Here is a 57,671-nt window from a genome sequence, read left to right as displayed (position 1 = left end):
GGACGCCTTCCCATGCCGCTTTTCCATAGTCACGCGCCGGGATTTTACGACCGATAAGAAGAAGGAGTGCGACAATCAAGCTGATGACGACACCTGCGACGAGTGAACGCGTTACATCTGTTGATTCGAACGCCCCAATCAATGAGAAGTTCTGACCGTCTGCTGCAAGTGCTTGTCCACCTGTGTAGAGCATTGCCGAAACAGTCGCAATGATGAGTGTGATGATTGGAACGATTAAGTCGCGAACTTTCCCACCTTCGTGTTCATGCAAATCTTCGCTCATTCCCATTGGCTTCCCTTTTGCTGAATCATACAATTCACCTTGTAGGGCACGGAGTTCATGCGTACGCATCGGTCCGATTGCAAGCCCAGTGAAGGCCACATACGCTGTCAACAAGAGTGCGAAGACGGCATAGAAGTTCATCGGAATGATTTGAATGAACGCAGAGAATGATGAGTAGCTATCAATCGAATATTTTGTCAAAATTCCAGCGATGATGGCGATGATGTACGCCCCCCAACTTGAAAGCGGGCTGATGACACAGACAGGTGCTGCTGTTGAGTCAATCGTGTACGCAAGTTTCGCACGTGAGATATTTTTACGGTCTGTGAGTGGGCGACTGATGTTCCCGACCGCCAAACTGTTAAAGTAGTCATCGATAAAGATCAAAATACCAAGTCCAAACGATACGAGACGCGCACCGCGTGCCGTCTTGACGTTTGCAGCAGCCCATTCACCGAATGCGCGTGCCCCACCCGACGTTTGAATGATTGATGATAAAATACCGAGAAGGAGCAAGAACGCAATCAACAAGACGTTCCATTCGTTGATTGCTCCATCCGACCAGAATAAGGCGATAATGTTCGACCACAAGTATTGAATCGAATCAAGTGGATTGAAACTATGCAAGAGAAGTACCCCTGCGATAATCCCGACACCGAGTGATGGGATGACCTTTCTTGTTGTGATGGCCATAATAATTGCGAGTAATGCCGGTACGAGTGAAAGTACCGAAGTTGAATAATCTACCATGCTGAATTCCTCCTTTTTTTATTAGGATGAGGCCCCCCTATGCTTAAAAAAACGCAAAGCGAGGGCATCGGCAACAAAGCCGACACCCTCGCTGGATGTTCCGTCTTTCTTAGCCGACTTGGAGCGCTCCATACGTAAATATGTATGGCAGTCCGACGGGTCTTTCCCGTCAGCCCAGCACAACCCCACGGACATGGTGTTGCACTTCGGCGATCCTGCCTTTTTGTAGTCCTCATCGTTGTCATCCTCCGACTACTTACTCATCAGCATCGCACCTCTACCTCATCGATAGCACGAATATTCATTTAAAGTTACGTCTAAATTATCACAAGTTGACGTCACATATCAATAGTTTTTTTCATCACGAATGATTCTCTTTAAAACTGCGAGCGCTTCTTGGTCATTCGTCTCTGCTGCTTTAAAGAAATCGTTGAAGAAGTGGTATAACACGAATCGGTCAGCGTGAGACTTCGTCTGTTCTTTAATCGTAGAAAAGATGAGTCGCCGTAAACGGCGTTTCGTCTGTGTTTCTTCTGGCAGTTCTTCGCATCGGTCCTTGAAAGCACGATATACAGAATTGATCAATTCCTCATGTTCATCATACGACCGATTGTAAGCAACTTGTTCCATCTGTAATATCCCCCCTTTCAAATTTGACCCGATGAAACTTGTCGTAACTATACCAACTTCTTGTCAGGCATTCAATCGATATCGACCGTTCTTAACAAAAATCATACGTTAGACCGAGTCAAGCGTTGATGAATGAGAAAGTGGTCACGTCGAACAATCCCATGTCGGTCAATTTCAAATCTGGAATGACCGGTAAGGCAAGGAATGACATCGTCAAGTATGGGTTAAAGTGACGGTGTGCACCAACAACGTCGAGCGCATCATTTAACTGTTCGAGAATATCTGCCACTTCACGGTAAGGACGTTTCGTCATGAGACCACCGATTTCAAGCGGTAACACGGCGAGCACCTCACCTTCCGATACGGCAACGACCCCTCCACCTACTCTTTCAAGCGTTCTCGCTGCGAGTAACATATCCTCTGGGCTGACTCCAGCGATGACCAAGTTGTGGCTGTCATGGGCTACAGTAGCTGCAAGTGCACCTCGTTTTAACCCGAATCCTGTGACAGGAGCTAGCGCCATGTGACCTGTCCCATGATGACGTTCGATGACGGCGAGCGTGGCGATATCCTGCGATAAATCTGCCCCTGATGCATCCGGTTGGAACGAGAGACGTTGTCGTTTCGTCAACAAGCTGTTCGGAAGCACTTGAATGACATCCACTTCCTCGTCGCTCGGAGCAATTCGAAACGAGTCGGCTGTCAATTCAGGTAATTCGAGTTCACCTTTCATCGGCTTCGGTACTTCAATCCCATCAGCGTCAAATGTCGCATTCCCCGCTTCGGCGACGAGCGTACCGTTGACGTACACCTGCTCGATTTTTACCGATTCGACGTCTGACAAGATGACGAAGTTTGCTTTCTTCCCAGGTGCGATGGCCCCGATTTCTTTTAACCCATAAGCTTCTGCAGCGTGTAAACTCGCCATCGCATAGGCCGTTTCTGGCTTGACGCCTTGCTTGATCGCTGTGCGAATGTTGTAGTCAATCCCACCTTCTGCGACCAAGTCATCCAAATGCTTATCGTCTGTACAGAAGAGGAAACGATGGGCATTGCTTTCTGTCACGGCCAAACTGACCTTCTCCACATTTCGTGCAACGGAACCTTCTCGAATTTGAACGTAGAATCCACGTCGTACCCGTTCAATCGCCTCTTCCGCAGTCGTACATTCATGGTCCGTCATGATTCCTGCTGAGCGATATACATTCAATTGATCAGGATTGAGACCCGAAGCATGGCCATCCACGACTTTGCCCGCTTGTTCCGTCTGCGCAATCTTTTGAAGCATATCCTCGCTTCCTGCTTCGATCGATGGATAGTCCATGACCTCACCTAATCCATGTACACCAGGGTCTCCTAAAAACGGTGCCAAGTCTTCTGCGTATAACTTTGCACCTGCATGTTCGAATGGTGTCGCCGGCACACAGCTCGGTAACATCATGCGGACGTCAAGCGGTAGCCCTTTTGCATCCGCTAACATATATTCAATCCCAAGCGCCCCGTTCACGTTCGCAATCTCATGCGGGTCCGCAATGACCGTCGTGACCCCGAGTGGCAAGACCGCTTTCGCAAACTCATGAGGTGGGACCATCGACGACTCGATATGGACGTGCGAATCGATAAAGGACGGGGCAAGCGTCCAAGTCGGGTCATGATATTCGACCTCTCCATCGTATCCTTCCCCAATTGCCACGATATACCCGGCATCGATGGCGACGTCCGTACGAATCGTCTCACGACTGTACACGTCAATCACAGCGACGTCTTTAAAGACGACGGCCGCTTTCTTTTTCTTTGCGGCGATGTCAATCAAATGTTGTTTCTCCATCTTTTGATCTCCTTATTCAACGTATTTTAACTATCTTACCAAGAATATTCTTTTCGTTGCAATTTCTTTTTCAAGTTGTGCGACAATGATAGCATATTGATCTGAAAGGGGTTACAACGATGCAATACAAACTAGGAGAACTGACACCACACGTCGATTCGACGACTTATCTTGCACCAGGATCACATGTCATTGGCGATGTGACAATCGGGGCACACTCAGGAGTATGGTTCAACACCGTCATCCGTGGAGACGAGGGTCCGATTCGAATCGGTTCTTATGTCAATATTCAGGATGGTTCGATGATCCATCAATATGAGGGTTCACCGACCATTATCCATGACCGTGTCTCGATTGGTCATATGGCGATGATTCACGGGTGCGAGATTGAAGAGGATTGCTTGATCGGGATGCACGCTACCGTGCTCGATGGTGCAAAAATCGGGAAAGGGTCATTCGTGGCTGCGGGTGCGCTTGTGACACCGAATATGCAAGTCTCTGAAGGGGTGATGGTGATGGGCGTACCAGCAAAAGTCGTCCGTCCTCTGAACGACGAAGACCGCTTCATCATGGAGAGAACGGTTAAGAAGTATGCGAAACGTGCTGAGCAGTACCAACAGTCGTGCGTACCTGTAAGCGAAACACACAGTTTGTGAAAGCGTTTACAAGATTCATAAAATGTTAACGTTTCTCTCGAATTTTCTACACAGTTCCTTTGTATACTAATGGTGTAGCCAAGCTGACGTATGGAAAGGAGCCCACTCTATGTATCCGAACCATGATCGACTCATGTTAGATTTGTATGCCTCATCGATTAACCCAAGTTATGGCCTTCATATCGATGATTCTTTCGATGACACACTCCATGGTGCACATCGTGAGGTTTGGGAACGTATGCATTTGGATAATAGTAGAGAAGAAGATTCTAAAAATGGAGGAACGGCTGGATGATTCCAACACCTGTGATTCAAGATTGGCTCGCAACTAAATTAAAACGATAACGGATTCATATAGACGACGAGCGAAGGGTTCTCCCTTCGCTCGTTTTTCATTCGAAAATGGTCAAGTGTGCATCAATCGGCTGTCGTGCTTTCGGTGCAGGGATATCTGCTGTGTCATATTTCCCGATTTGCAGAAGACCGATAAACGTCTCCCCTTCCGCTCCAATCATTTCTTTCAAACGCGCATCGTCAAAAAGTCCGCCCGTACGCCAGACCATTCCAATCTCACGTTCACTGAACAAGAGTTGAACATTTTGAATAAATGTCGCCGTCGCGAGCAACGCGTCACGATTTCCTTTTTCCGTCTCAAATCGCTTTGCCGTCACATACATACACGTCGCTGCATTCAAGATTCGTCCTGTCACCTTTTCACGCTGTCCTTCTGACGCCTCCGAGAAGGCGGGCTCGAGCGCATCGAGTAGTACTTGTTTCCCATCCCCGTTGAACACATATACGTTCCATGGCTCGACTTTATTATGGAACGGTGCGTGGTGTGCCGATTGCAACACCTCATAGAGCACCTTCGTATCGATCGATTCTTCCTTGAACATCCGAACCGTACGTCTTTCTTCAATTAACTGTTGTGCTACTGTCTTTGTCATGACCGTCACTTCCCCTTTTTTTCTCTTCTCTATCATAATTGAAAAACGTTCTCATTTCAAAATCAAAAAAAGACTACAGATTGCTCTGTAGCCTTAAATCGATTGGCCAATGACCTCGCATGCCACCAAGTCTTCAAACGTTTGGCGACGTACGACGAGGCGATGATCCCCATCCTTGACGAACACAACGGCAGGACGAAGCATTTGGTTATAGTTGCTCGCCATCGAGAAGTTATACGCTCCCGTTGCTTTGACGAGTAGCAAATCACCCGGTATGACAGGAGGGATCAAAGAGCGGTTCGAGATGATGTCTCCCGACTCGCAACACGCTCCGACAATTTTTGCCTCGAGCGTCTTCTCTTCATTCATCCGAGTCGCTGCCACGACTTCATATTCTGCGTCATATAGCGCCGGACGAATGTTATCTGTCATCCCACCATCGACGGACACAAACGTGCGTACGCCACTCACTTCTTTGACGGTTCCCACCTCATAAAGCGTGGCGCCTGCATTGGCGACGAGCCAACGACCAGGTTCAATCCCGATTTTCGGAAGTGGCAATTCACGTGCCTCGACCTCCTCAACCAACGTCTCCATCACACGCTCCATCGTTTGTGCGAAGTCGAGACGCTCGTCTTCATCCAAGTAAGCGACACCGAAGCCACCACCAATGTTTAACACATCCGTCGTATAGCCGGTCTCTTGACGAATCGTATCCATGAAGCGCACCATCGTCTGCACCGTGTTGATGAAGAGGGTCGGATCTTGAATTTGAGAACCGACGTGACAGTGAATGCCCTTCAACTGTAAATGTTCCGCTTCCAACGTCGCACGAACAGCATCCAAATACGTATCGTCATGCGTCGGAAAACCGAATTTTGTATCAACCCCACCCGTTTGAATCGCCGCATGGGCACCTCCAACGACTTGAGGCACGATGCGGAGAAGAACATCGACTTCACGATTATATTCAGCCGCAAGTCCTGACAAGAGGCTGATTTCACGCATGTTGTCGATGGTAAAGTGTGTGATCCCCTGTTCGAGTGCGAACGTGATATCCAAGATCGTTTTGTTCGATCCGTGAACGTGAATGCGCTCTGCCGGTACACCGGCATGCAGTGCCACGTACATCTCACCCCTTGAGACGACGTCGACACTTAAACCTGCCGCCATTACTTTTTCATACACGGCCGCAATCGATAACGCTTTTGACGCGTATAACGCATACGTGTTCGGATACTTGTCTAGGAACGCATCCTGGACAATCCCGAGGCGACGCTCTAGTTCTGGCTCACTCATGATGTATAAAGGTGTCCCGTACGTCGCTTGAAGTTCACGGACGGACACACCTTCGATCAAACATTCTGATTGATTGGTGGTGTACATACAATTCCTCCTTCAAAGCGATGGGGGACACGCCATGAACGAGCACAGAGCTGTTCTGAATTGTTGGCGTAACCAACACGTGTCACGTCATCGATTTTCGTTTCTACCCCATACAGTGTGACCCGATCGCCGATTTGTACGTCGTCGTCCACTTTGATGAAGCTATGACTCATAAAGATATTGCTGACGAACGGATAGGCTTTCCCTTCAATATGAACAGGCAAGTGACGTCTCGCCCGCATTAACCCATCTCCGTATCCGACAGGAAGAACGGCGATGCGTTCCTTCGTTTCGGCCGTGTATCCCGTCCCATATCCGACGTGAGCGCCTGCTTCAATGTCATGGACCGCGACCACTTCCGTCTCCCAATAGAAAGCGGGAACCAACCATTCAACGGGTTCGACCGATGAATAGCCATATAAGAAAATTCCGACACGCACATGTGTGCAATGATGCAAGCGCGCGTCATCTTGAAGCGTGGCTGCACTATTTGCCGCATGGATCAATTCAAACGTATGACGTTCCATCAAACGCGTCGACCAGTCGGCAAAACGTTCGACTTGCACGCTATGCTCGACTTCCGCGTTATCTGCATCCGCGAGCGGGAAGTGCGTACATAATCCGACGAGGTCCAGTCCTTCATTTTGACAGAAGGCGACGATTTGTAGCGCTTCTTCAAACGTTTTGGCACCGAATCGGTTCATCCCGACATCTAGTTTCAAGTGTAGGCGAACTCCATCGAGATGCTCTCGCTGTGAGACGAGCCATTCATATGACCCGATGGCGACATCAAAGTCATGGGCATGCACGTGTTGCCACGTATAGACCGGATTCATGACGAGGACACGAGCCGCTTCTGCATGCGTTCGAACTTCGATCGCTTCTTCGATTGTTGTCACCATGAAGTGACGGACCCCTTCATCATACAAAGTCGTCACAACTGGCTCCATCCCTAGGTTATAGGCGTTGTTTTTCACGACTGCAAACACGGGGCGCCCAAGCGCTTCAATCCGACGTTTGTTCTCGCGAATCGCATTCAAGTCAATTGTGACTCCCATCGTTCAAAACTCCTTTACTCTTTAACTGCTGATTTTACAAACGTGACCCAATCACGGTGTTCCGGAAGTTGTCCTGTCACGGCTTCACGATAGCGTGTCAACATTTCTGTCGCGACCGACTGGATGCCGCCACCGATTGAGATATGGTCGACCTCGATGACACTCGTCACCTCGGCTGCCGTTCCCGTCAAGAAGATCTCATCGGCTACATATAGCTCATCACGCCCGATGTGACGTTCTACGACTTCGTAACCTGCTTCACGCGCAAGTTGCATAATCGTCTGACGCGTGATGCCATCGAGTACGGAGCAATCGAGCGACGGTGTCGTGATTGTCTTCCCTTTGACGAGGAAGATGTTCGCGACGCTCGCCTCACTGACGTTTCCGTTCATATCGAGGGCGATCGCTTCATCAAATCCGTCACGAAGCGCTTCACCTTTTAGTAACTGAGAGTTCATATAGTTCGATGCCGCTTTCGCTTGCATCGGCATCATCGTAGAAGATACGCGGCGATACGAGGCCACTTTCGCTCGAATCCCGACTGTTTTGCTGAAATATTCGCCGAGCGGCCAACACGAGATGGCAACATGTACCTTCGTCTCTGCTGTCGGCATAAGTGCTTGCCAAGGTGTCCCGAGGAAGACGAACGGGCGGATATAACATGCTTCAAACCCATTTCGTTCAATCAATTCCATCGTTGCTTGTTCGAGTTCGTCTACCGTGTAAGGTAGCGTGACGTGGTAGTATGCACACGAGCGAACGAGTCGCTCCAAGTGTTCACGTAAGCGGAAGATGGCTGGGCCTTCTTCCGTGTGATACGCGCGAATCCCTTCAAAGAACCCGCTTCCGTAGTGAATCGCGTGTGTCATGATACTCGTGTTTGCGTCAGTCGGCTCAATCCAAGCCCCGTCTTTCCACATCCATTGTCCATACTGTTCCATAATGCAACTCTCCCATTCCTCATTGTTTATATTTTCTGTCTATTATACGTTAGAGAGAGCGTAAGTCATCAACAAGTTGCGTTTTTTCAGAAGTTTTTTCATCTTTTTGCTTGATGACGCGTGCCGGTGTACCCGCGACGACCACACCTGGAGGCACATCTTGCGTGACGACACTTCCAGCTGCGACTACCGCATTTTCCCCGACGCGAACCCCTTCCAAGATGACAGCGTTCGCTCCGATCATGACACCATCTTCAATGATGACTGGATCTTTTGAAGGTGGCTCAAGGACACCGGCAACCACGGCACCTGCTCCGAGGTGAACGTTTTTCCCGAGCGTTCCGCGTGCTCCGATGACGGCGTTCATGTCGACCATCGAACCGTCTCCGATGACTGCCCCGATGTTGACGACAGCCCCCATCATGACGACAGCATTGTTTCCGATTTGAACGTGGTCACGGATGAACGAACCTGGTTCGATGCGTGCATTGAGTTGTGTCGTATCGAGCATCGGAACGGCACTGTTGCGACGATCATATTCAAGGTGTGAATCGGTAATGACAGACGCGTTCGCTTCTAAGAAAGCGGCTGCGCGCTCCGCCGTCGTCAAGAACAGTTTCGACTCGTCTGTACCGAATGCTTTCGCTTCTTCGATTTCAAGACCTGCCAATTGGCCATTGACGTAAAGTTTTACCGGTGTTTCCTTTTTAGCATCTTTAATATATTGTGCGATTTCATAAGCGTTTGTGAGTAACATGAGTAGCCTCCTCGTATAAGTTCGATAGATTATAAAGTCCTGCGGGGCGATCGATGATCGTTGCTGCTGCAGCAAGTGCCCCGTTTGCAAACACGCGTTTGGATAACGCGGTATGTTTCAATTCAATCATTTCATCATCTCCAGCGAAAAGCACCGTATGCTCCCCGAAGATTGTGCCCCCACGAATCGAGTGCATCCCTAACTCTTCGGCGCCACGCGCTTCCCGGCGTGATGTTCGTTCGTAAATCGGTGTCACCTCTCGCTTCGCTTCGATGGCGCGGGCCAACAGCTCCGCAGTGCCACTTGGTGCGTCTACTTTCTTTCGGTGGTGCGCCTCGATGACCTCGATATCATAGCCGAGCGTGAGCGGAACGAGTTGATCGAGTAACTGCTTCAACAGAGCAATCCCATACGATGTGTTATACGACTGAAAAATCGGGATGTCTGATGATGCTTCTTCAATCGTTGCAAGTTCCTCAGGTGTGAATCCTGTCGTCGCGATGACGAGCGGAATGTTGCGTGACCGTCCGAATGCAAGCAAGTCAGGAAGTAATGCCGGATTTGAAAAATCAATGACGACGTCGATATGAGCATCTACCTCGTCTAATGATGCCAGATGCTCGTCACTTCCCGGTGATACGATTGCCGAGACGTTCACGCCTTGCGCGTTGGCGACTTCTTCGACGATTCGTCCCATCGCACCAAACCCGTGGATGAGTACATTCATTGTCTCACCTCGTTAAACTGCTCCATCGCCGATAACAATTTCGCTTCGGCCGTCGCGCTCATCGGGACGAGCGGAAGGCGTGGCGCACCAAACTCAAACCCTCTTGCTTGAAGTGCAGCCTTCACAGGAATCGGATTCACTTCTGCGAAAAGTTCGTCGATGACGGGGAGGAGGCGTAATTGCCATGTGCGCGCCGTCTGAAGATCACCTGCTAAAAGTGCTTCTGCCAAGGCGACGGTCGCACCCGGGTAAACGTTTGATAACACTGAAACGACCCCTTGAGCGCCCCAAGCCATATATGGCAAGATCTGATCGTCATTTCCGCAATAAACGGTGAATCCTTCCGGAAGGTGAGCCATCATCTGTGCCATGACCGAGATATCTCCACTCGCTTCTTTTAAGGCCGTGATGCGCGGATGTTCTGCGAGCTCACCGACCGTTTCAGGCGCCAACGCGACGCCAGTCCGTGACGGGACGTTGTAGAGCATGAGCGGAATCGGTGACGCATCCGCAATCGCTGTAAAGTGAGCGAGGAGTCCTGCTTGTGTCGACTTGTTATAGTACGGGGTGACGACCATCGCCATTTCCGCTCCAAGTTCTGCGGCGCGCTTCGTTTTCTCGATACTGACAGCCGTGTTGTTCGATCCCGTTCCCGCGATGATGACCGCTCGACCGTTAGCGACCTCTACTGCTCGAACGAGCAAAGTCTCGAATTCCTCATTCGTCAGTGTCATCCCTTCACCGGTCGTTCCGCCGATGACGAGTCCACTGACTCCCTCTTGAATTTGGTCTTCAATCAACGCCGTCCATGCCTCTATGTTTAACTGCCCATCTTCTTGAAACGGTGTCGCTAGTGCTGTTGCAACTCCTGTGAACATGTCATCTCCTCCTTATTTTGTCGCTGTTTGACTGATCATGCATTGTGCGATTTGTACCGCATTTGCCGCTGCCCCTTTTCGAACATTATCCGCGACGCACCACAAATGGAATGTATTCGGCTGTGAGTCATCCCGGCGGATCCGACCGACATACACCTCATCGGTTCCGTTTGCATCGAGTGGTGTCGGATATGAAAGTTCGGCTGGGTTGTCCATGACCACGACGCCTGGCGCATCTGCGAGTACAGCTTTGACTTCTGCGACTGTCGCATCCCGTTCAAGCGTCACCGTGATGGATACCGCATGACTGTTTCTTACTGGCACTCGGACACAAGTGGCTGTTACGCCAAGGTTCGGCGCGTTCAAAATTTTACGCGTCTCTTCAATCATTTTTTGTTCTTCCTTCGTGTAACCATTTTCTAAAAACACGTCGATGTGCGGCAACACGTTATCATAAATCGGATACGGATAATTCGTCGGATCCTCACCGCGAGCACCGCGTTCGAGGTCATCAATCCCTTTTTGACCCGAACCGGATACGGCTTGATAAGACGTATAGGCGACTCGCGTCAATCCATATACTTCCGATAGCGGCGCGAGCGCGACGACTGATTGAATCGTTGAACAGTTCGGGTTCGCAATGAGTGTCTTCTTCGGGCTGAGTTCGACTCGATTCACTTCCGGTACGATGAGCGGAATTCCTTCTTGCATTCGGAATGCGCTTGAGTTGTCGATGACGATGACCCCTTGTTCACTTAAGCGTGGCGCATACTGTTCGCTGATACTTCCACCGGCAGAGAACAGGGCGATATCGATTGGATCGGCATAGATTGAATCGTTCAATTCACGAATCACGACCGATTGTCCGTTCACCTCGACCGTCTTCCCAGCCGAACGGGCTGAAGCGTATAGTCTCAGTTCACTGATTGGAAATTCGTATTCGGTTAGGACCTCAATCATTTTTTGTCCGACGGCGCCCGTTGCGCCGACGACAGCTACGTTATACATCGTGCTACCCCCTTATAAGTTAAAGCGAGCCGCAATGGCTGCGACTGCCGCTTCCACGTCTTGTTCTTGAATCGTGTAGGAAATGCTAATCTCAGATGTCGTGACTTGATAGAACGGAATCCCCATCTCGCGGAATGTCGCGAAGAGTTCTGATGCGACGCCTGTCGCGTCTCGCATACCGATTCCGACGACCGAAATTTTTGCGTGTTCCGTATGGCGATCGATTTTGATTTGTGGCAAGGTCGCTGTTAATTCTGCGAGTGCCTCTTCTAAGAACGCCTCTTCGTCGAGTGGACATGTGAACGAAAGGAACACTTCGCCATCAAATGCCGTCTGTGAAATCATATCGATATTGACGTGACGTTCAGACAATCGCTCAAAGATGTCCGCGACTCCGGCTGCCGTGTGCGGGATGTGTTTAATTGAGACACTGAGTACGTTTTTGACGACACTCACACTCGTGACTGCTTTCTGTTCCATTGCTTGCGTCGTATCCATAATCCATGTTCCTCCTTCGCTCGAGAGCGTCTTTCCAACAAAAATATTCACGTCATACTTTTTCGCGAGCTCGACGCTTCGCATTTCCATGACTTTAGAGCCGAGTGCACTCATCTCCATCATTTCATCATAAGAGACGGTGTCGAGGCGCTTCGCCGTCGGATGAATCCGCGGGTCCGTCGTATACACCCCAGCCACATCCGTATAAATTTCACAACGTTGACTGAGGACGGCCGCAAGTGCGACTGCTGTCGTATCCGAACCGCCACGCCCGAGTGTCGTAACGTCTCCCGCTTCATTCACACCTTGGAAACCAGCGACAATCAAGACGTCATATTGACGCAACTTCTCATGCAATACTTCTTTACGAATCGCTTTGATTTTGCTCTTCGTATGGATGCCCATCGTATCAATCCCGGCTTGTTGTCCGGTGAGTGAAATGGCAGGTACCCCTCGCGAGTTCAAGGCGATACTGAGTAGACTGATCGTCTGTTCTTCCCCGACGGCGAGTAGCCGATCGAGTTCACGAATCATCGGGCGCTCCGTGATTTGTTTAGCGAGCGACAGGAGCGAGTCCGTCGTCTTGCCCATTGCTGATACGACGACGACCAATTTTTCACCGGTCGCCACACGTGTTTGTAAATAGTCTGAAATGGCTTGTATTTGTTCGATTGTGGCAACAGAGCTGCCTCCAAATTTCAGTACGGTTGTCATCAAGTTCCCCACTTTCAAGATGTCCACCAACAGAAAAAGCGGCAGACCGGTAGGAAGCACTCTCCCTACGGCCTGCCGCTTGTACGCGCAGTTGAAAAACGATTAAAGAATCGTTCCGTAGATAGCGCTCCATGGTAGTTGACCATGGCAGTGTAGGCGTTATTCACGACTACCCCAGCCTTCGTTCACACGCACGTGAACGTCGACTTCGGCGAATTTCCCCTTTCGGCTCGGTCCGGAGTGCGTCCGTTTCAACCAAGCTTACTCATGTCATTCGCAACCTCTATCTGTCAGTTGTTAGTATTAGTTATAACAAAACGAAATCTTCTTGCCAACCTTTTTTTAGAAAAATGGGATATTTCAAAAAAAGAGTTACCACGTTTTCCGCATCATACGGTGTGGGATATTGGCATCTAAAAATTCATCTCCGAACGCCTCGTACCCGAGTTTTTCATAGAACGGAAGCGCCGTTAACTGTGCACCTAGGCGCAGTTCACTTAATCCTTGCTGTTTTGCGACACGTTCGACTTCGTCCATGATTTCTTTTCCATATCCATGACCTCGGGCCGTCTGAATCGTCGCCACCCGCTCCACTTTCCCGACAGTCGAGTCTACCGGGCGAAGACGTGCTGTCGTCACCGGTTGCGCATCAAGGAGACCGACCACGTGCGTACAAACATCATCTAAATCATCGTATTCGAGACTCGCATCGATTCCTTGTTCCTGAACGAATACGATTTCCCGTACTTGCTTGGCCTGCTCGATTAACTCAGCTTCTTTTCCCGATTGAATCGTCAACATGGTAAGACCCCCTCTTGTAATCGTCTCACGATTTCTTCCATCCCTCGTTCAAGTTCCGTGACCGAAGTGAATCGTGCTTGTGCCTGCTTATGATTCCCACCACCGCGACCAATCTTCATCTCTTGAAGCGTTGCTCGGAGGAATGTTCCGACCGCGATATCATGAGTCCCATCATGCATGACAAATAATTTTTGCGTACTATAGTTGGCTCCGACAGCGATTCGTCCGGTCGCTGCGATTCGTTCAATAATTGCGGTCGTCAATGTTTCCGCTTCGGTCCGTCCCACGTGTAACGCCACATAATTGTCCTCTTGTAAGACTGCCTCCACTTTCGCTTTCGCAATCCGTTCTTCGAGCGTCTTGATTTCTTTTTCACGTTCAAGACGAATCGTGTGTTCTTCAATCACACGCGCCGCCACCGATTCATTCGTCGTCGAGAACGTGTGGTGGATTGTCCGTAACGCTTCTCGTGCTCGTTGTGTCGCTTTCAACGCCCGATTCCCGGCCACATACGTCAAACGGATGTTTCCTCTCACTTTTTTGAGCGTCGTCACGTGAATCGTACCAAGTTGCCCTGTTGTTTCCACGTGTGTCCCACCGCAAGCGTTATAATCAAGCCCTTCGATTTCGACGATTCGAATCATCCCTGTTCGATCGGTCGCTTTCCGTAAGCGAGTCCGGTCCACTTTTTCTTCTGCGATTTCATACACATGAATCGGATAATTCTCAAAGATGAGTTGCTGCATCTCTTGCTCAAGTGCTTCAACTTGAGCCCAGTCCATCCCTGCCGTCTCAATCTCAATGGACGAATCTTTTTCCCCAATTCCAAAACTGAGCGTACGAATGCCATGACGATCTTCTAAAATCGCCGTTAACAAGTGTTGGGCAGTATGCTGGATGGAATGATCTCGTCTCACATGTTCATTGATTCGAGCCACTACTGGTGTTCCGGTAGGTAATGCTGCTGACAAAAGATGCCACACTTCACCTTCCTTGAGTTGCACGTCTAATACGTCGTGCGAATCAATCCATCCCCGGTCTGCCGGTTGCCCCCCACCTTCCGCATAAAAAGGACTATGCTCGAGTGTATGCCAATGACCTTTTCCATCCTCACTTACTGAGGTCACGATTGTATTGACTGTATGTTGATTCATCTTGTCCTCCACCTTCTCTCTATAAATCTGTTCAGACAACTAGTCTAATTTCGTCTATAATGAAACATACATCTTCTCAGTCAGGAGCGAAATGATATGTTAGAAATCGATAAACAATCTCCGTTACCTATTTATTATCAAATTGAAGCGTACTTAAAGCAACAAATTGATGACGGATTGTTAAAGCCAGGAGACACGCTACCTTCAGAACGTGAATTCTCCGAACAGTTTCATGTCAGTCGCATGACGATTCGTCAAGCGATCATGAACCTCGTCAACGCCGGTTATTTGAGCCGTCAAAAAGGACGAGGTACATTCGTCGCGAGCCAAAAGATTGCGATGACGTTGTCCGGACTGACGAGTTTTTCTGAAGAAATCAAACATCGTGGCATGCGACCACTCAGTCGTCTTTTGTCCTATGAGGTCATCCCGGCAACGGATCGAATCGCCCAACAACTGAGCATCCCGAATCAAACACCGGTATACGAAATGAAGCGGCTCCGACTCGCAGACGACCATCCGCTCGCGCTCGAGACCGCCTACATTCCTGTCCGTTTATTGCCTGACCTGACGAAAGAAGACGCGACCGGTTCCATTTATGCATACGCCGAACAGCACGGTTTACGTTTGAAAAATGCAACACAGACACTCGAAGCCCGCAGCGCCGGTCCCGAAGAAGCGAAACTGCTGACCATCTCTCCAAACGCACCGGTATTGCTGATCGATCAACGTACCTATCTCGAGAACGGAGACATGTTTGAATATAGTCGCTCGCTCTTTCGTGGAGACTCCTATTCGTTAACCGTTGCGATGGATCGCATATAACGCACGAAACAGAAATACGATTATCTACCTTCTTTTCGACTCATATTGGAACTAAGCAATCTTATTCTACGTATATAGATGTCAAGGGGGGAGGACATTGCCTAAGGTAATCGATATCATGAAATATCGAAAACTCGCATTACTTTGTTTATTTATCTCAATCCCAATTAGTATGATCAATATCCTTATAGGCTCGACATGGTTGGCGATTTTAGGAGCATCTTTATTTGTAATTTTCCTCGCCATATCCCTCACTTTATGGAAATGTCCACAGTGTAAAAGACGACTCCCATTACGATTTGACCATGACACTGATGTGGAGGATGTAGATCGCTGTCCTTACTGTTAGACCAAATTTTTGAGTGGGAACATCATTGACTAAATCAATTTTCAAGCAATCCCACACAAAAAAGCAATCTGACCTAAAATGCATTGCCACATAAAAAACGCTCAGAAAATGAATTCTGAGCGTTTTGCATTTTTCGTAAGTCAAACTTTATTGCGCTTCGTACGTTACCCCACTCGGGTCTAACGTGTAAGACTCTAATTCCGTATCCGTCATCGGCTCCACAGGATTGCCTGCATCCGCTTGTTGCACACGGTAGCGTACTTCTTCAAGAAGCGGTTCATTCAAGAAATAGTAGAAATGGCCGTCATCTGCACGAGCACCTTCACCTGTCAATTGATATTGCACCGTATTGTGTAGCGCGCCGACATCTTCAATCAAACGCATATAGTCATTCGGTCCAAGCGTCGTCTGCATGTTATCGCCCACGGCTTTCAAGACCTTATCATAGTTATTGATGAGTGACGTACCAAGTGATTGCTCGAGCACGGCATTGATGACTTCCATCTGGCGTTGTCCACGCCCGATGTCTCCACGTGGGTCGTCATATCGGTTACGGACATAGGCGAGTGCCTCTTCACCAGAAAGTTTCTGAAGTCCCTCTTCGATTTGTACGGTCTCACGTGAGGCGTCATAGCTGTTTTGTTGTGATGAGAATGGAACGTCGATTTCAACACCACCGACTGCATCGATGAAATCCACAAATCCTTGGAAGTTGAGCGAGACGACATGGTCGATTTCAACACCGACCAAGTCCTCAATCGTGTTTGTTGCCATACGCATCCCGTTGTTCGGGTTCGATTCATCCATCGAACCGAAGTAGTAGGCATGTGTGATCTTATCTTGATCAAGACCCGTCTTTCCATAAGGGATATTGTATCCTGTGTAATCGATATTGACGTACGAGTCACGCGGGATACTGAGCATCGTCGTCTGCTTTTCTTTCTTGTTCAAAATGACGACGATCATGACATCCGAGCGTCCATACTCTCCACGTGCTTTCTTTTGTGGAGAAAGGTCTGTACCTAAAATCAAAAATGACTCCGTATCTTCTTTGTCAAAGCGAGTCGGTTCAACCGTCGGGTCGTCCTCTAGCGTGACTTGAGTGCCGGACAACATGTTGTGGGCTTTATAAAATGCGGTACCGTAAATGCTAGACCCAGCAATAATCGCAATCAGCACAAGGGCACTAAAGACTTTATAAAACGCAGACGGACCTTTGCGCTGTCTACGAGTATGTGTTCTAGAATTCATAATGGTCTCCTTCGAGTCAAAGTAATAAGCTTCACTCATTATAGAGGAAAGTGTGAAATTTGTCGAAAACGTTTTGATGACAAATTCATTTCTTTACATTTTCCCATAGTTGAAAACAGAAAAACCCACGGAGATGTCTCCGCAGGTTGATTAAGCCCGAATAGTGAAGAATCGAGTTGCTGCTTCTTGTCCTCGTGCTTGAAGGGCATCCGCACAGCGCGATGCGGCCGCTTCATCGAGTACGACCGTCACACCTGGATGCGCTTGAAGGATCGTCGCTGGCCAGTCGACCGTCGGTACGCTTTCAATCATATGTTGTACGGCCTCTGCCTTTCGCTCGCCCGTCGCCACAAGAACGATCTCACGCGCATTCATGATTGTATCGAGTCCCATCGTGATCGCATGCGTCGGCACGTCTTCCAACCGGTCAAAAAAGCGACGGTTTGCCTCTCGTGTGGATTCGGTGAGTTCCGTCACATGTGTCTTCGCATCAAGCGCCGTGCCCGGCTCATTAAATGCGATGTGACCATTTTCCCCGATACCGAGAAGTTGTAAGTCAACACCAAGCTTTCGGACGAGACTTTCGTAACGAGCCGCCTCCGCCTCAGGGTCTGGTGCATCACCTTGAGGAAGATGGCTTTGTTTGAACGGCACTTCGTCAAACAAACGATCTTTCATAAAGCGGTTGTAGCTTTGTGGATGCTCTGGTGATAGACCGATGTATTCATCTAAATTGACGCTCGTCACATGGCTACAATCGAGCGCGTCTTGTTTAAACATTTGATACATCCCGACCGGCGTGCTGCCTGTCGCGAGACCGAGTACGAAGTCATGTTTCCCTGAAATCCGTTCTTTAATGAGCGAATAGGCGATACGTTCCGCGTCATTCGCTGTCTTTGCGACTAATACGTTCATCGTTGTTCCTCCCGTTCATATGCAATGTTTCCTTTGACGATTGTCATTTGAACATGTGCTGTGTCATCCCAAACGACAAGGTCCGCATCAAACCCCGATTTGATATCTCCTTTTGTCGTCAATCCGAATTCTTTTGCCGCATTCGTCGAAGTCATTTTGACCGCTTCTCCCACCGTACATCCCGTATACGCTTGAATATTTCGGAATGCCGCATCCATCGTCAAGACACTCCCGGCGAGATTTCCTGCTTCAAGACGGGCAGCGCCTCCTTCTACGATGACGGGTTGTCCCCCAAGTTCATACTGTCCGTCAGGCAGCCCCTTCGCCCGCATCGCATCCGTGATGACGACGAGTTCATCCGCTCCTTTTAAGCGGTAAGCAAAATCGACCATCTCCGGACGACTGTGAATCCCGTCTGGAATGATTTCGGCCATGACCCCTTTCTCTAAGAGACAATATCCGACCGTTCCCGGTTCCCGATGATGCAAGCCACGCATTTGGTTATATAGGTGTGTTCCATGTTTGACGCCCGCCTGCTTGTTCTCTTCAAACGTCGCACTCGTGTGTCCCGCTGAACCGATCGCACCCGATTCACGAAGGGCTGCTTCAAATGCTCGGGCTCCCGGTCGTTCCGGTGCATACGTGACGAGTCGGATATGACCCCCGGCAAGCTCTTGCCACTTTCGGAATTGTTCCGCATCCGGGTCAGTGATATGTTCTGCTGGTTGTGCACCCGCCATCTCTACATTGACGAACGGCCCTTCCAAATGAATCCCGACGATGGTCGTGTCCTCTGATTCAATGACGTTCCGAACTGCTGTCAACGCACGTTCAATCGCTTCTTTCGACTGGGTGATCGTGGTCGCAAAGAATGACGTGACGCCCTCTTGAAGCATGTCTTCACTTAATTGACGAAGCCGTGACTCGTCCGCGTCCATCGTGTCGACTTCATATCCCCCGTGTATATGGACATCGATAAGGCCAGGCGTGACGAGCGCACCCGAGACATCGATCACGCTCTTATCTCGTTGCTTAAACTGTTCCATCGATCCGATTTCTTCAATCGATTGGTCACTCCATCTGATGTACCCACGCTCCCACGTTTGTTCCGCTGACACGATATGAGCATTGATCAATGTCCCCATCGCTTCACCACTCCTTCTTTTGTTTTCTTCCATGTTATCATATCGAATAAAAGTATAGTTGTATAGACCAATTTTAGATAAATAAAAGATTGTTCACACTTGTGAACAACCTTTGGGTTATGACGTCGATTGAAGCGTCCCGAAGCGACGGACAATCCACACTAGTCGAAGGAATAATAAGACCGCTCCGGCAGCCAGTCCGGCAATCAATCCAATCCAGTAGCCATCCGGTCCAAATCCAGCATGCTCCGCCAACACATAACCGAGCGGTAAGCCGATGACCCAATAGGCGACGAGAGAGAGAACTAACGTAATGTTGACGTCTTTAAAGCCTCGTAAAATCCCTTGAATCGGTGCGGCGACAGCATCTGATAACTGGAAGAACACGGCAAAAATCATGAAGTGTGCCGCAAGGTCCACGACTGTCGCATCATTCGTATAAATGGCTGCGACGCGTTCGTTTTGCCAAAACAAGAAAGCACCCGAGAAGATGGAGACACCTAGACAAAGCGAAATTCCGATCTTCGCATATCGAACGGCGTCCTGTAGTCGTTTCGCACCAAGTTCATACCCGACGACAATCGTCAACGCGCTCGATGCCGACAACGGGAGCATGTACACAAACGACGCAAAGTTAATGGCCGCTTGGTGTGCCGCGACGATTTGGTCACCGTATGAGCTGAGCAGTAGCGTGACTGCAGCAAAGATGCTGACCTCAGCGAAGATTGCTAGCCCGATTGGTGTCCCGAGTTGTAACAACTCTTTTTGTCTGAGCCAGACGATTCGCTCCGATGTCCGTAAGAACTTGTACTCGCGGAACGGCTTTCCGTTTCGGACGAAAAAGAATGCCATGAAAAAGAGCAACCAATAAGTGATGCTCGAGGCGATTCCTGCTCCGACGCCACCGTACGCCGGAATCCCGAGTTTTCCAAAGATGAAGATGTAATTTAATCCGACATTAATGGGTAACCCTAATAGTATGAGGATCATCGAGACCCTCGTCTTGCCAAGCGCATCCATGAGCGTGCGAAGCACGTTGAACAAGAACATCGGCAAGACACCGAAACCAAGCGCAAGTAAGTATTGGGTCGCGATTCGCTTCCCCTCCGTACTAAGCCCCATCCCTTCGATTGCGAGTGGCACGAGGAAAGACCCTAATGTCAGCGTGATTACACTGAGCATGATGGCTAAGTAGATGCCTTGAAATAACGTGCGTTGAATTTGTTGACGGTCCCGTGCGCCGAGCGCTTGCGACACGATTGGGGCAACTGCCAGCAAGATTCCGCTAAGCCCGGTGTAAACGGGCATCCAAAGACTCGAACCGACACCGACACCGGCTAAATCGACGGCGCCTGCGCGTCCGGACATGACGGTATCAAAAAAGCTAATCAAATAAAAAGACACTTGCGTGACTAGGATTGGAAAGAAAATCGTAAAGAACAGTTTTATTTTTTCGTTTAATGAATGTGTTTGGTACATGGACAACCCTCATCTCTTTTTCAGAAAGGAAACAATATCATGAATCAACGGCATGCAGAAAAACTTAAATTTGAGCTGTTAGAAACGTGGAATACATTCAACCACTACGTGACCGAGGCCCTCTCGTTCAACAATTCCGAGGACATTCATCGCGCCCGCGTTCATTTACGAAAGCTGATCACGTTCATGCAGATCTTTGAGACAAAGCCGGCGACGTTCCGGCAACTCAAACAATTGATGGAAGCACTCGGTCATGTACGTGACCTCGATGTCCTCATCGAACAGTTTGATGTAAAAACTGAGCTTGATGAAGCATTTCTACAAACAATGGAAAAGCAACGGGCCATCGAACGAACCATTCTCTCGACACGAGTCAGTGAAAAGATGACCCCCTCACTCGACCAACAAATTCGTCGTTTCATCGGCGGACCGTTGTTTCGTGCGTTTAAAAAAACGAACGCCTCTCCGATGTTAGAAAAGGCGAAAAGCGAACGCAAACAACGAATTCGCATCTATCATGAACAATCGAGTGGAAAAGAACAAATCGAAGCGCTTCATAAGGTTCGCTTAGCCGTGAAACGTGAGCGATACTTGCATGAATATTTGTTAAACTACGAGTCGGACGCGTCAATCGACACCGTCCGTACGTTAAAAAAGATGCAAACCGAACTCGGTGAGATGAATGACCATGATCAACTGTTGAAGCGTTGGCTGGCCTTCACCCCTCCTACCGACCTGCAATCCCCATATGACAAAAAAGTTGAAGTCTTACAGCAGGAACTTGATGAATCCGTGGAGCACCTATCAATTTAACGCGATGTATACCGTTCAATCAATAGTTCAAGCAACTTCATCCCCGCGATCGAATTCCCTTTTGAATCAAGCGCCGGACCGAAGATGCCAAACCCGACGTTATTCAAATCCAGTTCGTGGTTCCCGACTGCTAAAATCGCACCCGACACCCCACTCTTTCCGGGAAGACCGACACGGACGGCGAACTCGCCTGATGCATCGTACATGCCACATGTCGTCATGATGGCTTTGACGATCCGGACGACACGACGGGGAATTAATTCTTCACCTGTCTCCGGGTCTTCCCCGTTCCCTGCGAAGACACGCCCGATTCGTGCTAAGTCAAAACAATCGATTTCAATGGCACATTGTTTCGTATATACGTCGATAATCTCATCGACGTCTCCTTCTACAATTCCATGATGGCGCATGAAATAGAGGAGTGCGCGATTCAAGTCGGTCGTCTCGTATTCAGAGCGAGCGACTTTTTCATCGTACGTAATCTCCTCTACGGGTCGATTCAACAAGGTCGCTAAAAATTGGCGGAACTGATAAATCTTTAAGTCAGCCGTCTCCCCTAAAATCATACTCGTCACCGCTAACGCCCCTGCATTGATCATCGGATTCAGCGGTTTTGACGGGACCGTCTCCTCGAGTTTCGCGATCGAGTTGAACGCATCACCCGTCGGTTCCATCCCTACTTTTGAAAACACATAGTCTTCCCCAAATTCCATCAGTACATAACAAAGCGTCAGCGCCTTCGATACACTTTGAATCGTAAACTTGTGATGAACGTCCCCAGCGTGAATATACGTACCGTCCGGCAAACAAATCGCCACCCCGAGTAAATCGTTTTTCACATGCGCCAGTTCTGGGATGTAGTCCGCCACTTTCCCCTGAGCCGTATACGGACGACACTCATCAATCAAGTGGTTCAACTGTTGTTCGAGTACATTCATTCGATCACCTCATGTTCCATCAAATTTCAACCGGGTCATCTTATCATATTACCCGTCTGGCGGTCCATCATCTTTATACCAGTCCTCATCCGCCCAAATCATCGGTGGACTTTCTTCGTCCCCGACCAACTTTTCCCCATGCCGATTCATCGTCACAATAAAACCAACCACACCTGACACGATGACCGTCGCGACAATGATGAAAGCCATCATTTCATCGTCCCCTTTCGAATTCGTGACAAATTTGTCTAGAACTCCGTGACACTTATCCTATGTCTGCGTCTATATTCTCGGTACCGTTAATATGACAAGAACTTTATTATAGAAATGGGTGAATCGATTGAATCAGATCGCAATTATCGGAGGTGGCATCGCCGGGCTGGCCGCGGCACATTATGCCAAAGAAGCCGGCGCACACGTCACACTGTTCGAGGCACAAGACCGTCTCGGTGGAAAAATCAAAACCATCTATCGAGATGGATTTACGTTAGAGACCGGGCCGGACGGTTATATGGCGCGTAAGCCAACCTTGACGTCTCTCATTACCGACCTTGGCCTTGAAGATCAACTCGTCCGCTCTAAAACTGGGACCTCTTACATTTATGTCCGTCAACAACTGAGACAGATGCCCGCCGGATCGGTCATGGGTATTCCGACCAAGTTTTGGCCGATGGTAAAAACGGATCTCTTTACGTGGAGAGGGAAATTTCGTGCCGGACTCGACCTTGTCATTCCGCGTGTATATGAAGGAGAGGACATCTCGCTCGACCGCTTCTTTCGGACGAGACTCGGATCAGAAGTCGTCGACACGATGATTGAGCCCCTTCTGTCCGGGATTTATAACGGGACGCTCGACGATATGAGCATCGAGTCTACTTTCCCTCAGTTTATCACGATTGAACAAAAAACTCGCAGTCTGATTCTCGGGATGAAAGCACTCACACCGCCTTCTCAGGCTGGGGTGAAGCCGTCAGAGACCGGAAAGTTTTTATCCATCGACCAAGGACTCGGTGCACTCGTCGAAGCGCTCCGCCCTTCCATTGACCGGCTCGTACTGAAGACAATCGTCAAGTCCGTAAGACCGCATGAAATCACATTGGCGGATGGAACGGTCGAGCAGTTCGACGGGATCATTCTTGCGACTTCCCCAAACATGCTCGGGCCGCTGCTCGGTTTTCCGGAAGCCGAGCGTTTGTCGACTCGTAAGCGAACGTCCTCCATGACCGTTCTTGCCGCATTCGACGAATCAGAGGTCGAGGCGCTAGACGGGACAGGTTACGTCATCGCCAAGTCGGAAGGCAACGCCTTGACCGCTTGCAGTTGGATGCATAAGAAGTGGCCACATATGGCACCTGAAGGGAAAGCGTTGATTCGGATGTACATCGGTTCTGATTATGTCTCGTCCTTGTTGCACGAAGAGGATGATACGATCGCGACATTCGCTTTGCACGAGCTCCGTCGCATTCAAAAAGTCGGGACACCACTCTTCACGAAAGTCGAACGCCATGTTCAGACGATGCCCCAATATGAGGTTGGACATAAACAAGATGTCCACACCTTTGAAGAAGTGCTCGCGAAGTGGGACGGAGTCGAGGCGTGTGGCGCCATTCTCCATGGGGTTGGTTTACCAGACTGTGTTGATTCTGCAAAACAAGCGGTCGACAACCTGAAATTGAAGCAGTTGGTGACAGTATGAAACACATCGATTATAACGAGAACCCGTTTATCGTCATTTGGGAAGTGACACGTGCTTGCGCCCTCTCCTGTGTCCATTGCCGGGCCGAGGCTCAGTTTCACCGATACGAAAATGAACTCGATACAGAAGAAGGGAAGGCACTCATTCGTGATATTCACGCGATGGACAATCCAATTCTCGTCTTCACAGGCGGGGACCCCCTCATGCGCGAAGATTTGTTTGAATTGACCGCGTACGCCTCATCTCTCGGGATGCGTGTCTCGATGACACCCTCTGCCACACCCCGCGTTACCCGTGACGCTGTGAAACGGGCAAAAGCTGCCGGGTTGTCACGTTGGGCGTTTTCGATCGATGGTCCGGATGCACAGACACACGATTACTTTAGAGGAACACGCGGCAGTTTCGACCGTACCATCCGAGGAATCTCCTACTTCCGAGAAGAAGGCATGTCGTTCCAAATCAACACGACGGTGACCGAATATAACGTCGATCGCTTACCTGAGATGGCAAAACTCGTGGAGTCCCTCGGCGTATCAGTCTGGACGCTTTTTTTCCTTGTGCCGACCGGGCGAGGATCCCTATTACAACCCATCTCTCCCGAACGACATGAAGAGGTGCTGAAGTGGGCGTTCTCGTTACAAGAGACGGCGCCGTTCATCATCTCGACGACGGAAGCCCAGTTTTATCGACGGGTGGCACGACAAGAAAATCAGCGGCGAAAAGCAGAAGGACTTCCTCCCATCGGACATCCCCATGATGATTTGGCGAAGGCCCCTCGCGGAACGAATGACGGGAACGGATTTGTCTTTATCTCGCACACAGGTGACGTCCAACCTTCTGGATTTTTACCGATTCTTTGCGGGAATGTCAGAACGACACCACTCGCCGATATTTATCGTCATCATCCAATCTTCAAAGCGTTGCGTGATCCGGATAGTCATCACGGAAAGTGCGGATATTGCGAATATCGTTATCTCTGTGGTGGTTCGCGGGCTAGAGCCTATGCGGTTACTGGTGATTATAAGGAGGCAGAACCGTACTGCATCTATCAGCCAGAACGTCCTCTCGTTTCACAATAAAGATTCCCATTTATTTCCTCACAGTGTAAGATGAGACTATATGAATCTGGTGGTGAGAAGGGAGTCATGTAGGTGCAGTCATTACCAATCGATGGATTGTTTTATATTGGGCTAGGTGCGATTTTTGTCGTTACGACTTTATTGGGATTTGGAATCAAGCGGTGGACGAAACAAGGCTTGTTGGGGTTTTATGCGCTACTCGCAACGAGTCTTGGCTTATTCTTTTGGTTACTGCTCTGGTTTCAGGAAGCAACCCGCGCCACATTTATGGGAACAATCCCGTGGGTACTCAACTTATTTTTCGGAACGGTGCTCTATCTCATTTTTATAGGTGTCAGTTTTCTGCTTTTGCGACGAAAACATCAACGTACATAAAAGAGGAATCCGATTTTGGATTCCTCTTTCCTTATGCATTGACCGTCGATGGACGTAACGTCAATTCCCCGTTCTCGACATCGATGACGACCGTTTGACCATCTTCGACATCCCCGGCTAAGATGCTTCGGGCAAGTTTCGTCTCGATCGTCCGTTGTACGTAACGGTTGATTGGACGGGCACCAAATTGAGGTTCGTACGCTTCATCGGCGACGAACGTTTTTGCTGCGTCTGTGATCTCGATATGAATCGAGCGCGTCGTGAGTCGTTCACTCATTCGTCCGACCGCCTTCTCGACGATTTGACCGATTTGATCCTTCGTGAGCGGATGGAACAGAATCGTTTCATCGACCCGGTTCAAGAACTCAGGACGGAAATGGCGGCGGAGCTTCTCAAGTACTTGGCGCTCCTCGTCTTCATCAATCACACCGTCTCTCGCTGCTTCAAGCAAAATATCTGCCCCGATGTTCGACGTCATGATGACGATTGTATTTTTAAAATCGACGATGCGCCCGTGCGAATCGGTCAATCGACCATCATCAAGCAGTTGCAACAAGATGTTGAAGACGTCCGGATGTGCCTTCTCGACCTCATCGAGTAAGAGAACCGAGTACGGGTTACGGCGAACCGCTTCCGTCAACTGGCCGCCTTCCTCATACCCGATATAGCCAGGAGGTGCACCGACCAGTCGTGATACGGCATGTTTCTCCATATATTCACTCATATCGAGTCGAACGATATGGTCTTCCGAATCAAACATCGCTTCTGCGAGCGCCTTCCCGAGTTCCGTCTTCCCGACCCCAGTCGGCCCAAGGAAGAGGAAGGAACCGATTGGACGGTTCGGGTCTTTGATTCCAGCGCGCGCCCGAATGACCGCGTCACTGACTAAGCGAATCGCGTCATCTTGACCGAAGACACGCTTGTGTAAAACCGCTTCTAAGTTAAGCAGTTTATCCCGCTCTCCTTCTGTCAGTTTCGTCACCGGGATACCGGTCCATTTTGAGACGACCTCGGCGATTTCTTCTTCCGTCACTTCTTCCCGCACGAGTTCGCGTGTCACCGAACCCGCCAACTGTTCCGCTTCTTCTAGTTCGCGCTCGAGCTCTGGGATTCGTCCATATTTCAGTTCCGAAGCCCGATTCAAGTCGTAGCGACTTTCTGCCTCTTGTAACTCGAGGCGTACCTTTTCAAGGTCTCCACGGATTTGCTGCACGCGGTGCGTCGACTCTTTCTCATTCTCCCAGCGAAGACGTAACGAGTCAGACTGTTCACGGAGCGATGCCAATTCTTGTTGGAGTGCTTCGAGTCGTTTCATTGAAGCTGCATCGCTCTCTTTTTTAAGCGCCGCCTCTTCGATTTCAAGTTGCATGACCCGACGAACCAACTCATCGAGTTCAGCCGGCATCGATTCCATCTCTGTCCGAATCATCGCACACGACTCGTCGACGAGGTCGATCGCCTTGTCCGGCATGAAGCGGTCTGTGATATAACGATTTGACAAGACAGCCGCTGCGACGAGGGCGTTATCATGGATGCGTACCCCGTGGTGAATCTCGAAGCGTTCTTTTAAGCCACGCAAGATTGAGACCGTATCCTCAACGTCCGGTTCAGCGACGAGAACTTGTTGGAAACGCCGTTCAAGAGCAGGATCTTTTTCGATATATTGGCGATACTCATCTAGCGTTGTCGCACCGATACAGTGCAGCTCACCTCGGGCGAGCATCGGTTTTAACATGTTCCCGGCATCCATCGACCCTTCCGACTTTCCTGCCCCGACAATTGTATGCAACTCATCGATGAAGAGGATGATTGTACCTTCCGCCTCTTTCACTTCAGATAAGACAGCTTGAAGACGTTCCTCAAACTCACCACGGTATTTCGCACCGGCGACAAGCGAGCTCATATCGAGACTGAAGATCGTTTTGTCTTTCAAGCTCTCCGGTACGTCACCTCGGACGATTCGCTGAGCGAGTCCTTCGACGATTGCTGTCTTCCCGACACCCGGTTCCCCAATGAGGACCGGGTTGTTTTTCGTTTTCCGACTCAAAATCCGAATGACACGACGAATCTCGCTATCGCGTCCGATGACCGGATCGATTTTCCCCGTCTTCACTTCTTGAATGAGGTCTCGTCCGTATTTCGTCAAGACGTCATACGTCGCTTCAGGCGACTTCGACGTGATCCGACGATTGCCTCGTACGGCGACGAGCGCCTCACGGAGTCGCTCTTCTGTGATTCCTTTTCGCTCAAGCATCGCCTGTGCCTGACTACTGTTCAACAAGATGCCGAGTAAAATATGTTCGACCGATACGTATTCATCATTCATCCCTGTCGCTTCCCGCTCCGCAGTCGTTAGAACGTTCAGCAAAGAAGCCGAAATCATCGGTGTCGTCGGGTTTTGAAGTTTTGGTGCATTTCTTAAAGAAAGCGCGACTTCGCCTTCAATCTCAGACACGTTGATTTCCATTTTTTGAAACAGCAACGGTGCGATCCCGTCCGTCTGTGAAATCATGGACGCCAAGACGTGCCACTCATTGATTTCACTATGATGATATTGTTTCGCTAACGCCTGTGAACTGACAATGCATTCATGTGCTTTATCGGTAAAACGATTAAAGTCCATCACGATTCCTCCTTATCCATTAACGTTCGATTTGCTCATAAACAGAACGGTACGTCTCATCAAGAGGCAGGTCGACCTCGAGTTGGACGAATAAGTCCGACCGCACCTTCGATCCGGTCATAACACCGCGACCCGGAATCCGCATCCGTTGTCCCGGGCGGCTTCCCGGTTTCACTTTCAACTTCACCCGTCCTCCGTCGAGCGTGGCAATGATGACGCTCGCTCCGTCCAAAAAGTCGAGCGGACGCAATCGTTTCACTGTCACGATATGCTCTCCTTCACGACGATACGTATCGTCATCCGCAAAGTGAAGCTCGACGTATACATCTCCTCGGTTCCCCGATTGTCCGACGCGACTTCCTTTTCCTTTTAACCGCAACTTTTGACCTTCATAGGCACCTTGTGGAATCTTGACGTTCACCGTGCCAGTCTGAAGGCGAAGGCTCACTTTTGACTCTTTCGTCAATTGACTGAGCGGGATGTTGACACGTACGGTCTCATCCAAGTCTTCCTCGACTGCTTGGTCAAAGAAGCTTCCGAACATATCTTCAAATCCGAAAGTTCGCGAGGTCGTACGCGATCCGCCTCCGAATTGTCGGAATAGATCTTCGAACTGCGACGAGCCTTCCCCGTAAGTTTCTCCACCGCCTCCGAATCCTTGTCCGAACGACGGTCCATCCGGGCTACCGTATCGGTCATAGTTTGCTTTTTTCTCTGGGTCGCTCAATACGTCGAAAGCTTCCTGGACCGACTTGAATCGTTCTTGTGCGCCAGGGTCTTTATTGACGTCCGGATGGTACTGTTTCGCCAATTTACGGTATGCACGTTTAATCTCTTGTTCGGTTGCTCCTTTTGAGACACCGAGCTCGTCGTAATAGTTTTTAGCCATATGGATTCACCTCACCTATCCCTTTCCCGTTTCTGTTAACTCTATTCTACTCAATTGGTCAAATAAGGTCAAAGATAATCCTTTCACTTTTCATACGAAAAAAAGAAGAGATTCGTTTCAAAAAACGAACCTCTTCTCGATTAGAAGTATACTTTCGGGCTATCCATGCCGTCCTCAAACACAATCGTCACTTCAGGGTCTCCGCCAAGTGACGTCACGTTGATGCGAACCGGCACATTCCGGCTATATTCCCAGCGGTTTTCGAGCAAGCCGACCACATGTTGTGTGAATCCGACGAGCTCGGCGCGACTATAGAATTGGATCGGGATATCGATTTCCAGTCGTGACAAGTCACCGTTTTGATAAAAGCCTTTTCCGATCATCCCGCTATAGTCTGGGAAGAGGTCGGCAATTCGGTCACTGAACAGCGTGAATTTCTGAGCGTCCTCACGGACATCGTTCGTTGCTGTCGCAGATGGGAAGTAGTAGTACTTCTCATCGATGGCTTTCCAGTCACCGGTTGCGACCTGATCATCCGTTCCGACAAAGGCTGATTTGATATAGTTCCCCGGAGTCGGTGAACCTTGGGTCGACTTCATATAGAGTGCGACGTTTATATCCAAATCTTTAAAATCTTCTCGCTTCCGTAACTGGGCGACAAGTTCGTTCGCCATTCGTTCACCTTCTGCGATTACTTTCTTCTGGTCGAGTTTCACCGTGTAGGTCGGTCCGTAGTTCGGTGCCTGGAAGACATACTCACGATTCAAAATGAGTGCGAACGACACACCGCCAAGCTGATATCCGCTATCCGCTTTCGTCATATAGTTCTGTTCTACGATTGACGCCAAATAAAGAGGTGACTTCTTGTTCGCATCGACAAACTTGTCGTTCTCAACTTCTGCCTTCCCGTCCGCATACGCCGGGTTTAATGGCGTTAACCCTTCGTCACTACCACCTTTACGTCCAAGTAAAGTAGAGACATCTTCCGCATTTAAAAGCTGTCCTTCCTGATAGGCGAATTTGTCTGGGTCAAACGCGTCTGTCGAGTGGCGCATGAGACCGAGTTCGACCTCTTCCAGTTCTAACGACGAGCTCACTTGGCGCTGGGCAAGTCCTCGCGCCGCTGCCGCTTTGAACGGAATGACCATTTGATAATAAGAGTCACGTGCTTCGATCGTTTGTGTGACACCTTCTGCTGCTGTTTCTTCGCCGGTTGGTGTCGCTTCTTCTTCACCCATCGGGATTTTCATTGAACATCCGCTTAACAAAAGCGCAGAGGCCATTGTCGGGATGACGAGTTGTTTCCATTTCATCTATGTCTAGCTCCTTTGAACATCGTTTCCTATTTCACTTTGTTCATTATAACAAAATCGTTCCACGAAAAAAGTATCGAAGCGGAATCAGAAGAAATCCCTCCTGAATTAGACAAGGAGGGATACACAATCGTTATTTGGTGGATGGGTGCTTCCGACGAATCATCAAGAGGAGTCCAGATGCAAACAAGAGGAGCCCAAGCATCGCATGCCACGTTTCGTTCGTCTCTCCTGTCATCGGGAGCACATCTTGCGAATACGTGTCAACTTCATCTTCGAGTTGCACCGGGGGAGTCTCTCGCTCTTTCACGACAACCTTCACGACTGGTGTTTCGATTTTCGCTTCTTTCTCAGGAACTTGTTTCGGTTCGTCCTCTTTGATTGGAACAGGTTGTTTTACTGCAACCGGCACATCGACAGAGCGAGTGACGGTCACCCCTTCGTTCACATAGAGCGTAAATCTTGCCTGTTGAACCAATTCCGCTCCAGCTCGGACGTCATAGGACGGGAGAAGCGGGAGTTCAAATGAAAACGTGACGACTTCTTCCGGTCCAAATCCGTTGATGAATGCAGGAATCGATTGAACCTGCTTCATGAATCGTTCATTTGCCATCTGTTGTTCCTCATATGTCAAGGCGCCGCTCGGCCATGTGAGTGTCACATCAGACAAGAACAAGGTGACGTTAGAGGTGTTCGTCACTGTATATGTGTATCGGACAGGTTCCCCAGGCTGAACGGTCGTCAACTCGCTCGTTCCTGATACTGTAAAATCAGGTTGTTGCAAGAGCACGATTTGTTGACTTTCTGCTGTGACGACACGGTCATATTCGTCCACTCCCGTCACACGAAACAGACTGCCGATCTCAGGGTGTGTGTGGATTGAATAATCAGACGGAACGGACAAGATTGCTGTCACTTCCACCCGTTCTCCCGGCAAGAGACCGTCTTCTCCTATTAATTTATGCAAACGATCAAATACGCGTTGATTGAACGATTCGATTGATTGATGATCGATGTCTCCGCTCACATACTTATGAGAAAGTTCTGTCACCGTCATCGGCGTGTCTCCTGTGTTCTCTACAATGAACGTATACGATATTTCTCCTCCGACAACGGCCTTGTCGACCCCGGCGATGTTCTGTGCTTCTAAAGCGAGCACCGGCAACATCGGTTCAGTCATCGGTTCTTCCACGACCGGCTCTGGTTCTGTTTCCACTGGGGGTGTTACCTCTTCTGGTTCATCTGGTTCAGTCACAACAGGTGGTTCCTCCACTTCGACAGGATACGCTTCCGTGATGGTATTCGGGATAAACGTGTACGGAACACCTTCAGCATTATAAAGAGTGACCAAGTCAATTAATGAGTCATCGACCGTTTCTGCATCAATCATAAAGCGCCAAATGTCAGCAGATTCACGTACCCCATAATATGTGATGTCTTCGTAAACGAGACTTGCTTCATATAATGTTTCGACTTCTTCGTCCGTCAGGTTCAATTGAATATATCGGAACGTGGTCGTATCTGCATGTGCGAGATTGGTGGGCATCAGTGTGGATAGGAGCATGAGGATGGTGAATAGCGCAAGGAAGCGTTGGATGTTGTGTGTCATGATGTCAATCCCTCCTCTAAGGTGAGCAATAAGCATACGCATCGATGTTGGCCCGATGACGAATTTCACCACGTAGAGGAATGAGAGGGATGTGTGTGTGAAAGCCATGGTGTCAAAGGGTTCTCCCGCAAAAATATATTAGCATTTTGATTTAGTTACTCTATACCCTTCGAACGCTTGTGCGAACCTGTTCAATCTCATAAAATTTTACAAAACGAACGTGAAAAAAAAAGACGTTCGCCGAAGCGGAACGTCTTATGCGTGTTCATTTAAAAAATCGAGAAGTTTCGCCTCATCCCAAACTTCGATGCCTAACGATTCGGCTTTCGTCAGTTTCGAACCAGCCTTTTCACCTGCCACGAGTAAGTCTGTGTTTTTACTCACACTCCCCGTCACACTCGCACCGAGGAGTTCAAGTTGTTTCCCGGCCTCACCGCGGGTCATCTCATGTAATTTCCCAGTCAATACGACCGTTTTACCAGAGAGCGGTGACCCTTCCGTTGTTGGTCGTTTCGTTCCTTTGAAGGAAAGATTCACACCCGATTCCGAAAGTTCTTTGACGAGTTCACGTGCTTCCGGTTTTTCGAAGTAAAGGACGATCGACTCGGCCATCTTCGTTCCGATGCCATCGATTGACGTCAACTCTTCCACCGTCGCCTCGATGATGGCTTCCATCGTCTCAAAACGCTCCGCAATCAATGAGGCGGCCTTTTGCCCGACAAGGCGGATTCCTAGGGCGAAGAGCACACGTTCGAGCGAATTTTGTTTCGACTGTTCAATCGCCGAAAGCAAGTTCGTCACCGACGTCTCGCCCATACGCTCGAGTCCGAGTAAATCGTCTCGATTCAGGCGATACAAGTCGGCCACGTTATGGACGAGTCCCGCTTCATGGAGTTGCGTGATGACCTTCTCACCGAGTCCGTCGATATTCATCGCTTGCCGTGAGACGAAATGAATCAGTCCCTCGAGCAATTGGGCCGGACACTCGGGATTGACACAGCGATGATCGGCCTCGCCTTCTAATCGAATCAATTCAGACCCGCACGCTGGGCAATGGGTCGGGAACTCGATTGCCCGTTCTTCCCCGCTGCGTTCACTCGCGAGCGCCGAGACGACCGCTGGGATGACATCCCCTGCTTTTTTGATCACGACGCGGTCACCGATATGAAGGTCTTTTTCTTTTATAAAATCTTCATTGTGAAGCGTCGCATACGTCACAGTAGACCCCGCCACAGAAACTGGGGCAAATCGCGCCCGCGGTGTGACTTTTCCGGTTCGACCGACACTGAAGTCGACGTCCTCGATTGTCGTCACGACTTCTTCTGCCGGGAACTTATATGCGACGGCCCAGCGCGGACTTTTCGCTGTAAAGCCGAGTTGTTCTTGTTCTTCGTACCCTGCCACTTTGATGACGATCCCATCGATTTCATACGGGAGTTCGCTGCGCTTCGTCACGTATGTTTCGATATAGTCCCATAGTTCATCCGCCGTCTTGCACGTCGTATAGTCTCCGCTTACGGCGACGCCGAGTCGCTTTAAATAATCGAGTGACTCATCGTGTGACGCGACGAGATCGTCTTGTGACACTAAACCGTAGGCGAAAAACGCCAAGTTTCTCGATGCGGCAATTTTGGAATCGAGTTGTCGGAGTGACCCCGCCGCTGCGTTTCTCGGGTTGGCGAACAATGGTTCACCGACTCGCTCCCGTTCGTCATTCAATTGCTCGAACGAACGCTTCGGCATATATGCCTCGCCCCGTACTTCAAACGTCACGTCCTCCTGTAGACGAAGGGGGATGGCGCGAATCGTCTTCAAGTTTTGGGTGATGTCTTCACCCGTCGTACCGTCTCCACGTGTCGCGCCACGTACGAGACGACCGTCCTCATATCTTAAAGAGACGGCAAGCCCATCAAATTTGAGTTCAGCTACGAATGTAGGTGTGTAGCCAAGGTCTTTCTCGATCCGCTCCACCCACTCCACGAGTTCCTCTTTCGAGAAGACGTTGCCGAGTGAAAGCATCGGTGTGTCATGGGTCACTTTGACGAACGCGTCAAGTGGGGCTCCTCCAACACGTTGCGTCGGAGAGTCCGGAGTCCGAAGTTCAGGATAGTCTGTTTCGATTTGAATCAACTCGTTCATCAAACGGTCGTACTCCGAGTCCGGTACACTCGGACGGTCAAGCACATAATATTCATATCCATATTGATTTAACGTTTTGCGTAGCTCCTCTACACGCTCTGCCATCTCCATCTCTTCACCTCACGCTTTTTCGATTGGGGCAAACTTGGCCAATAGACGCTTGATCCCGACTTCTGGGAATGCGATATCCACTTCGAGTTGGTCGCCTTCTCCACGTGTTTGCACGACCGTGCCTTGTCCCCATTTTTTATGATTCGCTTTGTCGCCGACGTTCCAGCCGACCGTTTCGGCACCAGATGATTGCGCAAGTTTCGGTTTCGGTTTTGAACTGAAGCCGTTCACCGGCAACTTCCCTGGTGACTCGACAGGGTTCCATGGCATTGGCTTTCTCGCCTTACCGGACCGTTCCAACAATGTTTCCGGTAATTCGTGCAAGAACCTTGATTCCGGGTTGTTTTGGAAACGACCGTACAACATCCGTGACTGGGCACGCGTCAAATACAGACGCTTCTCGGCACGTGTGATCCCGACGTATGCGAGACGACGTTCTTCTTCCATCTCTTCCTCATCGTTCAACGCTCGGCTATGCGGGAAGAGACCTTCTTCCATTCCAATCAAGAAGACGACCGGGAATTCGAGACCTTTGGCCGAGTGCAACGTCATCAATGTGACTTGATGCGACTCGTCGACTTCATCAAGCGAATCTAGATCAGATACGAGCGTCAAATCAGTAAGGAAAGCGACGAGTGTCTGTTCATCACTTTCTTTCTCAAAGTTTTGGGCGACCGACAGGAATTCTTGCAAGTTCTCGAGTCGACTTTCTGCTTCGAGTGTCTTCTCGATTTTGAGCATTTCCTCATACCCTGTCTTCTTCAATACTTCTTCGACGAGTTCTGAAATCGAGAGATAGTCTGCCATTTGTCGCAGGTCCATCATCATCTGACGGAAATCTGCAAGTTTCGTCGCCGTACGTGGAGCAATTCCCGACAGTTCGATGTCACGAATCGCATCCATGAGCGAGACGCCTTGCATATCCGCAAAGTCCCCTAATTTATCAATGGTCGCGGCACCGATGCCTCGCTTCGGCTCATTGACGACACGAACGAATGAGATGTCCTCGTCTGGGTTCGCGATCAAGCGCAAGTATGCCAAGACGTCCTTGATTTCTTTTCGCTCATAGAACTTTGTCCCGCCGACCATTTTATACGGGATGTTCGATTTGAGGAGCATTTCCTCGAGACCACGTGACTGGGCGTTCGTCCGGTACAGGACCGCCATTTGACCGTAGTCCATCCCTTCCATCTTCAGTTCTTTCATCTGGTTCATGATGAAGAATGCCTCGTCACGGTCATCGGATGCGACGTGAAGCAACAGCTTCTCTCCTTCAGCATTTTCAGTCCATAAGTTTTTATCTTTACGGGAAGCGTTGTTTTTGATCACGCCGTTCGCCGCTTCTAAAATCCGCTTCGTCGAGCGATAGTTTTGTTCGAGTAAGATGACATGGGCGCTCGGGTAGTCTTTCTCGAACGTCAAGATGTTGGCGATATCGGCACCGCGCCAACGATAAATCGACTGGTCCGAGTCCCCGACGACACATAGATTCTCATGTGCCTGCGCTAGAAGTTTGACGAGCGTGTACTGGGCACGGTTCGTATCTTGATACTCATCGACATGGATGTATTTGAATTTCTTTTGATAAAATGCCAACACGTCCGGCGCTTCTTGGAATAAGTGAATCGTCTTCATGATCAAATCATCAAAGTCGAGCACGTTGTTTTGTTTCAATTTTTTCTCGTATGCCGTGTAGACGTCAGAGATGATTCGTTCATATGGATTGTTACCGACAAGAGCTGCTGCGTCCTTTGCCGTTCGCAATTCGTTCTTATGGTTCGAAATCATCCCGAGAAGTGTACGCGGTTCATACTTTTTCGGGTCGAGATTCAACTCTTTCAACACTTGTTTGATGGCCGTCAATTGGTCCGAGGCATCTAAAATCGAAAAGCTCCGGTCGTATCGGATACGATCGATATCGCGTCGTAAAATACGGACACACATCGAGTGGAACGTGGAAATCCAAATGTCTTCGGCGACCCCACCGACGAGGCGTGCAATCCGGTCTTTCATCTCCCGTGCCGCCTTATTCGTGAATGTGATCGCTAAAATGTTCCACGGTGCCACTTGCTTCGCCGCCATCAAATAGGCAACGCGGTGCGTCAAGACACGCGTTTTACCAGACCCTGCACCCGCCATGATCAACAAAGGACCATCCGTATGCTTGACCGCTTCTGCTTGTTCCGGGTTCATACCTTTGACTAATTCTTCGCTAAGATTATACATAATCGTTTCCTTCCTTGTTCCAAACGTTTGTTCTTATTTTATCGGAGTGCTTGCACAGTCGCAAGTGCCCCTGCTAAGTCTTCATAAATGATATTGCCGACGACAACCGTATCGGCGTACGCTCCCATCAACCGAGCCGACTCTGCCCCATCGATGCCACCCCCATAAAAGAGGTGCGCGTCTGGTAGCGCCAATCGAATTTCTTTCACGACGTCGACATTGCCGAGTCGTCCACTATATTCAATATAGAGGGAAGGGAGACGGAACAAATGATGCCCGACTTCGGCATACGCCACGGCTTGTTCTAACGATAAGTCGCATGTTGACTCCGTCACGTGCGCCACTTTCGCGTCTGGATTTAAGACGAGGTAGCCTTGTGCCGTGATATGACGGGAGTCGAAGAAATGTCCGTAACGTTCAAATGCGCGTGCATGGTGTCCCACAATCCATTCCGGCGTTCCGGCGTTCAGCACGGTCGGTACAAAATAGTGATCGAATCCATCGATGACCTGGCTCGGTTGACTGATTTCAAGCGCGACCGGTAATCCGGCATCCCGGACTCTCGCGAAAAGAGAAAATGTATTCTCTGCATCGACACCATCCGTCCCGCCTATCAGAAAGGCATCAGTGCCGGAGTGGATAAGCGCCTGGAGCGAATCCTCGTCGAGATATTTATTCGGATCTAGTTTAAATACGTGCCGCCATGACTGAAATTTCAATTCTTCCCCTCCCATCGAATCCTTCTCTAGTGTATCGATTTTTTACGTGACGTGCATCTCTCCAATAAAAAAGACTTGCCGAAGCAAGTCACGAACGTGCCGTACGATTCCGTTCCCGTTCCGTCAACCATTTCGCAACAAGCAGTGCGAATAGCGCATATACTGGGACAAACCAGAGCGGATTCGCTAAAAAGAATCCGAGCACTGGAATATCAAGTAATGGCGAGTCTGGCGAACAGAGCGCTGTCCCATTGACGACCGCGATGAACGGCAAGACAGGAACGATAAAGACGTATCCAAAATTAATCCAAAAGGCTTTCATATGACAATCTCCTTATCCTAAGATGATTGATTCTTTCGGATAGTTATACATCCGCTTCGGTTGTCTCCGTTGCAAGATGAGAATGAAGGCGATGACTCCGATTCGACCGATGAACATGAGAATCGTCAGCACCCATTTTCCGACGTTACTGAATTCGGAAGAGAGACCGACAGATAGTCCGGTCGTCCCGAACGCGGAACAAGCCTCAAATAAGATTCGTGTCAATGAGGCATCTTCGAAGTAAGCCATGACCATGACCCCAGATAATAAGACGGCAAGCGACACCGTAATGATGACGAACGCTTTCCAAATATCCTCGAGAACAATCTCACGCCCGAAAATCTTGATCGATGAGTCTCCGCGGATGAACGCGACGACACCAAGAACGGCGACGGCAAACGTCGTCGTCCGAATCCCCCCACCGACAGACGATGGAGAGGCCCCGATGAACATGAGAATCGATAAGAGCAACATGCTCGCTTCCGAGAACAAGTTGACATCGACTGTCGATAATCCACCGTTACGTGTCGTCACGGACTGGAATAGCGAGTCCGAAAGAGACAGCCAGAGCGGCAAATCTTTGAAGGCATTGTTGTACTCAAAAATGAATAAGCCGACTGTTCCGACAGCAATCAAAATAAAGAATGTCGAGACTGTCAACTTCGTGAACAAAGAGAATCGACTTGGGAACGTGTGACGTTTCCGTGTAATACGACTCACCAAGTAAGTCCGAATCTCCACAAGAACCGGGAATCCGATGGCACCACCGGTCATGAGCGCGATTTGCGTGAAGATGACAAATGGATCTTCTCGGAATGGCGCGAGCGAGCTACCGGTAATATCGAAACCAGCGTTCGTCGTCGCACTGACCGACCCAAACAATCCTTGTAAGAAAGCCTCGCCGGCGGTATCAAAATAATTTAAGTAATGGACACCGAGCAAGACGGCACCAACCGCCTCGATCGCAATAACCGTGATGACGATTTCCGTGATGTATTTGACAATACCCGACATCGATGTCTGGTTTTGGTCACGTAAAATCAGTTGTCGTTCCCGAAATCCAATCCGTTTCCCAAGCAAAATCCACATGATCACATGCAAACTGATCAACCCGACACCGCTCACCTGAACGATGAACAAGATGATAAACAAACCAAACGTTGAAAATGTATCGGTGACCACGATTGGTGTAAGGCCGGTAACACTGACACAGCTCACCGCAAAGAAGACGAGGTCCGTAAACGTAATCGTCACACCTGGTTTGTGGGCAATCGGTAAGGCGAGGAGCAACACGGATAAAACGGCTGCCGCGCTATAAATCAACACGAGTGTTTGGACTGGTGTTAAATTTCGAAAGAACAATTGTAAGTTCCGCTTCATGAATTTTTGTTGCATCTCGCCCCTCCCCTCCATCAAAAACAAGATGACTCTTACGAGTCACCTTTTGTTTGTTGTAGACGTTCAAGAGCGAGATCATATCCGCCTGTCCCATAGTTCAAGCAACGTTTCACACGAGAAATCGTAGCCGTTGAGGCACCTGTTGCGTCCTCAATTTTATGATACGTATTGCCTTCACGTATTTGACGTGCCACTTCTAGTCGTTGTGCAAGTGCTTGAATTTCATTAACAGTCGCTAAATCTTCGAATAATTGATAACAGTCTTCGAGTGTATCGAGCTTCAAAATTGCCTCAAACAATTGATCAAGCTCTCGACCTCGTAATTTATCGAGTTGCATCCGCAAGCATCCTCTCTACTCATACTTCTTTATCATTCTAAAGCAGGGGCGGCTCGGACTCAACTATTCATCGCAAAATCGCAGGAAATAGTACTTGTTTTTTCATCACTTCATAAATTCCGAGTGGAGTCGCCCGAACGTACGGCAAGTGTGTGGATGCTAAAAACAGTAACGTGTAAATCGGATCTTCGAACTGATACCCTCGTGCCACAAGCTCGTTACGCAGTTGTTTCTCTTGACCGATGAGCGTCTCAAGCGGCTCTGTCGACGTCATGCCACAGAGCGGTAATGGGATTTCAGCAACGATTTCTCCTCTGTCGACAAGGACGATGCCTCCTCCGAGTTCATTCATCCGCTCGAACGCTAGTAACATATCCTGTTTACATTTTCCTAAAATCAAATAGTCCCCACTGATCGAATACGAACTGACCAGACCGCCAAAATCTTTCGCAAATCCTTTCAGTACCGTGTTTAGTCGCCATTTCCCTTCCTTATCAAGCAACATCAAAAACGACTCGTCCTCATCGCGTGGCAATTCGTCTTGCCCTGTATCGTGCTTGATTTTAAACAGTTTCATGATGACCGAGTTGACCATGTCGAGACCGACGGGCATGCTGAATGACAAGTCTTGTGGTGTCAATTCAATCGAGACGTCAGTCGACGGCATCTTATCAAGCACCGCTTCCACCAATTCGTTCGGGAACAAGGACACACCATCTCGGTAAATCCATTGTCCTTTCGCGATGACAGCCGACGGGCGAGGTTCTTCGATTGAGTCAAGAATATTCAAGTGTGCGATGCGTCCTGGTGCAATCGAACCGAGAATATGATCAAGATCGAAATGACGCGCCACGTTGTGCGACACAATGCGATACGCTTCGATTGCCGGTAACCCTTCTTCTATTAAGATGCGAACGAGAGCGTCCTGCATCCCGTCTTCATAAAAGCCGGGAGTCGAACCGTCCGTTGTCACCATGAGATGATCGCACGCGGTTAATCCGTTCGCAAGCAGATCACGAATCATCCCTGGTAAGTCTGGTCGAATCGAGGAATGACGAAGCGTCGTCGTGTAGCCTAATTCGAGTCGGTTGAGCGCCTCTTCCGCTGTCATCGCCTCATGGTCGCTGTGTACACCCATCAACGCCATTTTAGTCAATGTCTTTGGTGAAGCACCCGGAAAATGCCCTTCGACCGGTAGACCGCACGTCTCTGCGTCAAGCATCCACTGGAGCATCTCATCGTCGCCTTTCAAGGCGCGCGGCCATGCTGTCAGTTCACCGGCCATCACGACGTCCGGATGATTGAACCATTCATGAATTCGTTCTGAATCGACGGCGACACTCTCTCGGTCGAGCTCGGTCTGCGTGTCGAGTCGTGCCCACCAATACGTGCTCGTCGGCAACTGTTGAATCGCTTCAAGTTGCGCAAACGCTTGCTCTTTTTCTTGTAAAAAAAGGAGCATGTTGTCATTGACGAGCGTCGTCGTTCCGCGCTCTCCTGCATACTTAGACAACGTCGCCGGATTGTACAATTGAAATGGATGAGCGTGTGGTTCGATATAACCAGGCACAATATATTTCCCTGACACATCAACCGTTTCGACCGCCGATTCTGGTAGATTTGGACCGACATAGACAATTCGGTCTCCCTCAATCCAAATGTTCGCTGTTTTCCATTGTTTCACATATACGTTCAAATACGTCGCGTTCTGTAAAACGAGCGAAGGTGGTCGTACTCGATCTACGACTTCAAGTTGCGAGCGAATCATCACTTTCGACCACGGTGCCCGCGCCGTTCTTTTTGTTGGCATCGAACCCAATCCTCCCTTTTCCCTTTCAATGCTATTAAAAAATAGTTTTGAAAGCGTTTTCTTACCCTGTTTCAAGTTTACCTTTTCTCTGAAAGGGTCGCAAGTTATGTTCCCTATTGTAACAAATTTCACATATATTTTTCACAAAAAAGGCGGCTCTCCGCACGAAGAGTCGCCTACATCAAATTTGAGTCATGACCGTTTTGCGTAAATAGTGATGCAGCTGTTCTACCGGAATCGGTTTACTGTAATGATATCCCTGGATGAGTGAACCACTATATTCTAATACGAAAGCCAGTTGTTCTGGTCGTTCGACCCCTTCCGTGACGATATCGAGGCCGAGTGTGTGGAACGTTTGATACAATCCTTCTAATAACGCTCGATCAAATTTGTTCTCCGGAATCCCCTTGACGAAGTTCTGGTCAATTTTAATGATATCAAGACGTAGCGATTGAAGGTAAGATAGCGATGACGTACCGACGCCGAAATCATCGAGTGATATTTTGACACCGATTGTCTTCAACGCTTGAATGAACTGTTGGAGTTCATACACATTCCCACCGACCTCGCTTTCTGTAATTTCTACATGCAATCGATGAGGTGGGAAGCTCGTTTTGGTGAGCGTTTCTTCTAGTGCCTCTAAAAATGACCCATCTAAAATCTGACGTTTCGACACATTGACAGACAAAAATAAATCAAAGCGTTCCGCATAGTCTTGAATCTCCGTGATGGCTTTTACAAGTACCCATCTTCCCACATCCGAAATGAGCCCAAGTTGTTCGGCAACGGGAATGAAGACACCTGGGGAGACGAATCCTTTTTGAGGATGATGCCAACGAATTAACGCTTCTACTCCTCTCACTTGAAACGGTTTTGGTGAGACGATAGGTTGATAATACAATTCGAATTCGTCGTGACGCAGCGCATATCGCAAATCTCTTTCCATCTCGAGCGCCTGCAAGTAATGGCTCCCGTCTTCGATGTCCTGATAAGAGAGGATCTTGTCCTTCCCTGATGCTTTAACTTCGTGTAAGACGACATCGAGACGTGCCATCATGACCTCGTAGGAATGATGGGAAGGTTCCAACTCATCAATTCCGATACTTAACGTCAGATGATTCATGCCTTGCTTCAAGCCCCACTCTCTCAAATCTTTCACCAGTTGATTCGCGACAATCAATAACTCTTCAGTCGCCCATCCAGGGTGAATCATGATGAATTCATCAGCTCCGATTCGGGCAACAAAACCATCCTCTTTGTAAAACATCAATCGAGACGCAAAGAAAGATAACATCGCATCACCCGTCCGTTGACCGAACTGATCGTTGATTCGTCGGAAGTTGTCGAGGTCAATCCCCATCACACCGATCGAGTAGGACGTGTTCGGCAAGTTCATAAACATGTCTTCAACGGCCAAGCGGTTCGGAAGGCGAGTCAGAGAATCTCGAAAGGCACGCGTCAACGATTCTTTCTGAGTCTGTTCAAGTGCGTCTAGCACTTCATTTATACTGACTGCCATCTCTTCGATTTCATCCTGCTGATGTGGATTCAATCGGATTCGTAAGCGACTGTTTCGCTCTTTCGTGATCCACTTCAATTCTTTAACGATGTCCATTAACCGTTTCGTGACGATTTGATTCACTGTCCAAAACAAGGTCAACAATAGTCCGAGACCAAGAACGAGAAGTCCAAGCATGCCTGTTTCTAACATCGTCTGTGTGTTTGAATAATACGTACGCTTCACCGAAAAATTGACTTCCCAGTTCGCATCTTGATAGACCGACTGCAGTGGTAACGAGACACGGGCAAACTGATTGTCTTGCTTAATCGTCAATCGTTGATGCGAGAGTGGACTGATAGAAAGTTTCGTTTTTGCCTGTACGCTCATCGCCGCCATGAAGTCTGGACCAATTTTTTGAATGAGGACAAGCGTACCCCCAGGTTCCCCAGTCCCATCACTTTTTACAATCGGATGGCTCATGAACACGACGGGGCCGAAGTCTGTACCATATACCGCACTTTGTGTGACGCCAGACGAGTTGACGTAACGCACCAGTTCATTTATGAAATCATTCTTTTCATTCTTACTGTCCAACTCATAAAATTGATTGAATTCGGAGTAGACGACCTCTCGATTCTGGTCGAGGAAAATCATCGCCCCGACCCCAAGATTGTCGAGCGTTTCTTTTCCCATATTGTTTTCAATAAACGACTCATTTTTGTTTTGAACGAAATCGTAGGCGTTTGTCCAGACCGACCAATCGACAAGGATGCGCTCGAGCATGCTTCGATGATTGGCGAACACTTCTGTCACGCTCTCGATTTGATCGTGGGTCATCGCCTTGTCCTGTTCAATGCTCTTCTCTACGAAATACGGTTTGATGACAAATAGAATGACGCCAATGAAGAGTACGATGTTAACGGCAATCGCAATGAATAGTTTTGTTTGAACACGCAGGTCGACCACCCTCTTTCCTCAAGCTACTTTATTATTGTAGAACAGGATATCGGGATTCCCTTTTTTTCGCATGAAAAAAAGGATGGGTTGACCCATCCTTCAAATAATCTGTGTGAACGCTCGCGACCCGATATCTGTCCGGTGGAACGTATCCGGCAAATCGAGTTGTGCGATGGCTTCATAAACGGCTGTCTTCGCTTCAAGTAGCCTCGGTTTCGTCGCGGTGACAACGAGCAAGCGACCACCGCTTCCCACGACTTGACCGTCTTGCTGTGCAGTTCCAGCATGGAAGACGAGAACGTCCTGCGGGAGCGACTCAAAACCAGACAATACTTGACCGGTGACAGGTCGGTCCGGATAACCTTTCGCTGCGATGACGACCCCCATCGTATAACCCTCGACCCATTCAATCGAATACGGCTCTTTGCGGATGACCGTTTGGATCACGTCGAGGAGCGGTGATTTCAAATTCGGCAAAATGACTTCCGTCTCTGGGTCACCGAAGCGAGCATTAAACTCAATCACTTTTGGTCCGCTCGATGTCAAGATCAGTCCGGCGTATAAGAATCCTTCAAACGGAGTCCCTCGTTTGACCATCGTTTGAGCGAGTGGTTCGAGTACCGTCTTCACCGCTTCTTCATACACGTCCTCTGACAAATGCGGCATCGGACTGTAGGCACCCATACCACCTGTGTTCGGTCCCTTGTCACCGTCATAGGCACGTTTATGATCTTGAGACGTAATCATCGGAATGACACGCTCTCCCGAGACGAACGCCATGAGTGAAAACTCCTCCCCATCAAGGAACTCTTCGATGACGACCTGTGACTGTTGACCGAATTTATCCGTCGTGAAAATATCACGTACCGCAGCTTCTGCCTCTTCCACTGTGAACGCGACCGTGACACCTTTACCAGCGGCAAGGCCGTCTGCTTTAACGACGAGCGGTGCTCCAAGCTTCTCAATATAGGAGAGTGCCGATTCTGCGTCCGTGAACGCTTCGTAAGCTGCTGTCGGGATGCCCGCCTCCATCATGACCTCTTTTGCGAACGCCTTACTTCCTTCAAGTAGGGCCGCTGCTTTCGTCGGTCCGAAGATGTTTAGTCCTTTAGCACGGAACGTATCGACGACCCCTGCCATCAAAGAAGATTCCGGTCCGACAATTGTCCACTCGATATTCGTTTCTTCTGCGAACTGAGCAAGTGCTTCGACGTCTGTCTCATTGATCGACACACATGTCATTCCTTCCATGAAGGCGTTACCTGGTGCAACGAAGACGTGATGTCCGTCTTGTTTTAATTTCCAAGCGAGCGCATGCTCGCGTCCTCCTCGACCGATGACCATTACGTTCATGACGCGAACCCCTCTCAGTGTTTGAAATGTCTGACCGATGTGAATACCATCGTAATGCCGTGACGGTTTGCTGCTTCAATCGATTCGGCATCGCGGATCGACCCACCTGGTTGAATGATGGCTGTAATACCTGCCGCTGCTGCCGCTTCGACTGTGTCTGCCATAGGGAAGAACGCGTCACTTCCAAGCGCTGCGCCTGTCGCACGCTCACCCGCTTGTTCGAAAGCGATTTTTGCTGCTCCGACGCGGTTCATCTGCCCCGCTCCAATCCCAATCGTCGTCTCATCTTTCGCTACGACAATGGCGTTTGACTTCACGTGTTTGACGACGCGCCATGCGAGTTTTAAATCTTCCCATTCGGATGCTGTCGGGCGACGGTCCGTCACGATTTGGCAAGCCGCATCATCGAGTGTCATGTCGTCCCCATCTTGTACGAGCAATCCTCCAGCGACAGCCGTTAAGCGCATCCCTGTCATTTGACCCATATCCAACGTTAACAGACGAAGGTTCTTCTTCTCTTTCAATCGTTCAAGTGCTGCCTCACTAAAGGATGGAGCAATAATGATCTCTAAAAAGATGTTACGAAGGGCATCTGCCGTTTCTACATCGACTTCGCGGTTCAAGGCAACGATCCCACCAAAAATAGAGACCGGGTCAGCCGCATGTGCACGTTCGAACGCCTGAGAAATCGTCCGTCCTACCGCGACACCACATGGGTTCATATGTTTGACGACAACAGCAGCCGGTTCGTTCAATTCGCTGAGTGCTTCAAGGGCCGCATTCGTATCCTGAATGTTGTTATACGAAAGTTCTTTCCCGTGGAGTTGTGTCGCATTCGCGAGTGTCATCCCATCATACAATGGCGTCTTATAAAACGCCGCTTGTTGGTGCGGGTTTTCTCCATAACGAAGGTCTTGAACTTTTTCATACGTGACTGTCAACTGCTCTGGGAAGGTTTCTCCGATTTGACGCCCTAAATAATCGGCGATCAATGCGTCATAAGCAGCCGTATGACGGAACGCTTTCGTGGCGAGACGTTGGCGTGTCTCAAATGATGTGCCACCTTTACGTACTTCATCTGCAACGAATGTATAGTCATTCGGATCAACGACGACCGTGACGCTCGCATGGTTTTTCGCAGCTGAACGCAACATACTCGGTCCACCGATATCGATATTTTCAATCGCTTCTTCATACGTCGTATTTTCTTTTGCGATTGTCTCTTTAAACGGATAAAGATTGACGACCACGTAATCAATCGGTTCGATATCATGGTCTTTCATTTGAGCGACATGTGTATCGAGGTCGCGACGTCCGAGCAATCCGCCGTGAACGAGTGGGTGTAACGTCTTGACACGACCATCTAACATTTCAGGGAACGATGTCACCTCAGAGATGTTTTTGACCGGTAAACCGGCTTGTTGGAGTGCCGCCTCGGTCCCTCCTGTCGAGATGAGTTCGATGCCCGCCTCATGTAGGACAGTTGCTAGTTCCACAATTCCTGTTTTATCAGAAACACTTAATAATGCTCTCACTTGAAAACCTCCTGTTGATTCAACACTTGTTGTAATACGCGCGGATACAGTTGATGTTCAATCGCTTGAATGCGTCGTGTCGCTTCCGTGCGGTCGCATCCTTCAATCTCGACTGACGCTTGTGCGATGATCGGACCCGTGTCCATCCCCGCATCCACATAATGAACCGTCACGCCACTCGTCGACACGTTCGCGTCAAGCGCCTGACCAATCGCGTCTTTCCCCGGAAAGGCGGGCAAGAGCGAAGGATGAATGTTTATGATTCGGTTCGGATATGCGGATAGTAACACATTTCCAATCAAGCGCATATACCCTGCTAACACAATATAGTCCACTCGAAGCGAATCGAGAAGGACGAGGATTTCTTCCTCGAACTCCTCTTTAGACGCATACGTTTTCGGTGTGAAGGAAAAACTCGGAATTCCGTGACGCTCCGCACGGTCGAGAACCGTCGCTTCTGGTTTGTCCGTGACGAGTAGCACGCATTCGGCTGACAATTGCCTATCGGCAATCGCCTGCCAAATGGCTTCAGCGTTACTCCCTGACCCTGATGCAAAGATGGCAAATCGTTTCATTGGTCCACTCCTGAGATTCGGATTCCTGGACGACTCTCGACTTTCCCGATTCGATGCGCTGTTTCACCGACACGTTCGAGCGCCGCTTCGACCAGTTCCACATCTTCAGGACGTACCGTAATCATATAACCAATGCCCATGTTGAAGACGTTGAACATTTCCTGTTTCGAGATGTTTCCGACTTGTTCGAGCCAGTCGAAGACAGGAAGGCTTGGCCAACTCGATGCATCGAACGTGATCCCGAGTCCTTCCGGTAACATACGAGGGACATTCTCATAGAAGCCACCACCTGTGATGTGTGCCATTCCTTGTACTTTACCTGTCGAAATCGCCGCTTTCGCCGCTTCAGCGTAAATGCGTGTCGGAAGAAGCAACGCGTTCCCAAGTGTCGTATCAAGCATCGCAATTTCATCCGTATAGTGAAGACCTTGCGCTTCGACGATATGACGTACAAGAGAAAAACCGTTTGAATGAACACCTGAAGAAGCAAGCCCTAGAACGACATCTCCATCCTGAATCGTTGAACCATCGAGTAAGTGCTCTTTCTCAACGACCCCGACCGCAAACCCGGCAATGTCATACTCTCCATCCGGGTACATTCCAGGCATCTCAGCCGTCTCTCCTCCGACGAGGGCACAACCGGCTTGGACACATCCTTCAGCGACCCCGGCAACGATGCGCTCAAGTTTAGCCGGTTCTGCTTTTCCTGTCGCAATATAGTCGAGGAAATAGAGCGGTTCTGCTCCATGAACGAGGCAATCGTTGACGCACATCGCGACGCAATCAATTCCAATCGTGTCATGTTGGTCGAGCGCGAAAGCCAACTTCAGCTTCGTCCCGACCCCATCCGTCCCACTCACGAGAATGGGATGTTTCATGTTCATCGAGCCGAGGTCAATCATCGCCCCGAAACTACCGAGACCTGTCATCACTTCCGGACGCATCGTCCGAGCGACGTGACGTTTCATACGGGATACGGCCTCGTATCCTGCTTCTAAATTCACACCCGCTTGTTCATATCGAACGCTCATCGGTTTTCCCCCTTAAGCCTTTGTCTCTGTCACGAGTTCTGCAAGTTCAGTCGGATAAAGTCCCGTGAAGCATGCAGCACACTGCCCGCGTAGCGCTCCTTCAAATGGACGATCGATGGCTTCGACCGTTCCATCCAATGTGAGAAACGCTAGTGTGTCGGCACCAATCTCTTCTCTAATTTCTTCAACGGATTTGGTTGCCGCAATTAACTCTTCCTTTGTTGATGTATCGATTCCGTAATAGCATGGATGCTTGATTGGCGGTGACGTGATGCGCACATGCACTTCCGTCGCGCCTGCCTCTCGAAGCAAAGTGACGATTCGGCGGCTCGTCGTTCCTCGGACGATGGAATCATCGACCATGATGACCCGCTTCCCATTCACGACACCGCGTAACGCCGACAGTTTCATCTTCACGCCGCGCTCCCGTAATTCCTGAGAAGGTTGAATGAATGTCCGTCCGACATAACGGTTCTTAATGAGTCCCATCTCGTATGGGATTCCACTCGCTTCGGCATAACCGATTGCCGCGGAAATACTCGAGTCCGGCACCCCCGTCACGACATCCGCTTCGACCGGCGCTTCTTCGAACATCTTTTTCCCCATAGCTTTGCGCGCCGTATGCACGTTGATGCCGTCGATGATCGAGTCCGGACGTGAGAAGTAAATGTATTCCATCGAACACATCGCACGAACTGCCGCTTCACTGAAACGTTCAGATGTGATGCCCTCATTCGTAATCATGAGTAACTCGCCTGGTTCAACGTCTCGGACATACGTTGCTCCAACGACGTCAAACGCACATGTCTCTGATGCGAAAACGTACGCACCGTCTTCCGTCTTCCCGAGTGACAAGGGACGTAACCCATGAACGTCGACTCCGACGTATAGGGCATCTTCTGTCAAAAATAAGAAGGCGAATGCTCCAACGAGACGAGCCAAGCTATCCGCAATGCGTTCTTTCAATGAATTACCGCGACTCCGCTTAATAAGATGGGCCACGACTTCCGTGTCAGACGTCGTTTGGAAGATCGCACCCTCCGCTTCGAGCATATGTTTCAACTCAGTCGCATTCACAAGGTTTCCGTTATGCGCCATCGCCAAGTCCCCTGTCAACGACTTGAAATGGAGCGGTTGAACGTTCTCGAGCGTGTTGCCGCCCGCTGTCGAATAGCGTACGTGACCGATTGCATGATTCCCGGTGAGTGCGTCGAGAGACGTTTCGTCAAATACTTCGGTGACGAGCCCGAGTCCACGTTTCGCGTGGAGACGCTCTCCGTCCGCCGTTACGATTCCCGTTCCTTCTTGGCCACGGTGCTGCAAACTGTGAAGTCCGTAGTAGGCAAGGTGTGACGCTTCGATGTGACCGAACACACCGAAGACGCCACATTCCTCGTTCATGCCTCGGATGTCATATAACATGGAATAGCTCCTTCCCATACACGTTCCAACTCTTGCACATCCATTTCAATCAAGCGATCGCTCGCGCGAACAACAACAGTTGCCGCTTCTGTGACCGTACCGATTGCCGTTCCGTTCGTCATGCTCGCGAATGCCTCTGCTTTTGTTTGGTCGACTGTCACGAGGAAGCGTGACTGGGATTCACTAAATAGCGCAGTGACGAGTTCTGTATCGATTGTGACGTCGACACCGAACCCTGTTCCGAAAACGAGTTCTGGTAACGCTGCCGCAAGACCACCTTCTGACACATCGTGTGCCGCCGTGACAAGACCTTCACGAATCGCTTGAAGTAATGCTTTCTGCGTCTGACGCTCTTCCTGAAGGTCGAGTGTCGGCGCATGTCCGCTCACTTTTCCGTCTTGGAGCATTTGAAGGGCACTGCCACCAAATTCTGTTTTTGTCTCTCCGAGTAAGAAGACGACGTCTCCGCCATGTTTCGCAAACGATGTCGTAATATGCTCTGGCTTCTCAATGAGACCGACCATTCCAACGACCGGTGTCGGATAAATGGCTTGTCCGTTCGATTCGTTGTATAACGATACGTTTCCACCAATGACAGGTGTATCGAGCGTCCGGCACGCTTCCGCCATTCCTTCAACGGCTTGGTCGAGTTGCCAGAACCCTTCCGGTTTATCCGGGCTGCCGAAGTTGAGACAGTCCGTCAAAGCAAGAGGCTCTGCACCACTTGCGACGATGTTACGTGCCGCTTCAGCGACAGCGATTGCCCCACCGACACGCGGGTCGAGATAGACGTATTTCGCGTTACAGTCGGTCGTCATCGCGAGCGACTTCTCCGTCTCACGAATGCGGATGACTGCAGCATCACTGCCCGGTGCGACGACTGTCGATGTTTGAACCATATGGTCGTATTGCTCATACACCCAACGTTTCGAGGCGATGCTCGGCATCGCAAGCACGTCTTTCCAAGTCGCCATCACATCTTCGACGATTGGTGTGACAGGACTCATGGCTTGGAAAGCTTCGTAGTAGGCTGGTACTTTTGAAGGTTTATGATAGACAGGAGCGTCTTCTGCGAGCGCGTCGACCGGTACCTCTGCTGCGACCTCTCCTTGGTGAACGAGGCGAAGCACTTTCTCTTCGATGACCTCGCCGACCTTGATCGCGTGAAGTCCCCACTTCGTCACGATCGCTTCAATCTCGTCTTCATGTCCGGCTTTGACAACGAGAAGCATCCGCTCTTGTGATTCCGATAGCATCATCTCGTAAGGCGTCATGCCTGTCTCGCGTTGCGGGACGAGGTCTAAGTTCATCTCAATCCCCATGCCGGCTTTTGAGGCCATCTCAGCTGAAGAAGATGTCAATCCAGCTGCCCCCATGTCTTGAATCCCGACGAGCGCCGGGTGTTTGATGACTTCAAGACACGCTTCAATCAATAGCTTCTCCATGAACGGGTCTCCGACTTGTACGGCTGGACGCTTTTCGTCCGCGTCTTCCCCGAGTTCTTCAGAGGCGAATGTGGCACCATGGATTCCGTCGCGTCCAGTCGTCGCTCCGACATACATGACCGAGTTCCCGACACCTTCTGCGATTCCTTTTTGAATGTCTTCATGACGGATGAAACCGACGCACATTGCGTTGACGAGTGGGTTTCCAGAGTAGGCCGGGTCAAAGGCGACTTCGCCACCGACAGTCGGGATACCAACACAGTTTCCGTAGCCGGCAATGCCTGACACGACATGACCGAATAAATGTTTCACACGTGATTCGTTCAAATCTCCGAAACGGAGTGAGTTCAACAATGCAATCGGACGGGCACCCATCGAGAAGATGTCACGAATGATTCCGCCCACCCCAGTCGCCGCTCCTTGATAAGGTTCAATCGCTGACGGGTGGTTATGACTCTCGATTTTAAAGGCGACAGCTTGACCGTCTCCGATATCGACGATTCCCGCCCCTTCTCCTGGTCCTTGTAAGACGTGCTTTCCGGTTGTAGGAAACTTCCGGAGCACAGGTTTCGAGTTTTTGTACGAACAGTGTTCAGACCACATGACCGAGAAGAGACCGATTTCTGTATAGTTTGGCTCCCGGCCAAGCAGTGAGACGACGAGTGCGTATTCGTCGTCCGATAATCCCATCGTGGCATAAATCTTTTCATCGCGGATTTGCGTAGCTGTCGGTTCAGTTGTAAGTAACATGTCGTGCCCCCCATTTTACAATTGACGTGAATAACCGTTTACCGTCTTCCCCACCGAGCAATGCTTCGACCGCACGCTCTGGGTGTGGCATCATGCCGAGTACGTTTCCTACTTCGTTCGTGATGCCGGCGATCTGTTCGACCGATCCGTTCGGGTTCTCTTTATAGGTGAACGCAATCTGACCATTTGCCTTCAATGTCTCGAGTGTCGCCTCGTCACAGTAGTAGTTGCCCTCACCGTGTGCGATTGGCACGCGAATCGTTTCCTGTGCCGCATAGTCACTTGTGAACATCGTCTCGTTATTTTCGACGACGAGTTCGACAGTCTTACACATGAATTTCAAATCACGATTTCGCATCAACACGCCTGGGAGGAGTCCCGCTTCGACAAGTACTTGGAATCCGTTACATACCCCAAGCACCGGACGTCCTTCTTCTGCGAAACGTTTTACCTCAGCCATAATCGGTGAAAATTGAGCGATTGACCCGCAACGCAAGTAATCTCCATATGAAAAGCCACCTGGTAAGAGCACCCCATCGAACCCTTCAAGTGAGGTTTCTGTATGGAACACGTATTCCGCTTCTTCCCCGAGCACGTCTTTTACCGCATGATACATGTCGAGGTCACAGTTTGATCCTGGAAAGACGATGACCGCGAACTTCATGCAAGTACCCCCATCTCGATTTCATAATTTTCAATGACCGTGTTGACGAGTAGTTTCTCACACATCTCTTTGACCATGTCTTCTGTCGTTTCATCAGCGACCTGAAGCTCGATGACTTTCCCGATGCGAACCGATTCAATTCCAGCAAATCCAAGATGCTCGAGTCCGCCTTTCACAGCTACTCCTTGTGGGTCGAGTACACTTTCACGTAATGTCACATACACGTTTACTTTTTTCATTGTCCATTTCCCCCTATGCGTGTTAACAATTGTCCATACGTCTCAGTCAAAGAACCTAAATCGCGACGGAATACGTCCTTATCCAACTTTTGTTTCGTCTCTTTGTCCCACAGTCGGCACGTGTCTGGTGAAATCTCATCCGCTAAGATGATGGTTCCGTCCACTTTCCCGAATTCTAGTTTAAAATCAATCACGTCAATGCCATGTTGACCGAAGAAATCGAGTAATACATCGTTTACCCAAAGGCCAAGTTGTCGCAATGTTTCGACTTCTTTATGTGTAGCGACTTGCAATAAACGGATATGGTCTTCTGTTAGGAGTGGATCCCCGAGCGCATCATCCTTATAGTAGAACTCGACAATCGGTGCAAGGAGCGGTGTCCCTTCTTCCCAACCGAGTCGTTTCGCCAGGCTTCCAGCCGCTACGTTTCGAACGACTACTTCTAATGGAATGATGTCGACACGGCGTACCAACTGTTCTCGCTCTGAGATTTGTTTGATAAAGTGCGTCGGAATCTTGTTGTCATGCATCAATTCGAACAGCTGCGTCGTGATGGCGTTGTTCAGGATCCCCTTCCCATCGATTGACTCTTTCTTCTCTCCATTGAATGCTGTCGCATCATCTTTGTAATACACGCGAAGCACACCCGCTTCTTCTGTCTCAAATAACGCTTTCGCCTTGCCTTCGTAAATTGCTTTCATCTGAACCGTCCCCCTTAAAAGTGAGAGGGGCATATCGCCCCTCAACGATTACAAACCACAGCGTTCAAAAATTGTATCGACACGGCGTACGTGATAACGCGGATCGAACAATTCATCGAGCTCTTCACTCGTAAAGAGTGCGCCCATTTCTTTGTCCTCTTCAATCAATGTTCGGAACATCGTCTCTTCTTCCCATGCTTGCATCGCCTTCGGTTGAACCGCGTCATATGCAGCTTCACGCGACCAGCCTTTCTCGATGAGACCGAGCAGAATACGTTGCGAGAAGATAATCCCGAACGTACGGTCCATGTTGCGACGCATGTTATCTGGGAAGACCGTCAAGTTCTTCACGATATTGCCGAATCGATTCAACATATAGTTGAGAAGAATCGTCGCATCCGGGATAATGATTCGTTCTGCTGACGAGTGCGAGATGTCACGCTCATGCCAAAGCGGAACGTTTTCGTAAGCCGTCATCATATGACCGCGAATGACACGCGCAAGACCCGTCATGTTTTCAGAACCGATTGGGTTTCGTTTATGCGGCATCGCCGACGATCCTTTTTGTCCTTTGGCGAAGAACTCTTCCACTTCACGTGTCTCTGTCTTTTGAAGACCGCGAATCTCTGTAGCCATCTTTTCAATCGATGTCGCAATCAAAGCGAGCGTCGACATATACTCGGCATGACGGTCACGTTGGAGCGTCTGTGTCGAGATCGGTGCAGCTTGGATTCCGAGTTTGTCACACACATATGATTCGATGAATGGGTCGATATTCGCAAACGTCCCGACGGCTCCACTCATTTTCCCAAACTCAATCGTTTCGCGTGCTGCCATGAAGCGTTTCTTGTTGCGCTTCATTTCTTCATACCAAAGGGCGAGCTTCAAACCGAACGTTGTCGGCTCTGCGTGCACACCGTGTGTCCGTCCCATCATGATGTCATATTTATGCGCTTTTGCTTTTTCTGCAAGAATGCCGATGAAGCGATCTAAATCGGCTTCTAAAATATCATTCGCTTGCTTGATTAAGTACGAGAGCGCCGTATCGACGACATCCGTCGACGTCAAACCGTAGTGTACCCACTTCTTCTCTTCCCCGAGTGTCTCGGAAACGGCACGCGTGAACGCAATCACATCGTGACGCGTCTCTTGTTCAATTTCTAAAATACGATCAACATCAAACGATGCTTTGTCCCAAAGGACTTGTACATCTTCTTTCGGGATAATTCCAAGTTCACTCCAAGCCTCACACGCGTAAAGCTCAACTTTTAACCAAGCCTCGAACTTGTTTTGATCGGTCCAAATGTTCGCCATCTCTGGGCGGGTGTAGCGTGAAATCATAAAACGGTCTCCTTCCAAATTGCCAGTTGTTCGATGGTATGAAGCGCATCCTCGACCGTGTCACCGAGAACATTCAAGTGTCCCATCTTGCGACCTGTCTTCGCTTCATCTTTTCCATACAGATGTAGTTTAACATTCGATGGCAATGCTTTGACATTGAGTCGTTGCATATGTTCGCCGAGAAGATTGACCATGACAACCGGAGTGGTCAGTGTCGTTCGTCCGAGACGCATCCCTGTCACGGCTCGAATGTGTTGTTCAAATTGTGAGGTCTCACATGCATCAATCGTGTAGTGTCCAGAATTATGTGGACGTGGTGCGAGTTCGTTTACGTAAAGGCGACCATCTGGCATGACAAACAACTCGACAGCGAGTGTTCCCATCAACCCGATGTGGTCTGCGAGTTGAAGTGCGAGATGTCTCGCATCTTCTTGAATCTCATCAGCGACACGAGCCGGTACGATGGATAGATGTAGAATGTTGTTATGATGAATATTTTCACTGATTGGGAACGTTGACGTTTCTTCTTCTCCACGCGTCACAATGACCGAGATCTCTTTTTCAAACGGCAACCAAGCTTCAGCGACATATTCTTGTTCCGTGAACTGTTCAATGAATGCCTGAACATCCTGTTCCGTCCGAATGACTGTTTGCCCTTTTCCGTCATAGCCGAAGCGACACGTTTTGACGACAAATGGCAACCCAAGCTTCTCTTTCGCCTCCCGAACATCTCGAGCGGTACGTACTGAAACATAAGGTGCGACTCGTAGTCCTGCAGATTCAATCATTTGTTTTTCTAAGATGCGATGTTGCGTCGCTTTCAATACATCCATTCCTTGTGGACATTTTTCTTCAATTGCAGCAATCATTTCTGTGTCGATATTCTCGAATTCGTACGTCACGATGTCAGAATGGTCGGCGAGTTTCTTTGCGGCATCGACATCATCAAATGAGGCAACAATTGAATCTGCCACTTGAGCAGTCGGTGCATGTGGGTTTGGATCGAGACAAAGTGTCGTATACCCCATTGCACTCGCACTAAGAGACATCATCCGTCCAAGTTGTCCTCCACCTAAAATTCCGATTCTCATCAGACCAACTCCTCCGTTCCTCGCATCGCCATCTCTTGTTTCTTCTCCCGAAATGCATCAAGTCGATTTGTAATGTCTGTGGAGTGAATGCTAAGAATTTGAGCAGCAAGTAATCCCGCATTCGTTGCTCCTGCTTTACCAATCGCAACAGTTGCTACTGGAATTCCTGCAGGCATCTGAACAATCGAGAGTAGCGAATCCATTCCATTGAGAGCTTTAGACTGAACAGGGACACCGATGACAGGAAGTGTCGTTTTCGCAGCTACCATTCCAGGAAGGTGGGCTGCTCCACCAGCACCCGCAATGATTACATGAATGCCTCTGCCCCGTGCCTCTTCAGCATATTCGAACATAAGGTCAGGTGTACGGTGAGCTGATATGACTTGTTTTTCATATGGAATCTGTAACTCATCTAACATGTCACATGTATGTTTCATCGTCTCCCAGTCAGATGAACTACCCATGATTACTCCAACTACTACGTTCATTCCAAATGTCCCCCTTACAAAAAGAAATCCCTAAACCGAGCAATCAGTTTAGGGTATAGGCATGACAAATACACGTCAGCTACACCCCATAGTCTGATCAGAATCGGTGATCAGGTAGAAACTTGCAAGCCATTTCCTTGCGATTATATGGAGCACTATTTATTTTTCCTATCTCACACGCCTATCGTACCTTGTTCTTTGAAAACATGTCAATAAACTGCGAACATTTTAATTGTCTGAATATTTATCGTTCGCTTTTTGGATATAAGAAGAATCTTCTTTGCATATCCTGTATTCTATTATAAAAGGGGGAGTTAGATGAGTTACATATCGAGTCTTCGGGAAGTGATTGGCAACCGTCCGATCATCAGCGTCGGAGCGACCATTTTAGTCATCAATCAAAAACAAGAGGTACTGATGCAATTCCGATCGGATACACTTGACTGGGGTTTACCAGGAGGATCGATGGAGCTCGGAGAAACGTTGGAAGAAGTCGCTGCACGAGAATTAAAAGAAGAAACTGGACTTTTCGCTAAGAAATTTGAATTCATTCAAGTCTTTTCCGGTTCAGATGGTTATTTTAAATATCCGAACGGCGATGAAACATACGGTGTCATCCATTTATATCAGGCAAAAGGAGTACATGGAGAACTTCTTATGGAAAACGGTGAAAGCCTGGCTCTTGAATACTTTAGTAAAGAGAATCTTCCTAAAAAGATAGAGAAACGCGCTCAAACTTTATTGGATGTGCTTGGAGACCGATGCTTTGAACGCGAGCATTCATTTTAAGATATAAAAAAGCCGTCACACAGATAGTGTGACGGCTTGGCATTAGGATTCTTTAGAGACGCATTCAAATAAAATCGATTGATGGGAATGGACAGGTTCATCTTTGGCTCCCGTTTGCTCAAAGACGGGCTTTTCAATGCGGCGTATAGGACGATAACCCATTTCATTGATTCGATCTAAACATTCGCTGACCGTTTCATTTGGTTCGACATATACTTTGATCTTCTTAGCCATTTCTTACGTCCTCTCTTCCACTAGACTTAATCGATGATAAGAAAAAACGGCGGCCCTTGAGCGAATGCTCCAGAACCACCGTTTGCCTGGCAACGTCCTATCCTCACAGGGGGAGATCCCCCAACTACTTTCGGCGCTGAGACGCTTAACTTCCGTGTTCGGCATGGGAACGGGTGT

Annotated in this window: 53 protein-coding genes, 1 rRNA gene and 3 riboswitches (1 of these 57 running past the window's edge); of the genes, 8 read left to right on the top strand and 46 right to left on the bottom strand. The window is 49.3% G+C overall.

Annotated elements, in window-relative coordinates:
- The 3 genes from ACQKD4_RS12420 to ade form a co-directional block, all read right to left on the bottom strand.
- Positions 1-1,033, bottom strand: partial view of a Na+/H+ antiporter NhaC family protein gene (locus ACQKD4_RS12420; RefSeq protein WP_427373539.1) — the 5' portion only. Its footprint begins 560 nt before the window's first position; 1,033 of the gene's 1,593 nt are visible here — the first part of the coding sequence; the start codon lies at positions 1,031-1,033; its stop codon lies beyond the left edge, outside the window.
- A gap of 113 nt (positions 1,034-1,146) precedes the next feature.
- Positions 1,147-1,321: riboswitch (Lysine riboswitch) on the bottom strand.
- A 57-nt stretch (positions 1,322-1,378) separates the two neighbouring features.
- Positions 1,379-1,663, bottom strand: coding sequence for a hypothetical protein (locus ACQKD4_RS12415; RefSeq protein WP_427373538.1), 285 nt, complete (start codon positions 1,661-1,663; stop codon positions 1,379-1,381).
- Between the two features lie 118 nt (positions 1,664-1,781).
- Positions 1,782-3,491 (bottom strand): adenine deaminase, encoded by a 1,710-nt coding sequence (gene ade, locus ACQKD4_RS12410; protein ID WP_427373537.1) that lies wholly within the window; start codon positions 3,489-3,491, stop codon positions 1,782-1,784.
- A gap of 119 nt (positions 3,492-3,610) precedes the next feature.
- Between ade and ACQKD4_RS12405 the strand changes: the two genes are divergently transcribed.
- Entirely contained in the window at positions 3,611-4,147 is a 537-nt protein-coding gene (locus ACQKD4_RS12405) for a gamma carbonic anhydrase family protein (RefSeq protein WP_427373536.1), read from the top strand.
- 109 nt (positions 4,148-4,256) lie between these two features.
- Positions 4,257-4,442 (top strand): hypothetical protein, encoded by a 186-nt coding sequence (locus ACQKD4_RS12400; protein ID WP_074032988.1) that lies wholly within the window; start codon positions 4,257-4,259, stop codon positions 4,440-4,442.
- A 97-nt stretch (positions 4,443-4,539) separates the two neighbouring features.
- Here ACQKD4_RS12400 and ACQKD4_RS12395 read toward each other — a convergent pair whose 3' ends face one another.
- From ACQKD4_RS12395 to ACQKD4_RS12345, 11 genes are all read right to left on the bottom strand, one after another.
- Positions 4,540-5,094, bottom strand: coding sequence for a nitroreductase family protein (locus ACQKD4_RS12395; RefSeq protein ID WP_427373534.1), 555 nt, complete (start codon positions 5,092-5,094; stop codon positions 4,540-4,542).
- A gap of 93 nt (positions 5,095-5,187) precedes the next feature.
- Positions 5,188-6,480 (bottom strand): diaminopimelate decarboxylase, encoded by a 1,293-nt coding sequence (gene lysA, locus ACQKD4_RS12390; protein WP_427373533.1) that lies wholly within the window; start codon positions 6,478-6,480, stop codon positions 5,188-5,190.
- The gene (gene alr / locus ACQKD4_RS12385) at positions 6,450-7,538 is read right to left on the bottom strand and encodes an alanine racemase (protein WP_274665107.1); all 1,089 of its coding nucleotides are present in this window, start codon (positions 7,536-7,538) and stop codon (positions 6,450-6,452) included. The genes lysA and alr overlap by 31 nt, the downstream gene beginning before the upstream one ends.
- A gap of 14 nt (positions 7,539-7,552) precedes the next feature.
- Positions 7,553-8,479 carry a branched-chain amino acid transaminase gene (locus ACQKD4_RS12380; RefSeq protein WP_427373531.1) on the bottom strand — a complete coding sequence of 309 codons (927 nt, stop codon included), beginning with the start codon at positions 8,477-8,479 and terminating at the stop codon, positions 7,553-7,555.
- A 49-nt stretch (positions 8,480-8,528) separates the two neighbouring features.
- Positions 8,529-9,236 (bottom strand): 2,3,4,5-tetrahydropyridine-2,6-dicarboxylate N-acetyltransferase, encoded by a 708-nt coding sequence (gene dapD, locus ACQKD4_RS12375; protein WP_074032983.1) that lies wholly within the window; start codon positions 9,234-9,236, stop codon positions 8,529-8,531.
- The gene (gene dapB / locus ACQKD4_RS12370; RefSeq protein WP_427373530.1) at positions 9,214-9,963 is read right to left on the bottom strand and encodes a 4-hydroxy-tetrahydrodipicolinate reductase; all 750 of its coding nucleotides are present in this window, start codon (positions 9,961-9,963) and stop codon (positions 9,214-9,216) included. Before dapB ends, dapD begins: the two co-directional genes overlap by 23 nt.
- Complete coding sequence (gene dapA, locus ACQKD4_RS12365; protein WP_214785756.1) at positions 9,960-10,841, bottom strand: 4-hydroxy-tetrahydrodipicolinate synthase; 882 nt, start codon at positions 10,839-10,841, stop codon at positions 9,960-9,962. The genes dapB and dapA overlap by 4 nt, the downstream gene beginning before the upstream one ends.
- A gap of 12 nt (positions 10,842-10,853) precedes the next feature.
- Positions 10,854-11,849 carry an aspartate-semialdehyde dehydrogenase gene (locus ACQKD4_RS12360; RefSeq protein WP_427373529.1) on the bottom strand — a complete coding sequence of 332 codons (996 nt, stop codon included), beginning with the start codon at positions 11,847-11,849 and terminating at the stop codon, positions 10,854-10,856.
- A gap of 12 nt (positions 11,850-11,861) precedes the next feature.
- A complete protein-coding gene (locus tag ACQKD4_RS12355; protein WP_371743064.1) occupies positions 11,862-13,061 on the bottom strand; it encodes an aspartate kinase in 1,200 nt (399 codons plus the stop codon).
- 114 nt (positions 13,062-13,175) lie between these two features.
- Positions 13,176-13,355: riboswitch (Lysine riboswitch) on the bottom strand.
- 78 nt (positions 13,356-13,433) lie between these two features.
- Positions 13,434-13,862 (bottom strand): GNAT family N-acetyltransferase, encoded by a 429-nt coding sequence (locus tag ACQKD4_RS12350; RefSeq protein ID WP_427373528.1) that lies wholly within the window; start codon positions 13,860-13,862, stop codon positions 13,434-13,436.
- Entirely contained in the window at positions 13,856-15,016 is a 1,161-nt protein-coding gene (locus ACQKD4_RS12345; RefSeq protein ID WP_427373527.1) for an alanyl-tRNA editing protein, read from the bottom strand. Before ACQKD4_RS12345 ends, ACQKD4_RS12350 begins: the two co-directional genes overlap by 7 nt.
- 96 nt (positions 15,017-15,112) lie before the next feature.
- Between ACQKD4_RS12345 and ACQKD4_RS12340 the strand changes: the two genes are divergently transcribed.
- Positions 15,113-15,841, top strand: coding sequence for a GntR family transcriptional regulator (locus ACQKD4_RS12340; RefSeq protein WP_074032977.1), 729 nt, complete (start codon positions 15,113-15,115; stop codon positions 15,839-15,841).
- 496 nt (positions 15,842-16,337) lie between these two features.
- Here the strand turns inward: ACQKD4_RS12340 and ACQKD4_RS12335 are convergent, their stop codons facing one another.
- The 4 genes from ACQKD4_RS12335 to ACQKD4_RS12320 form a co-directional block, all read right to left on the bottom strand.
- Positions 16,338-17,441: an LCP family protein gene (locus tag ACQKD4_RS12335; RefSeq protein WP_214785760.1), complete on the bottom strand. Its 1,104-nt coding sequence runs from the start codon at positions 17,439-17,441 to the stop codon at positions 16,338-16,340.
- A gap of 150 nt (positions 17,442-17,591) precedes the next feature.
- Positions 17,592-18,356, bottom strand: coding sequence for a glucosamine-6-phosphate deaminase (gene nagB / locus ACQKD4_RS12330; RefSeq protein ID WP_427373526.1), 765 nt, complete (start codon positions 18,354-18,356; stop codon positions 17,592-17,594).
- The gene (gene nagA / locus ACQKD4_RS12325; protein ID WP_427373524.1) at positions 18,353-19,501 is read right to left on the bottom strand and encodes an N-acetylglucosamine-6-phosphate deacetylase; all 1,149 of its coding nucleotides are present in this window, start codon (positions 19,499-19,501) and stop codon (positions 18,353-18,355) included. The genes nagB and nagA overlap by 4 nt, the downstream gene beginning before the upstream one ends.
- Positions 19,502-19,618: 117 nt before the next feature.
- On the bottom strand, positions 19,619-20,980 hold the full coding sequence (locus ACQKD4_RS12320; RefSeq protein WP_339963537.1) for an MATE family efflux transporter: 1,362 nt from the start codon (positions 20,978-20,980) through the stop codon (positions 19,619-19,621).
- A 39-nt stretch (positions 20,981-21,019) separates the two neighbouring features.
- On the opposite strand from ACQKD4_RS12320, the gene ACQKD4_RS12315 reads away from it, so the two are divergent.
- The gene (locus ACQKD4_RS12315; protein WP_427373523.1) at positions 21,020-21,793 is read left to right on the top strand and encodes a CHAD domain-containing protein; all 774 of its coding nucleotides are present in this window, start codon (positions 21,020-21,022) and stop codon (positions 21,791-21,793) included.
- On the opposite strand, the gene glsA is transcribed toward ACQKD4_RS12315, so the two are convergent.
- Positions 21,790-22,731, bottom strand: coding sequence for a glutaminase A (gene glsA / locus ACQKD4_RS12310; protein ID WP_074032972.1), 942 nt, complete (start codon positions 22,729-22,731; stop codon positions 21,790-21,792). The two genes, ACQKD4_RS12315 and glsA, sit on opposite strands and share 4 nt — an antisense overlap.
- Before the next feature lie 48 nt (positions 22,732-22,779).
- Positions 22,780-22,941 carry a hypothetical protein gene (locus ACQKD4_RS12305; protein WP_198930000.1) on the bottom strand — a complete coding sequence of 54 codons (162 nt, stop codon included), beginning with the start codon at positions 22,939-22,941 and terminating at the stop codon, positions 22,780-22,782.
- Between the two features lie 121 nt (positions 22,942-23,062).
- Here ACQKD4_RS12305 and hemG point away from each other — a divergent pair, with 121 nt between their 5' ends.
- The 3 genes from hemG (at position 23,063) to ACQKD4_RS12290 (ending at position 25,881) form a co-directional block, all read left to right on the top strand.
- Entirely contained in the window at positions 23,063-24,427 is a 1,365-nt protein-coding gene (gene hemG, locus ACQKD4_RS12300) for a protoporphyrinogen oxidase (protein WP_427373521.1), read from the top strand.
- Positions 24,424-25,506: a TIGR04053 family radical SAM/SPASM domain-containing protein gene (locus ACQKD4_RS12295; protein ID WP_214696757.1), complete on the top strand. Its 1,083-nt coding sequence runs from the start codon at positions 24,424-24,426 to the stop codon at positions 25,504-25,506. Before hemG ends, ACQKD4_RS12295 begins: the two co-directional genes overlap by 4 nt.
- Before the next feature lie 72 nt (positions 25,507-25,578).
- Positions 25,579-25,881 (top strand): hypothetical protein, encoded by a 303-nt coding sequence (locus ACQKD4_RS12290; protein WP_427373519.1) that lies wholly within the window; start codon positions 25,579-25,581, stop codon positions 25,879-25,881.
- 31 nt (positions 25,882-25,912) lie between these two features.
- On the opposite strand, the gene clpB is transcribed toward ACQKD4_RS12290, so the two are convergent.
- The 24 genes from clpB to purE all read right to left on the bottom strand — a co-directional run bounded on the left by clpB (position 25,913) and on the right by purE (position 56,471).
- Positions 25,913-28,504, bottom strand: coding sequence for an ATP-dependent chaperone ClpB (gene clpB, locus ACQKD4_RS12285; RefSeq protein WP_214785768.1), 2,592 nt, complete (start codon positions 28,502-28,504; stop codon positions 25,913-25,915).
- A 19-nt stretch (positions 28,505-28,523) separates the two neighbouring features.
- Entirely contained in the window at positions 28,524-29,393 is an 870-nt protein-coding gene (locus tag ACQKD4_RS12280) for a DnaJ C-terminal domain-containing protein (RefSeq protein ID WP_214696751.1), read from the bottom strand.
- Between the two features lie 140 nt (positions 29,394-29,533).
- Entirely contained in the window at positions 29,534-30,706 is a 1,173-nt protein-coding gene (locus tag ACQKD4_RS12275) for a CamS family sex pheromone protein (protein WP_427373518.1), read from the bottom strand.
- Between the two features lie 133 nt (positions 30,707-30,839).
- Positions 30,840-32,315, bottom strand: coding sequence for an LPXTG cell wall anchor domain-containing protein (locus ACQKD4_RS12270; protein ID WP_427373517.1), 1,476 nt, complete (start codon positions 32,313-32,315; stop codon positions 30,840-30,842).
- A gap of 255 nt (positions 32,316-32,570) precedes the next feature.
- Positions 32,571-34,565, bottom strand: a complete 1,995-nt coding sequence (gene ligA / locus ACQKD4_RS12265; protein WP_427373516.1) for an NAD-dependent DNA ligase LigA — start codon at positions 34,563-34,565, stop codon at positions 32,571-32,573.
- A gap of 9 nt (positions 34,566-34,574) precedes the next feature.
- Positions 34,575-36,791, bottom strand: coding sequence for a DNA helicase PcrA (gene pcrA, locus ACQKD4_RS12260; RefSeq protein ID WP_214747472.1), 2,217 nt, complete (start codon positions 36,789-36,791; stop codon positions 34,575-34,577).
- 38 nt (positions 36,792-36,829) lie between these two features.
- Positions 36,830-37,510 carry a heptaprenylglyceryl phosphate synthase gene (locus ACQKD4_RS12255; protein ID WP_427373515.1) on the bottom strand — a complete coding sequence of 227 codons (681 nt, stop codon included), beginning with the start codon at positions 37,508-37,510 and terminating at the stop codon, positions 36,830-36,832.
- 88 nt (positions 37,511-37,598) lie between these two features.
- Positions 37,599-37,832, bottom strand: a complete 234-nt coding sequence (locus ACQKD4_RS12250; RefSeq protein WP_214696733.1) for a hypothetical protein — start codon at positions 37,830-37,832, stop codon at positions 37,599-37,601.
- 12 nt (positions 37,833-37,844) lie between these two features.
- Positions 37,845-39,227, bottom strand: coding sequence for a TrkH family potassium uptake protein (locus tag ACQKD4_RS12245; protein WP_214696732.1), 1,383 nt, complete (start codon positions 39,225-39,227; stop codon positions 37,845-37,847).
- Positions 39,228-39,262: 35 nt separating this feature from the next.
- A complete protein-coding gene (locus tag ACQKD4_RS12240; RefSeq protein WP_026826878.1) occupies positions 39,263-39,568 on the bottom strand; it encodes a YerC/YecD family TrpR-related protein in 306 nt (101 codons plus the stop codon).
- Positions 39,569-39,635: 67 nt separating this feature from the next.
- Positions 39,636-41,378 (bottom strand): adenine deaminase C-terminal domain-containing protein, encoded by a 1,743-nt coding sequence (locus ACQKD4_RS12235; RefSeq protein WP_427373514.1) that lies wholly within the window; start codon positions 41,376-41,378, stop codon positions 39,636-39,638.
- Between the two features lie 181 nt (positions 41,379-41,559).
- On the bottom strand, positions 41,560-43,845 hold the full coding sequence (locus tag ACQKD4_RS12230; RefSeq protein ID WP_427373513.1) for a bifunctional diguanylate cyclase/phosphodiesterase: 2,286 nt from the start codon (positions 43,843-43,845) through the stop codon (positions 41,560-41,562).
- 90 nt (positions 43,846-43,935) lie between these two features.
- Positions 43,936-45,189, bottom strand: a complete 1,254-nt coding sequence (gene purD / locus ACQKD4_RS12225) for a phosphoribosylamine--glycine ligase (RefSeq protein WP_427373512.1) — start codon at positions 45,187-45,189, stop codon at positions 43,936-43,938.
- Positions 45,190-45,203: 14 nt separating this feature from the next.
- Positions 45,204-46,724, bottom strand: coding sequence for a bifunctional phosphoribosylaminoimidazolecarboxamide formyltransferase/IMP cyclohydrolase (gene purH, locus ACQKD4_RS12220; RefSeq protein ID WP_427373510.1), 1,521 nt, complete (start codon positions 46,722-46,724; stop codon positions 45,204-45,206).
- Positions 46,721-47,299 (bottom strand): phosphoribosylglycinamide formyltransferase, encoded by a 579-nt coding sequence (gene purN / locus ACQKD4_RS12215; protein WP_224863424.1) that lies wholly within the window; start codon positions 47,297-47,299, stop codon positions 46,721-46,723. The genes purH and purN overlap by 4 nt, the downstream gene beginning before the upstream one ends.
- Positions 47,296-48,330 carry a phosphoribosylformylglycinamidine cyclo-ligase gene (gene purM, locus ACQKD4_RS12210; protein ID WP_214696720.1) on the bottom strand — a complete coding sequence of 345 codons (1,035 nt, stop codon included), beginning with the start codon at positions 48,328-48,330 and terminating at the stop codon, positions 47,296-47,298. Before purM ends, purN begins: the two co-directional genes overlap by 4 nt.
- A 12-nt stretch (positions 48,331-48,342) precedes the next feature.
- Entirely contained in the window at positions 48,343-49,752 is a 1,410-nt protein-coding gene (purF, locus tag ACQKD4_RS12205; protein WP_074032942.1) for an amidophosphoribosyltransferase, read from the bottom strand.
- Entirely contained in the window at positions 49,728-51,947 is a 2,220-nt protein-coding gene (gene purL, locus ACQKD4_RS12200; protein WP_427373508.1) for a phosphoribosylformylglycinamidine synthase subunit PurL, read from the bottom strand. Before purL ends, purF begins: the two co-directional genes overlap by 25 nt.
- Complete coding sequence (purQ, locus tag ACQKD4_RS12195) at positions 51,931-52,611, bottom strand: phosphoribosylformylglycinamidine synthase subunit PurQ (RefSeq protein ID WP_427373507.1); 681 nt, start codon at positions 52,609-52,611, stop codon at positions 51,931-51,933. The genes purL and purQ overlap by 17 nt, the downstream gene beginning before the upstream one ends.
- Entirely contained in the window at positions 52,608-52,850 is a 243-nt protein-coding gene (gene purS, locus ACQKD4_RS12190; RefSeq protein ID WP_074032936.1) for a phosphoribosylformylglycinamidine synthase subunit PurS, read from the bottom strand. The genes purQ and purS overlap by 4 nt, the downstream gene beginning before the upstream one ends.
- Positions 52,847-53,551, bottom strand: a complete 705-nt coding sequence (gene purC, locus ACQKD4_RS12185; protein ID WP_214776119.1) for a phosphoribosylaminoimidazolesuccinocarboxamide synthase — start codon at positions 53,549-53,551, stop codon at positions 52,847-52,849. Before purC ends, purS begins: the two co-directional genes overlap by 4 nt.
- A gap of 48 nt (positions 53,552-53,599) precedes the next feature.
- A complete protein-coding gene (gene purB, locus ACQKD4_RS12180) occupies positions 53,600-54,892 on the bottom strand; it encodes an adenylosuccinate lyase (RefSeq protein ID WP_214696700.1) in 1,293 nt (430 codons plus the stop codon).
- Positions 54,889-55,983 carry a 5-(carboxyamino)imidazole ribonucleotide synthase gene (purK, locus tag ACQKD4_RS12175; RefSeq protein WP_427373506.1) on the bottom strand — a complete coding sequence of 365 codons (1,095 nt, stop codon included), beginning with the start codon at positions 55,981-55,983 and terminating at the stop codon, positions 54,889-54,891. The genes purB and purK overlap by 4 nt, the downstream gene beginning before the upstream one ends.
- The gene (gene purE / locus ACQKD4_RS12170) at positions 55,983-56,471 is read right to left on the bottom strand and encodes a 5-(carboxyamino)imidazole ribonucleotide mutase (RefSeq protein ID WP_427373505.1); all 489 of its coding nucleotides are present in this window, start codon (positions 56,469-56,471) and stop codon (positions 55,983-55,985) included. Before purE ends, purK begins: the two co-directional genes overlap by 1 nt.
- 69 nt (positions 56,472-56,540) lie before the next feature.
- Positions 56,541-56,642: riboswitch (purine riboswitch) on the bottom strand.
- 147 nt (positions 56,643-56,789) lie between these two features.
- Between purE and ACQKD4_RS12165 the strand changes: the two genes are divergently transcribed.
- Entirely contained in the window at positions 56,790-57,260 is a 471-nt protein-coding gene (locus ACQKD4_RS12165) for an NUDIX hydrolase (RefSeq protein ID WP_427373504.1), read from the top strand.
- Positions 57,261-57,302: 42 nt separating this feature from the next.
- On the opposite strand, the gene ACQKD4_RS12160 is transcribed toward ACQKD4_RS12165, so the two are convergent.
- Both ACQKD4_RS12160 and rrf read right to left on the bottom strand, forming a co-directional pair.
- Positions 57,303-57,494, bottom strand: coding sequence for an NETI motif-containing protein (locus ACQKD4_RS12160; protein ID WP_015880702.1), 192 nt, complete (start codon positions 57,492-57,494; stop codon positions 57,303-57,305).
- 84 nt (positions 57,495-57,578) lie between these two features.
- Positions 57,579-57,671: ribosomal RNA gene (gene rrf, locus ACQKD4_RS12155) — 5S ribosomal RNA — on the bottom strand; the annotation flags it as partial.

The sequence above is a fragment of the Exiguobacterium sp. NPDC077395 genome, from assembly GCF_050269125.1.
Lineage (GTDB): Bacteria > Bacillota > Bacilli > Exiguobacteriales > Exiguobacteriaceae > Exiguobacterium > Exiguobacterium aestuarii_A.
Note: the sequence above shows the minus strand (reverse complement) of the source record. Positions and strands in the feature narration are given on the sequence as shown.

Bases quoted from the DNA above. Each gene is read 5' to 3' on its own strand.
- ACQKD4_RS12415 (WP_427373538.1), bottom strand. From the start codon at position 1,663: ATGGAACAAGTTGCTTACAATCGGTCGTATGATGAACATGAGGAATTG.
- ade (WP_427373537.1), bottom strand. From the start codon at position 3,491: ATGGAGAAACAACATTTGATTGACATCGCCGCAAAGAAAAAGAAAGCG.
- ACQKD4_RS12405 (WP_427373536.1), top strand. From the start codon at position 3,611: ATGCAATACAAACTAGGAGAACTGACACCACACGTCGATTCGACGACT.
- ACQKD4_RS12400 (WP_074032988.1), top strand. From the start codon at position 4,257: ATGTATCCGAACCATGATCGACTCATGTTAGATTTGTATGCCTCATCG.
- ACQKD4_RS12395 (WP_427373534.1), bottom strand. From the start codon at position 5,094: ATGACAAAGACAGTAGCACAACAGTTAATTGAAGAAAGACGTACGGTT.
- lysA (WP_427373533.1), bottom strand. From the start codon at position 6,480: ATGTACACCACCAATCAATCAGAATGTTTGATCGAAGGTGTGTCCGTC.
- alr (WP_274665107.1), bottom strand. From the start codon at position 7,538: ATGGGAGTCACAATTGACTTGAATGCGATTCGCGAGAACAAACGTCGG.
- ACQKD4_RS12380 (WP_427373531.1), bottom strand. From the start codon at position 8,479: ATGGAACAGTATGGACAATGGATGTGGAAAGACGGGGCTTGGATTGAG.
- dapD (WP_074032983.1), bottom strand. From the start codon at position 9,236: ATGTTACTCACAAACGCTTATGAAATCGCACAATATATTAAAGATGCT.
- dapB (WP_427373530.1), bottom strand. From the start codon at position 9,963: ATGAATGTACTCATCCACGGGTTTGGTGCGATGGGACGAATCGTCGAA.
- dapA (WP_214785756.1), bottom strand. From the start codon at position 10,841: ATGTTCACAGGAGTTGCAACAGCACTAGCGACACCGTTTCAAGAAGAT.
- ACQKD4_RS12360 (WP_427373529.1), bottom strand. From the start codon at position 11,849: ATGTATAACGTAGCTGTCGTCGGCGCAACGGGCGCCGTCGGACAAAAA.
- ACQKD4_RS12355 (WP_371743064.1), bottom strand. From the start codon at position 13,061: ATGACAACCGTACTGAAATTTGGAGGCAGCTCTGTTGCCACAATCGAA.
- ACQKD4_RS12350 (WP_427373528.1), bottom strand. From the start codon at position 13,862: ATGTTGACGATTCAATCGGGAAAAGAAGCTGAGTTAATCGAGCAGGCC.
- ACQKD4_RS12345 (WP_427373527.1), bottom strand. From the start codon at position 15,016: ATGAATCAACATACAGTCAATACAATCGTGACCTCAGTAAGTGAGGAT.
- ACQKD4_RS12340 (WP_074032977.1), top strand. From the start codon at position 15,113: ATGTTAGAAATCGATAAACAATCTCCGTTACCTATTTATTATCAAATT.
- ACQKD4_RS12335 (WP_214785760.1), bottom strand. From the start codon at position 17,441: ATGAATTCTAGAACACATACTCGTAGACAGCGCAAAGGTCCGTCTGCG.
- nagB (WP_427373526.1), bottom strand. From the start codon at position 18,356: ATGAACGTATTAGTCGCAAAGACAGCGAATGACGCGGAACGTATCGCC.
- nagA (WP_427373524.1), bottom strand. From the start codon at position 19,501: ATGGGGACATTGATCAATGCTCATATCGTGTCAGCGGAACAAACGTGG.
- ACQKD4_RS12320 (WP_339963537.1), bottom strand. From the start codon at position 20,980: ATGTACCAAACACATTCATTAAACGAAAAAATAAAACTGTTCTTTACG.
- ACQKD4_RS12315 (WP_427373523.1), top strand. From the start codon at position 21,020: ATGAATCAACGGCATGCAGAAAAACTTAAATTTGAGCTGTTAGAAACG.
- glsA (WP_074032972.1), bottom strand. From the start codon at position 22,731: ATGAATGTACTCGAACAACAGTTGAACCACTTGATTGATGAGTGTCGT.
- ACQKD4_RS12305 (WP_198930000.1), bottom strand. From the start codon at position 22,941: ATGGCTTTCATCATTGTCGCGACGGTCATCGTGTCAGGTGTGGTTGGT.
- ACQKD4_RS12295 (WP_214696757.1), top strand. From the start codon at position 24,424: ATGAAACACATCGATTATAACGAGAACCCGTTTATCGTCATTTGGGAA.
- clpB (WP_214785768.1), bottom strand. From the start codon at position 28,504: ATGGACTTTAATCGTTTTACCGATAAAGCACATGAATGCATTGTCAGT.
- ACQKD4_RS12280 (WP_214696751.1), bottom strand. From the start codon at position 29,393: ATGGCTAAAAACTATTACGACGAGCTCGGTGTCTCAAAAGGAGCAACC.
- ACQKD4_RS12275 (WP_427373518.1), bottom strand. From the start codon at position 30,706: ATGAAATGGAAACAACTCGTCATCCCGACAATGGCCTCTGCGCTTTTG.
- ACQKD4_RS12270 (WP_427373517.1), bottom strand. From the start codon at position 32,315: ATGACACACAACATCCAACGCTTCCTTGCGCTATTCACCATCCTCATG.
- ligA (WP_427373516.1), bottom strand. From the start codon at position 34,565: ATGGAGATGGCAGAGCGTGTAGAGGAGCTACGCAAAACGTTAAATCAA.
- pcrA (WP_214747472.1), bottom strand. From the start codon at position 36,791: ATGTATAATCTTAGCGAAGAATTAGTCAAAGGTATGAACCCGGAACAA.
- ACQKD4_RS12250 (WP_214696733.1), bottom strand. From the start codon at position 37,832: ATGAAAGCCTTTTGGATTAATTTTGGATACGTCTTTATCGTTCCTGTC.
- ACQKD4_RS12245 (WP_214696732.1), bottom strand. From the start codon at position 39,227: ATGCAACAAAAATTCATGAAGCGGAACTTACAATTGTTCTTTCGAAAT.
- ACQKD4_RS12240 (WP_026826878.1), bottom strand. From the start codon at position 39,568: ATGCAACTCGATAAATTACGAGGTCGAGAGCTTGATCAATTGTTTGAG.
- ACQKD4_RS12235 (WP_427373514.1), bottom strand. From the start codon at position 41,378: ATGCCAACAAAAAGAACGGCGCGGGCACCGTGGTCGAAAGTGATGATT.
- purD (WP_427373512.1), bottom strand. From the start codon at position 45,189: ATGAACGTAATGGTCATCGGTCGAGGAGGACGCGAGCATGCGCTCGCT.
- purN (WP_224863424.1), bottom strand. From the start codon at position 47,299: ATGAAACGATTTGCCATCTTTGCATCAGGGTCAGGGAGTAACGCTGAA.
- purM (WP_214696720.1), bottom strand. From the start codon at position 48,330: ATGAGCGTTCGATATGAACAAGCGGGTGTGAATTTAGAAGCAGGATAC.
- purF (WP_074032942.1), bottom strand. From the start codon at position 49,752: ATGTTATATGACATCCGAGGCATGAACGAGGAATGTGGCGTCTTCGGT.
- purL (WP_427373508.1), bottom strand. From the start codon at position 51,947: ATGTTACTTACAACTGAACCGACAGCTACGCAAATCCGCGATGAAAAG.
- purQ (WP_427373507.1), bottom strand. From the start codon at position 52,611: ATGAAGTTCGCGGTCATCGTCTTTCCAGGATCAAACTGTGACCTCGAC.
- purS (WP_074032936.1), bottom strand. From the start codon at position 52,850: ATGAAAAAAGTAAACGTGTATGTGACATTACGTGAAAGTGTACTCGAC.
- purC (WP_214776119.1), bottom strand. From the start codon at position 53,551: ATGAAAGCAATTTACGAAGGCAAGGCGAAAGCGTTATTTGAGACAGAA.
- purB (WP_214696700.1), bottom strand. From the start codon at position 54,892: ATGATTTCACGCTACACCCGCCCAGAGATGGCGAACATTTGGACCGAT.
- purK (WP_427373506.1), bottom strand. From the start codon at position 55,983: ATGAGAATCGGAATTTTAGGTGGAGGACAACTTGGACGGATGATGTCT.
- purE (WP_427373505.1), bottom strand. From the start codon at position 56,471: ATGAACGTAGTAGTTGGAGTAATCATGGGTAGTTCATCTGACTGGGAG.
- ACQKD4_RS12165 (WP_427373504.1), top strand. From the start codon at position 56,790: ATGAGTTACATATCGAGTCTTCGGGAAGTGATTGGCAACCGTCCGATC.
- ACQKD4_RS12160 (WP_015880702.1), bottom strand. From the start codon at position 57,494: ATGGCTAAGAAGATCAAAGTATATGTCGAACCAAATGAAACGGTCAGC.